Annotated in this window: 48 protein-coding genes and 3 pseudogenes (1 of these 51 running past the window's edge); 30 read left to right on the top strand and 21 right to left on the bottom strand. The window is 59.5% G+C overall.

What is annotated here, in order from left to right:
* The 5 genes from pdxA to G9X68_RS27730 all read right to left on the bottom strand — a co-directional run.
* Window positions 1-824, bottom strand: partial view of a 4-hydroxythreonine-4-phosphate dehydrogenase PdxA gene (gene pdxA / locus G9X68_RS27745; RefSeq protein ID WP_171605116.1) — the 5' portion only. 163 nt of this gene lie to the left of the window's left edge; the window shows 824 of its 987 coding nt (coding positions 1-824); its start codon is at window positions 822-824; the stop codon falls past the left edge of the window.
* Window positions 825-854: 30 nt separating this feature from the next.
* Complete coding sequence (locus G9X68_RS27740; RefSeq protein ID WP_171605115.1) at window positions 855-1988, bottom strand: iron-containing alcohol dehydrogenase; 1134 nt, start codon at window positions 1986-1988, stop codon at window positions 855-857.
* Window positions 1989-2163: 175 nt separating this feature from the next.
* Window positions 2164-2286: a hypothetical protein gene (locus G9X68_RS32245; RefSeq protein WP_280526524.1), complete on the bottom strand. Its 123-nt coding sequence runs from the start codon at window positions 2284-2286 to the stop codon at window positions 2164-2166.
* Between the two features lie 59 nt (window positions 2287-2345).
* Complete coding sequence (locus G9X68_RS27735) at window positions 2346-3533, bottom strand: sialidase family protein (RefSeq protein WP_171605114.1); 1188 nt, start codon at window positions 3531-3533, stop codon at window positions 2346-2348.
* A gap of 11 nt (window positions 3534-3544) precedes the next feature.
* Window positions 3545-4450, bottom strand: a complete 906-nt coding sequence (locus tag G9X68_RS27730; protein ID WP_171605113.1) for a dihydrodipicolinate synthase family protein — start codon at window positions 4448-4450, stop codon at window positions 3545-3547.
* A gap of 327 nt (window positions 4451-4777) precedes the next feature.
* Here G9X68_RS27730 and G9X68_RS27725 point away from each other — a divergent pair, with 327 nt between their 5' ends.
* From G9X68_RS27725 to G9X68_RS27695, 7 genes are all read left to right on the top strand, one after another.
* Entirely contained in the window at window positions 4778-6415 is a 1638-nt protein-coding gene (locus tag G9X68_RS27725) for an ABC transporter substrate-binding protein (protein ID WP_171605112.1), read from the top strand.
* 125 nt (window positions 6416-6540) lie between these two features.
* The gene (locus G9X68_RS27720) at window positions 6541-7497 is read left to right on the top strand and encodes an ABC transporter permease (protein WP_171605111.1); all 957 of its coding nucleotides are present in this window, start codon (window positions 6541-6543) and stop codon (window positions 7495-7497) included.
* A 2-nt stretch (window positions 7498-7499) separates the two neighbouring features.
* Window positions 7500-8456 carry an ABC transporter permease gene (locus tag G9X68_RS27715; RefSeq protein WP_171605110.1) on the top strand — a complete coding sequence of 319 codons (957 nt, stop codon included), beginning with the start codon at window positions 7500-7502 and terminating at the stop codon, window positions 8454-8456.
* Window positions 8453-9460, top strand: a complete 1008-nt coding sequence (locus tag G9X68_RS27710) for an ABC transporter ATP-binding protein (RefSeq protein WP_171605109.1) — start codon at window positions 8453-8455, stop codon at window positions 9458-9460. Before G9X68_RS27715 ends, G9X68_RS27710 begins: the two co-directional genes overlap by 4 nt.
* On the top strand, window positions 9460-10452 hold the full coding sequence (locus tag G9X68_RS27705) for an ABC transporter ATP-binding protein (protein ID WP_171605108.1): 993 nt from the start codon (window positions 9460-9462) through the stop codon (window positions 10450-10452). The genes G9X68_RS27710 and G9X68_RS27705 overlap by 1 nt, the downstream gene beginning before the upstream one ends.
* The gene (locus G9X68_RS27700; RefSeq protein WP_171605107.1) at window positions 10449-11513 is read left to right on the top strand and encodes a four-carbon acid sugar kinase family protein; all 1065 of its coding nucleotides are present in this window, start codon (window positions 10449-10451) and stop codon (window positions 11511-11513) included. The genes G9X68_RS27705 and G9X68_RS27700 overlap by 4 nt, the downstream gene beginning before the upstream one ends.
* 23 nt (window positions 11514-11536) lie before the next feature.
* Window positions 11537-12301, top strand: a complete 765-nt coding sequence (locus G9X68_RS27695) for an FCD domain-containing protein (RefSeq protein WP_171605106.1) — start codon at window positions 11537-11539, stop codon at window positions 12299-12301.
* A 35-nt stretch (window positions 12302-12336) separates the two neighbouring features.
* On the opposite strand, the gene G9X68_RS27690 is transcribed toward G9X68_RS27695, so the two are convergent.
* A complete protein-coding gene (locus G9X68_RS27690; RefSeq protein ID WP_064248489.1) occupies window positions 12337-12789 on the bottom strand; it encodes a DUF421 domain-containing protein in 453 nt (150 codons plus the stop codon).
* Between the two features lie 10 nt (window positions 12790-12799).
* The gene (locus tag G9X68_RS27685) at window positions 12800-14032 is read right to left on the bottom strand and encodes a protein-L-isoaspartate(D-aspartate) O-methyltransferase (RefSeq protein ID WP_171605105.1); all 1233 of its coding nucleotides are present in this window, start codon (window positions 14030-14032) and stop codon (window positions 12800-12802) included.
* 159 nt (window positions 14033-14191) lie between these two features.
* Here G9X68_RS27685 and G9X68_RS32115 point away from each other — a divergent pair.
* Both G9X68_RS32115 and G9X68_RS27680 read left to right on the top strand, forming a co-directional pair.
* A pseudogene (locus tag G9X68_RS32115) lies at window positions 14192-14373 on the top strand (glucose dehydrogenase); the annotation flags it as partial.
* A gap of 54 nt (window positions 14374-14427) precedes the next feature.
* The gene (locus G9X68_RS27680) at window positions 14428-16065 is read left to right on the top strand and encodes an FGGY-family carbohydrate kinase (RefSeq protein WP_171605104.1); all 1638 of its coding nucleotides are present in this window, start codon (window positions 14428-14430) and stop codon (window positions 16063-16065) included.
* Window positions 16066-16116: 51 nt separating this feature from the next.
* Here G9X68_RS27680 and G9X68_RS27675 read toward each other — a convergent pair whose 3' ends face one another.
* From G9X68_RS27675 to G9X68_RS27665, 3 genes are all read right to left on the bottom strand, one after another.
* Window positions 16117-16728, bottom strand: a complete 612-nt coding sequence (locus tag G9X68_RS27675; protein ID WP_171605103.1) for a L,D-transpeptidase — start codon at window positions 16726-16728, stop codon at window positions 16117-16119.
* A gap of 103 nt (window positions 16729-16831) precedes the next feature.
* The gene (locus G9X68_RS27670; protein ID WP_171605102.1) at window positions 16832-17971 is read right to left on the bottom strand and encodes an AAA family ATPase; all 1140 of its coding nucleotides are present in this window, start codon (window positions 17969-17971) and stop codon (window positions 16832-16834) included.
* A gap of 191 nt (window positions 17972-18162) precedes the next feature.
* Window positions 18163-19161, bottom strand: a complete 999-nt coding sequence (locus G9X68_RS27665; RefSeq protein ID WP_205930834.1) for a LacI family DNA-binding transcriptional regulator — start codon at window positions 19159-19161, stop codon at window positions 18163-18165.
* Window positions 19162-19308: 147 nt separating this feature from the next.
* Here G9X68_RS27665 and G9X68_RS27660 point away from each other — a divergent pair, with 147 nt between their 5' ends.
* The 8 genes from G9X68_RS27660 to G9X68_RS27625 all read left to right on the top strand — a co-directional run bounded on the left by G9X68_RS27660 (window position 19309) and on the right by G9X68_RS27625 (window position 29377).
* Window positions 19309-20406 (top strand): ABC transporter ATP-binding protein, encoded by a 1098-nt coding sequence (locus G9X68_RS27660; RefSeq protein WP_171605101.1) that lies wholly within the window; start codon window positions 19309-19311, stop codon window positions 20404-20406.
* A complete protein-coding gene (locus G9X68_RS27655; RefSeq protein ID WP_131709893.1) occupies window positions 20403-21293 on the top strand; it encodes a carbohydrate ABC transporter permease in 891 nt (296 codons plus the stop codon). The genes G9X68_RS27660 and G9X68_RS27655 overlap by 4 nt, the downstream gene beginning before the upstream one ends.
* The gene (locus G9X68_RS27650) at window positions 21290-22138 is read left to right on the top strand and encodes a carbohydrate ABC transporter permease (RefSeq protein WP_171605100.1); all 849 of its coding nucleotides are present in this window, start codon (window positions 21290-21292) and stop codon (window positions 22136-22138) included. The genes G9X68_RS27655 and G9X68_RS27650 overlap by 4 nt, the downstream gene beginning before the upstream one ends.
* Window positions 22139-22200: 62 nt before the next feature.
* A complete protein-coding gene (locus tag G9X68_RS27645; protein ID WP_171605099.1) occupies window positions 22201-23529 on the top strand; it encodes an extracellular solute-binding protein in 1329 nt (442 codons plus the stop codon).
* A 104-nt stretch (window positions 23530-23633) separates the two neighbouring features.
* Complete coding sequence (locus G9X68_RS27640) at window positions 23634-26399, top strand: glycoside hydrolase family 2 protein (protein ID WP_171605098.1); 2766 nt, start codon at window positions 23634-23636, stop codon at window positions 26397-26399.
* A gap of 179 nt (window positions 26400-26578) precedes the next feature.
* Window positions 26579-27637 carry an alpha/beta fold hydrolase gene (locus G9X68_RS27635; RefSeq protein ID WP_171605097.1) on the top strand — a complete coding sequence of 353 codons (1059 nt, stop codon included), beginning with the start codon at window positions 26579-26581 and terminating at the stop codon, window positions 27635-27637.
* A gap of 176 nt (window positions 27638-27813) precedes the next feature.
* Entirely contained in the window at window positions 27814-28863 is a 1050-nt protein-coding gene (locus G9X68_RS27630) for a class I SAM-dependent methyltransferase (protein WP_132614755.1), read from the top strand.
* 169 nt (window positions 28864-29032) lie between these two features.
* On the top strand, window positions 29033-29377 hold the full coding sequence (locus G9X68_RS27625) for a YkgJ family cysteine cluster protein (protein WP_027667015.1): 345 nt from the start codon (window positions 29033-29035) through the stop codon (window positions 29375-29377).
* Window positions 29378-29679: 302 nt separating this feature from the next.
* On the opposite strand, the gene fcl is transcribed toward G9X68_RS27625, so the two are convergent.
* The 6 genes from fcl to G9X68_RS27595 are packed head-to-tail and all read right to left on the bottom strand — an operon-like array spanning window position 29680 to window position 37274.
* Entirely contained in the window at window positions 29680-30750 is a 1071-nt protein-coding gene (gene fcl / locus G9X68_RS27620) for a GDP-L-fucose synthase (protein WP_171605096.1), read from the bottom strand.
* A complete protein-coding gene (gmd, locus tag G9X68_RS27615; protein WP_171605095.1) occupies window positions 30743-31834 on the bottom strand; it encodes a GDP-mannose 4,6-dehydratase in 1092 nt (363 codons plus the stop codon). The genes fcl and gmd overlap by 8 nt, the downstream gene beginning before the upstream one ends.
* A 49-nt stretch (window positions 31835-31883) precedes the next feature.
* Complete coding sequence (locus G9X68_RS27610; protein WP_171605094.1) at window positions 31884-34091, bottom strand: GumC family protein; 2208 nt, start codon at window positions 34089-34091, stop codon at window positions 31884-31886.
* Window positions 34088-35233, bottom strand: coding sequence for a glycosyltransferase family 4 protein (locus G9X68_RS27605; RefSeq protein WP_171605093.1), 1146 nt, complete (start codon window positions 35231-35233; stop codon window positions 34088-34090). Before G9X68_RS27605 ends, G9X68_RS27610 begins: the two co-directional genes overlap by 4 nt.
* Window positions 35227-36327, bottom strand: a complete 1101-nt coding sequence (locus tag G9X68_RS27600) for a glycosyltransferase family 4 protein (protein ID WP_171605092.1) — start codon at window positions 36325-36327, stop codon at window positions 35227-35229. Before G9X68_RS27600 ends, G9X68_RS27605 begins: the two co-directional genes overlap by 7 nt.
* Window positions 36324-37274: a glycosyltransferase family 2 protein gene (locus G9X68_RS27595; RefSeq protein ID WP_171605091.1), complete on the bottom strand. Its 951-nt coding sequence runs from the start codon at window positions 37272-37274 to the stop codon at window positions 36324-36326. The genes G9X68_RS27600 and G9X68_RS27595 overlap by 4 nt, the downstream gene beginning before the upstream one ends.
* A gap of 609 nt (window positions 37275-37883) precedes the next feature.
* On the opposite strand from G9X68_RS27595, the gene G9X68_RS27590 reads away from it, so the two are divergent.
* Both G9X68_RS27590 and G9X68_RS27585 read left to right on the top strand, forming a co-directional pair.
* A complete protein-coding gene (locus tag G9X68_RS27590) occupies window positions 37884-39209 on the top strand; it encodes an O-antigen ligase family protein (protein ID WP_171605090.1) in 1326 nt (441 codons plus the stop codon).
* Window positions 39206-41335 carry a right-handed parallel beta-helix repeat-containing protein gene (locus tag G9X68_RS27585; protein ID WP_171605089.1) on the top strand — a complete coding sequence of 710 codons (2130 nt, stop codon included), beginning with the start codon at window positions 39206-39208 and terminating at the stop codon, window positions 41333-41335. Before G9X68_RS27590 ends, G9X68_RS27585 begins: the two co-directional genes overlap by 4 nt.
* Before the next feature lie 45 nt (window positions 41336-41380).
* On the opposite strand, the gene G9X68_RS27580 is transcribed toward G9X68_RS27585, so the two are convergent.
* From G9X68_RS27580 to G9X68_RS27565, 4 genes and pseudogenes are all read right to left on the bottom strand, one after another.
* A complete protein-coding gene (locus tag G9X68_RS27580) occupies window positions 41381-41620 on the bottom strand; it encodes a hypothetical protein (protein ID WP_171605076.1) in 240 nt (79 codons plus the stop codon).
* 98 nt (window positions 41621-41718) lie between these two features.
* The gene (locus G9X68_RS27575; RefSeq protein WP_171605088.1) at window positions 41719-43947 is read right to left on the bottom strand and encodes a choice-of-anchor Q domain-containing protein; all 2229 of its coding nucleotides are present in this window, start codon (window positions 43945-43947) and stop codon (window positions 41719-41721) included.
* Between the two features lie 488 nt (window positions 43948-44435).
* The gene (locus tag G9X68_RS27570; protein WP_171605087.1) at window positions 44436-44621 is read right to left on the bottom strand and encodes a hypothetical protein; all 186 of its coding nucleotides are present in this window, start codon (window positions 44619-44621) and stop codon (window positions 44436-44438) included.
* Window positions 44622-44694: 73 nt separating this feature from the next.
* Window positions 44695-44892: pseudogene (locus G9X68_RS27565) on the bottom strand (transposase); the annotation flags it as partial.
* Window positions 44893-45117: 225 nt separating this feature from the next.
* Between G9X68_RS27565 and G9X68_RS27560 the strand changes: the two are divergent.
* The 4 genes from G9X68_RS27560 to G9X68_RS27545 are packed head-to-tail and all read left to right on the top strand — an operon-like array spanning window position 45118 to window position 50418.
* Window positions 45118-45984, top strand: a complete 867-nt coding sequence (locus tag G9X68_RS27560; RefSeq protein WP_171605086.1) for a WecB/TagA/CpsF family glycosyltransferase — start codon at window positions 45118-45120, stop codon at window positions 45982-45984.
* Window positions 45985-45989: 5 nt separating this feature from the next.
* Window positions 45990-47483 (top strand): sugar transferase, encoded by a 1494-nt coding sequence (locus tag G9X68_RS27555; protein WP_171605085.1) that lies wholly within the window; start codon window positions 45990-45992, stop codon window positions 47481-47483.
* Between the two features lie 45 nt (window positions 47484-47528).
* A complete protein-coding gene (locus tag G9X68_RS27550) occupies window positions 47529-48572 on the top strand; it encodes a UDP-glucuronic acid decarboxylase family protein (protein WP_171605084.1) in 1044 nt (347 codons plus the stop codon).
* Between the two features lie 4 nt (window positions 48573-48576).
* The gene (locus tag G9X68_RS27545) at window positions 48577-50418 is read left to right on the top strand and encodes a glycosyltransferase family protein (RefSeq protein WP_171605083.1); all 1842 of its coding nucleotides are present in this window, start codon (window positions 48577-48579) and stop codon (window positions 50416-50418) included.
* 178 nt (window positions 50419-50596) lie between these two features.
* Here G9X68_RS27545 and G9X68_RS27540 read toward each other — a convergent pair whose 3' ends face one another.
* Window positions 50597-51373 carry a response regulator transcription factor gene (locus G9X68_RS27540; RefSeq protein WP_171605082.1) on the bottom strand — a complete coding sequence of 259 codons (777 nt, stop codon included), beginning with the start codon at window positions 51371-51373 and terminating at the stop codon, window positions 50597-50599.
* Between the two features lie 553 nt (window positions 51374-51926).
* On the opposite strand from G9X68_RS27540, the gene G9X68_RS27535 reads away from it, so the two are divergent.
* The 7 genes and pseudogenes from G9X68_RS27535 to G9X68_RS31675 form a co-directional block, all read left to right on the top strand.
* The gene (locus G9X68_RS27535) at window positions 51927-52433 is read left to right on the top strand and encodes an acyltransferase (RefSeq protein ID WP_171605286.1); all 507 of its coding nucleotides are present in this window, start codon (window positions 51927-51929) and stop codon (window positions 52431-52433) included.
* The gene (locus G9X68_RS27530) at window positions 52430-53467 is read left to right on the top strand and encodes a Gfo/Idh/MocA family protein (RefSeq protein WP_171605081.1); all 1038 of its coding nucleotides are present in this window, start codon (window positions 52430-52432) and stop codon (window positions 53465-53467) included. Before G9X68_RS27535 ends, G9X68_RS27530 begins: the two co-directional genes overlap by 4 nt.
* Window positions 53464-54567 (top strand): DegT/DnrJ/EryC1/StrS family aminotransferase, encoded by a 1104-nt coding sequence (locus tag G9X68_RS27525; protein WP_171605080.1) that lies wholly within the window; start codon window positions 53464-53466, stop codon window positions 54565-54567. Before G9X68_RS27530 ends, G9X68_RS27525 begins: the two co-directional genes overlap by 4 nt.
* Window positions 54557-55276, top strand: a complete 720-nt coding sequence (locus G9X68_RS27520; RefSeq protein WP_171605079.1) for an acyltransferase — start codon at window positions 54557-54559, stop codon at window positions 55274-55276. The genes G9X68_RS27525 and G9X68_RS27520 overlap by 11 nt, the downstream gene beginning before the upstream one ends.
* Window positions 55273-56247, top strand: a complete 975-nt coding sequence (locus G9X68_RS27515; RefSeq protein ID WP_062941749.1) for an NAD-dependent epimerase/dehydratase family protein — start codon at window positions 55273-55275, stop codon at window positions 56245-56247. Before G9X68_RS27520 ends, G9X68_RS27515 begins: the two co-directional genes overlap by 4 nt.
* Window positions 56244-57458, top strand: coding sequence for a DegT/DnrJ/EryC1/StrS family aminotransferase (locus G9X68_RS27510; protein WP_171605078.1), 1215 nt, complete (start codon window positions 56244-56246; stop codon window positions 57456-57458). The genes G9X68_RS27515 and G9X68_RS27510 overlap by 4 nt, the downstream gene beginning before the upstream one ends.
* Before the next feature lie 8 nt (window positions 57459-57466).
* Window positions 57467-57671, top strand: a pseudogene (locus tag G9X68_RS31675) (hypothetical protein); the annotation flags it as partial.

The raw sequence follows: 57671 nt of genomic DNA, 5'->3' as shown, positions 1-57671 counted from the left end.
TCGAAGGCGACGAGCTTGATCGGGATATGGCCCTGGTCATGATACTGGGCGATGACGAGATCGAAAGCGCCGTTATAGGCGCGGGCAAAAACCGTATCGGCCGAGATCGGGCCGACGACGTCGATGCCCTTTGCCTGCGCCTGCTCGACGGCGGGCGCCAGGAATTCGGTGTCCTCGGTGCCGAACAGACCGTTTTCGCCGCAATGCGGATTGAGGCCGGCAACGGCGATGCGCGCTGTCTTGCCAAGCCGCAGGAAGTGGCGATGGCCAGCTTCGATGGTCGCCAGCACCCGCTCGGTCTTGGCGCGCTCGATCGCGCCCTTCAGCGAGATATGGGTCGAGACGTGGATGGTGTTCAGCCGCTCGGAGGCAAGCAGCATGAAGGAGCTCTTCGAACCGGTGAGATGCGCGAGCAGCCCGGTATGGCCGTCATGGTGATGGCCGGCGAGGTTCATCGCCTCCTTGTTGATCGGCGCGGTGACGATGACGTCGGCTTGACCAGACATGGCGAGGTCGACGGCGCGGGTGATATAGCGCACCGAGGCATCGCCGGCGACGGGGCTGACCTTGCCGATTTCGGGAAGGGCGGCGCCGAGCGCGACTTCGTCGACGGCGATCCTGTCGTCGCCGGGTGCATCGGCAGGCCCGAACCGCAGTCCGGTGCCGGTGACGCGATCGGCGCGCTCCAGTGCTTCGACATTGCCGACAATGACGAAATCGCGGCGTTCTTCCCTCGGAAGGGCTGCCAAGGCCTTGACGATCACCTCGGGGCCGACACCGGCCGGATCGCCGAGCGTCACGGCGACTTTCGCATTCCTGTCCATCGATCGAATTCCTTCTAAAAACCTTACCGCTTAAAACGCAGCCGCGTAAATTGCGCGAATGTCGGCGCGCGAGAGATCGCGCGGATTGTTATCAAGCAGACGGCGAATGGCAAAGGCGTCGTCGGCCATGGCGTCGAGATCGCTTTCCGGCACGCCGAGACTGGAAAGTTTCATCTCGATACCGAGGTCGGCGCAGAAAGCGTAAGCCGCATCGAAGACGGAGGTGACGTTTCCGGAGGTTTCACGCCCAAGCGCTTCCATCACCGCCCTGGTTTTCTCAGGCGCGGATGGTGTATTGAAGGCGAGAACATGCGGAAAAATCAACGCATTTGCCGCGCCGTGGGCCACATGCCAGCGCGTGCCGAGGGGATAGGCAAGCGCGTGGCCGCCGGCGGTGTTGACCGGGCCGAGGCAAAAACCGCCGTAAAGCGAGGCGAGCGAGAGGCCGGCGCGCGCCTCGGCGTCATTACCGTCCTTGACGGCGCGGGCGAGATATTTGCCGACGAGGCGCGTTCCCTCGATCGCATAGATGTCGACCATCGGATGGGCCTTGCGGTTGGTGAAGGCCTCGACGCAATGGGCCATGGCATCGACGCCGGTGGCGGCCGTCGTGCGGGCAGGGACGCTGAAGGTCAGGGCCGGATCGATGACGGCGATATCGGCCAGCATATGCAGGCTTTCCACCGCAAGTTTTGCCATCGTCGCCGGATCGGTGACGAGTGCACGGATGCCGGCCTCACTGCCGGTGCCCGATGTCGTCGGCACCTGGGCGAGCGCCACCTTGCGCGGCCCATGCACCTTGTTCGGGCCCACAACCTCGTGCAGCGTCTGGGCGGAGCCGGCAAGCACGGCGGCAAGTTTTGCCAGGTCCATGGCGCTGCCGCCGCCGAAGCCGACAATCAGCTCGGCATCGGCGCGATTTGCCGCCGCTAGGACCTTTTCGAGATTGGCCGTATCCGGCTCGGGCGTCACGTCGGAGAAGACGGTTACCTCACCCTTCAGCTCCAGCACGTCGATGCGCGAGGCGTTGAAGGCATCGGAGATGACAAGTGTGCGCCGATAGCCCCTTTCGGCGGCCCATCTGCCGAGCTTTCCCGCCGTGCCGACGCCGAATTCGATCAGATGCGGCCGAACTATCGTGATCGGCGAATCCAAGCTGGCCATGAAACCAGTCCTCCCTGCAAGGTCTTGCGGCAATATCGTCGCCTCTTTAATGTAAAGTTGTCAGATCAATGTCAAGCGAGCATTCCAGCGAGGGGAATTTTTTATCATCTGATGTGCGACCGGGCGTGCTGCAAAGCGGCGTTGCCGTGTTAATATCGATAAATATATCAGTGTGTTATGAAATATGTGATGATGAAAACAGCTTGTCGGACAGCAGCTGACCATCTCTTTGTGCAGGCGGTGAATAATCCAACCCTGTTGTCAATTTTTCGTCAGCCAACCCCACACCCGCTGTCATTCCGCATCCTTTCGCATGCGAGCGGATGCAGGATGACAATTTTCCGGCCGCCGCTTTGTCTACGGCAGGAATTGCGGGGCGAGGCGCACATATTTGATGGCGCGCCGGTAGTAAGTGTAGGCGATATGGAGCGTACCGTCGCCGCCCCGGACGATCGAGGGGTAGGAGAATTCGCGGTTCAGCGAATCCTTCGAATTGTTGCTGAGGCAGAAGCCGTCGCCGGTATCGAGATCGATGCGATGCGGAAAGCTCTTGCCGCCATCCCTCGATATCGCCAGGCTCAGCGGCGCACGCGGAACGCCCCAGACGGCCTTGCGTGCGCTGCTATCGGCAGCGACGGCGGTCTCTCCAGGCTCGCCACCCTCGATTTCGTCATAGAGAGACTGGCGCCGCGCATCCGACATGGCGGCATTCGCATGGTTGTAAACCATTGCGATTGCTCCATTATTCAGGATCGTGGCCTGGATCGAGGAGTTATTGTTCGGCAATTCGGCGGGCTCTGGCGCGCTCCATGTCTCGCCGCCGTCGGATGATCGGCTGGAGAGGATATTTTCGGCGAAACGGTTGCGGTAGAAGGCGATCATCTCGTCGCCGCCAAGCGGCAGGATGTTCATGTGAACCGCGCCGATACTGTCTGGAATATCGCGCATCTGCCAGCTCGCGCCGCCATCACGCGATATCAGCACCGCAGCCGTATCGGCATCGCCGCTCCAGCGCTGGCCGTTCAGGCCGACGCAGCGGAACACCGGAAGCAACCAGTCGCCTTTGCCGTTGACGACGATCTGCTGGCGAACGAAGGTGCCGGGACTATCGCAGAGCATTTGGACTGGGCCGAAGGTTTGGCCGCTATCGCCCGAAATCCGGCATTTGACAACAGAGCCGTCCTGGTTGCCCGAAGTCTGCGAGGTATAGAGCAGCCACACTTTTCCGTCGGGAGCGTTGAAAATTAATGGATTTTGTTCGGATTTCGCCGGATCGTCGCTCATCTTTTCCGGTACGGACCAACGCTCGGAGCCCGGCGCCAGGCGCGACATGTAAATCGAGATATCGCCCATGCCCTCCATCGTGCCGCCGAACCAGACGCAGGTCAGCGTGCCGTCGGGCAGAAAGGCGAGATTTGCGGCGTGGTTCTGGATGCAGGGGGAGGGCAGATAGCTGTCCGCACGAGCCTCGATGGTGGGGTGAGGGGTGATGGCCCCGGTCATCAGGGCCGGAACGGCTTCCGGAGGTAGGCCGGTAAAACTCATGACGGATCTCCTCAAGGCAGCTTGGCATAGCTTTGGGCGAGTGCGGCATAGTCGGCATCGCTGAGCGGCATCAGCGGCGCACGTGTGCGCTTCCAGGCGGGATTGCCGGTCTTCAGTCCCACCATCGCCTTGATGGTCGGGATCTGGACGTAGGAATTGGAAAGCGTGCGATAGGCGTTGATGCGGGCCTGCGCCGCCTCGACATCCGCGGCGCGCGCCTCGTCATGGACATGGTCGTAGACGGTGCGCAGCGAATTCGCCACGAGATTGGAGGTGGCGGTGATGCAGCCGGCACCACCCGCCTTCAAGAGCGGCAGCAGCAGCGGATCAGCGCCCGCGAGCACCGAGAAGCCGGGATAGGCGGCGATGATCGCCTGCATGTTGTTGAAATCGCCGGCGGATTCCTTGATGCCGACGACCGTTTCGGGGAAGGCCGCAATCAGCCGCCCGATCAGCGGAATGGATAGCGGAACGCCTGAGACCTGCGGAATATGATAGAGGATGACCTGCAGGCGCGTGTCGGCGACCTTCTCCAGCACCTGCGAATAGGCGGCGAAGAGACCATCGTCGGAGACGCCTTTGTAATAGAATGGCGGCAGCATCACCACCTTGGTGACGCCAAGCGACAGTGCGTGCCGGGTGAGTTCCACAGTCTCGGGAATGGCGACGACTCCGGTGCCCGGCAACAGTCTGTCGGCAGGAATGCCGGCCTTCAGTGCTGCTTCCAGAATGGCGCGTCGCTCGGCGCCGGAGAAGGAATTGGCCTCGCCCGTCGTCCCAAGCAGCGCCACGCCATGGCATCCGTCGGCCAGCAACTGTCTGCAATGATCGGTGAAAAGGGCGAAATCCGGCCTGTTGTCCGCCGTCAGTGGCGTTGCGGAGGCGCTGAAAACGCCGGTAATCCTGTGATGGCTCATTTCGCCCCCCTCGGCGCGTCCTGTCTGGCTGGATCCGTGTTCGAACCGCCCGGCTACGCATGCAATGTCATTCGTCTGTCGCGATGGAGTGCAAAGAACTTTTCCATTGCCGCGCTTTTGTCAAGAAGACAAAATGCTGTGACACCGTTGCGAAAAGTTATCTATCTGTTATATATCATATATTTTCAGAAGAAAATTTTGTTCGAATTGAAATCGCGATTTTTTGTTGACATATTTACAATAACGAGAGAACGATACGGAACGGATTGTGCTGCGCCTGGCAGGTGCAGGGAGAGCGCTGCCGAATTCACCGTGGGAGGGAATGCCATGTCTTTTGATCAATCGGATAAAACCAATCTATCGCGCCGCAACGCGCTGAAGCTCGGGCTTGCGGCCGGCGTCGGCCTCACCGTGTTCGGGATGAATGCGCGCATCGTTCTGGCCGATGAAGGCCAGGTGCTGAAGGTCGCGCATCCGGCCTTCGACCAGGACTGGTCGCCTCTGCGCGGCGGCGGCAGGACGTTCCGCTGGAATTCGATCTGGTGGGCATCGCCGATGTATTTCGACAGCCAAGGCAATATCAAGCCCTACGTCTTCACCAACTGGGAATCGGCCGACAACACCGTCTGGACCTTCAAGATCGACCCCAAGGCCGTCTTCTCCGACGGCAGCAAGATTACCTCGGCCGACGTCAAGGGATCGTGGGAAGTCGCCTCGATGCCGAACACCAAGAGCCAGCGCGCCGACCAGGTGCTGAGCAAGGTCAAGGGTTACGCCGAAATCGCCGCCGGCTCCGGCAACGAGCTGACGGGTGTCGCGACACCCGACGAGGGAACGGTCGTCGTGACGCTGGCTGCTGCGGATCCGATCTTCTTCATGCGCCTGGCAAACCATATCGCGCCGATCACCAAGGCATCGCAGTCGCGCGGTAGCGACGGCGAGGAGATCATCGACTGGTACAAGCCGGACAATAAGCCGGTCTTCTCCGGTCCCTTCAAGCTGACGAGCCTCGATATCGACGCCGGCAAGCTTTCTTTCGAGCCGAACGAGAATTTCTTCGGGCCGAAGCCGAAGCTTGCGCGCATCGACATCACCTCGATCGAGGACAATGTCAGCGCGACGTCGCTGATCAAGTCGGGAGAGTTCAATGCCCATACCGAACTCATCACCTCGACCATTATCCAGGATCTTGGCCCGGAATTCTCGGCCGGCCCGCTGATCCCGACCAGCCAGCACTTCTGGTTCAACATCTCCCGCGCGCCGATGGACGATCCGAAGGTCCGCCAGGCACTGATCATGGCCGTCGATCGCGATGGCCTGTTCAAGGCGTCCTATCCCGACGGGCCGCATAAGAAGGCGGATCAGATCCTCAATGCAGTCCCGGGTGCGGAGAATTCCGGCTTCGAGCCCTATCCCTATGATCCGGAGGCTGCCAAGAAGCTGCTTGCGGAATCGACCTACGGCGGCCCGGAGCGCCTGCCGAAGATCCTCTTCGTCGGCATTTCGGGGCCGGCCATTCAAGCTGCCGCCCAGTTCATCGCCGAGCAGTGGCGCCAGAATCTCGGCATCACTGCCGTCGATATGAAGCCGCAGCAGGATTCCTATGCGGGTCCGGATCAAAACTCGGTCCAGATCTTCCGCGACGACGTCGGCACCCGCGTGCCGGATGCCGTCTCCTATCTGGCGGGAAGCATCGCCTCGACCTCGTCGAACGCCCAGAACAAGCTTGGCGGATACAAGAACGACAAGGTCGACAGTGCCCTTGCCGAGGCCACGACCAAGGCTGCGGATGATCCGCAGCGCATCGCTCTCGCCCAGGAAGCCCAGAAGGCGTTCCGCGAGGATTGGGCCTTCATCCCATGGTATTCTCAGGCGATGTCGCGCTGGGCCACCAAGGAGGTCAAGGGCCTGGAAAAGAACCTTGACTGGCAGGTCGTCGAACCCTGGAACATTTCCATCGGTTGATCCGGAACAATAGTTCCTGGCAATAAACGCGCGAAGGCCGCAAGGCCTTCGCGCAAGTTTCAAGAAGAAGAGATGCGATCGCAGCCAAAAGCGGGAACGTATCGAACAACAGGTGGGAGGTGGCCATGCTGCGCTACGTGCTAACCCGATTTGCCATCTGGATTCCGTCCGTTCTGGTGGTGATGCTGGCGGTCTACGCGCTGGCCTTCTATGGCGCCGGCGATCCGATCAAGCTGATCTTCCTGCGCGCGCCGGGCGACGTCGCCTATAATCCGCAGCGCATCGAAGCCATTCGCGAAAGTGCCGGCCTCAACAAACCCTTCATCGTCCAGTTTGGCCTTTACATCTGGAACCTGCTGCACGGCCAGTTCGGCAATTCGCTGACATCGGGCCGCTCCGTCTGGGCGATGGTCTCGGCCGCGGCCCCCGTCTCATTCCAGCTTGCCCTCTGTTCCATCATCCTAACGGCCGTCGTCGCGATCCCGCTCGGCATGATCGCCGCGCTCAACCAGAATTCACGCATCGACTATGCCATTCTGGGCTCCGCGCTCTTCCTGTGGGCGATCCCGGCCTATGTCGCCGGCCCGCTGCTGATGGTCGGCCTCATCGTGCTGCTGCCGGGGGCGAGCGTGCCCTATGGCTGGGGCGGCATCTTCGATGTCCGTGTCCTGCTGCCGCTGCTCGTCCTTTCTTTCCAGCCGATCGCGCTGATCGTGCGTCAGACACGTGCCGCCGTCATCGAGGTACTATCGGAGGATTTCGTCCGGACCGCCCGCGCCAAGGGCGTACCCGAGATCATCGTGGCGTTGCGTCATATCCTGCGGCCCGTACTGACGCCCGTCGTCACGCAGCTCGGCCTGATCATGATCACCATCGTCAATGGCGCGATCTTTGTCGAACTCGTTTTCGGCCTGCCGGGCCTCGGCCGGTTGACGGTGCAGGCGCTGATCAATTCCGATTATCCGGTCATTCTGGCGATCACGCTGATCGGATCGTTTCTGGTAATGGCGTCGAACCTTTTGGTCGATGTGCTCTATCCGCTGCTCGATCCGCGCGCCAATGATTCAAGAAGGAGCCGCTGACCATGTCCGCAATCCCTCTTTCCACCATCGAAACCGTCGAAGAGCCGGTCAGCCTGTGGCGCGACGCGTGGTATCGGCTGAAGCGCAACAAGCTCGCCGTCTTCGGTCTCGTGATCGTCTTGATCCTCGGCTTCACGGCGATCTTCGGGCCTTACCTTACGCCTTATGACTATTTGAGCCAGGACCTCAACGCCCGCAATGTATCGCCGTCGATGAGCCACCTCTTCGGAACCGATGATCTCGGTCGCGACGTCTTCAGCCGCGTGGTCTTCGGAACGCGCACCGCTTTCCTCGTCGCCGTCATCGTCACCGTCTTCGCCGTGGTGATCGGTCTCGTGCTCGGCGCCGTCGCTGGTTTCTTCGGCAATCCATTCGATCGCATAATCATGTGGCTGACCGACGTGACGATGTCGGTTCCCAACCTGCTGCTCGTCGTCGTCATCAACGCCTCGCTGAAATCGCCGATCAGCAAATGGATGGAAGCGCGTTATCTCGAGACCCTCAATCCCTTCTATCGCGAAACCATGTGGGTGGATTTCGCCCTCGTCTTCGGGTCTATGGCGCTGATCTCCTGGCCGCCATATGCTCGGCTCGTGCGCGCCCAGGTGCTGTCGATCCGCAGTCGACCCTATATCACCGCGGCCCAGGCGCTCGGGCTTTCGAACTGGATCATCATCAAGCGTTATGTCATTCCGAATGCGCTGGGCCCGCTGATCGTCTCGGTCAGCGCCGGTCTTGGCACGGCGATGGTGCTGGAAAGCGCCTTCAGCTTCCTTGGCGTCGGGGTCAATCCGCCAACGCCGAGCTGGGGCAACATGATCTCGGACGGCCTGCGCGTCTGGCAGCATTATCCGCATCTTCTCGCCGCTCCGGCGGCCGTGCTCGGCCTTGCCTCGGTTGCCTTCAGTTTCCTCGGCGACGGCCTCAACGACGCCCTCAATCCGCGGGGCAGCAAATGATGGATACGAAAAGCACCGACCGCCTGCTCGATGTCAGGAACCTCACCGTCGAAATCGACGGCCGCAACGGCCCCGCCATCGTCGTCGACGGCATCGATCTCCATGTCGACAGGGGCGAGACCCTCGGCGTCGTCGGCGAATCCGGCTGTGGCAAGAGCCTGACCATGCTGAGCCTGATGCGGCTCCTGCCGAACAAGGTCAAAGTCACCAAGGGATCGGCGACATTCGACGGCCGCGACCTGCAGACGATGTCGAATAGAGAACTGCGCAAGGTGCGCGGCGGCGATATCGGCTTCGTCTTCCAGGATCCGATGACCTCGCTCAATCCGGTGATGCGCGTCGGTGCCCAGATCTGCGAGCCGCTGATCTATCACCGCGGAATGAAAAAGGCGGCGGCTCGCGCGCGCGCTGTCGAACTTCTGCGGCTTGTCGGCATTCCCGGCCCGGAAGAGCGCTTGCAGGCCTATCCGCACGAGCTTTCCGGCGGCATGCGCCAGCGCGTGATGATCGCGATGGGCCTTGCCTGCAATCCGAAGCTCCTGATCGCCGACGAGCCGACGACGGCGCTTGACGTCACCATCCAGGCCCAGATCGTCGATCTGGTGAAGGATCTCAGGACCAAGCTCGGCATGTCGGTCGTCTGGATCACCCACGATCTGGCTCTGATCGCCGGCCTCGTCGATCGCGTCGCCGTCCTCTATGCCGGCACGGTGGTCGAAGATGCGCCGGTCGACGAGCTCTATGCCCGGCCGAGCCATCCCTATACACGCGGTCTGCTGTCATCGATCCCGAAGCTCTCGGACCCGCCGGCAAGCCGGCTGAGCTCGATCGGCGGTACGCCGCCGGAGCCTGGCCGCAGGCCGAAGGGTTGCCCATTTGCGCCGCGTTGTCCGCTTGCCGAAACCATCTGCCACGAGAAGGTGCCGCAGCTCGAACCGTTGAGCGGCAGCGCCAATCACCGCGCCGCCTGTTTCGTCGTCCAGAGAATGCAGGAGGCCGCGTGATGGGTGCTCAGCCGCTGCTCAAGATCGAAAACCTGGTCAAGCATTTCCACGTCAAGCTGGGCGCCTTCGGCGAACGCTCGGCAACCGTCTATGCACTCGACAATGTCAATCTCGACATTATGGAAGGCGAGACGCTGAGCCTGGTCGGCGAATCCGGCTGCGGCAAGTCGACGACCGGTTTCACCATCCTCAACCTCTACAAGGCGACCAGCGGCAAGGTCGTTTACAAGGGCCAGGATCTCGCGACGCTCGACGAAAAACAGATGCGGCCGTTCCGCCGCGACCTGCAGATCGTCTTCCAGGATCCGTATTCGACACTCAATCCGCGCATGACGGTGGGCGAGGCGATCGGCGAGCCGATCCTCTTCCACAAGCTCTGCACCAAGGCCGAGCTGAAGGACAGGGTCGCGACGCTGCTCACCGATGTCGGCCTGCCGACTCGGTTTGCCCAACGTTACCCGCACGAGCTTTCCGGCGGCCAGCGCCAGCGCGTCGTCATTGCCCGGGCGCTCGCCTGCCAGCCGAAATTCATTGTTTGCGACGAGGCGATTTCGGCGCTCGACGTGTCGATCCAGGCGCAGATCATCAACCTGCTGCTCGATCTGCAGGAAAAATACAGGCTGACCTATCTGTTCATTGCCCATGATCTTGCGGTCGTGCGCCATATCAGCACCCGCGTCGGCGTCATGTATCTCGGGCGGCTCGCCGAACTCGCCACCCGCGAGGAGCTCTTCGACAATCCGCTGCACCCCTATACCAGGGCGCTGCTGTCGGCCGTTCCGGAGACCGATCCCGAGCATGAGCGCACCCGCCAGCGTCAGATCCTGCAGGGTGATGTGCCGAGCCCGCTGAACCCGCCGACCGGCTGCCGCTTTCACACGCGCTGCCCGATTGCCATGGATGTCTGCAGCAAGGTAATCCCCGCCTGGCAGGAAGCAAAACCCGGCCATCTCGTCGCCTGCCATGCTGTCAACACCGGACAGACCGCATGACGCTGAAGGCCGCCATCATTGCCGATGATCTGACGGGCGCGCTCGATACCGGTACGCCCTTCGTCGAAGCCGGCCTTTCGGTTGCGGTCGCCATCGATGTCGAGGCGGCAGAGGATGCGATCGCCACCGGCTGTGACGTTGTCGTTATCAATACCGCCTCTCGCGCGCTCGGTGAGCGCGTAGCTGCCGAAAGGGTGCGCTTGGCGACCGATGCGCTTCGCGGCGAGAAGCCGGCAGTCGTGATGAAGAAGATCGACTCCCGGCTGAAGGGCAATGTCGCGACGGAAAGCCTGGCACTGGCCGATGCGCTCGGCCTGAAGACTATCCTCGTGGCGCCCGCTGTTCCCGATCAGGAGCGTGTGACCTATCGAGGCTGTGTCGTTGGCCGCGGCGTCGACAAGCCGCTGCCGATCGTCGATTTGTTCGAGAGCCGCGCAGGCAGCGTCACCGTTGCCGATGCGGAGGATGACGGTGATCTCGACCAGATCGTTGCCGATCAGGACTGGCGGCTGGCACTTGCGGTCGGCGCACGGGGTCTGGGTGCTGCCCTTGCCCGGCAGCTCGGCGAAACGGGGCGGCAGCCGGTGCCGGAATTTGCAGCGACCCGGCGCATCCTGTTTGCCTTTGGCTCGCGCGACCCGATTACCGCTACCCAGATGGACCGGCTCGAAGCCTCGGGCGTTCTGCGCATGGTGATGGACGCGCCGATCGGAGAAATCGAAGGCGGGGAGGGCATGGCGTTGCCAGCGCTGCTGCGCTGCACCGGCGATATGGCAGCCGATGCGGCACAGGTCGCCCGCCGTTTTGCGGCAGGCGTCAGAGCGGTCATCGACGATACCAAGCCTGACATGCTGATGGTCGGCGGCGGCGATACGGCGCTTGCCGTTTTCCAGGCGTTGGGGGTCAGAGTGCTGGCGCCGAAGGGCGAAATCGAAGCTGGTGTGCCGTGGTTTGATGTCACCGCGGCCGACGGGCGGCATTTTCGGTGCGCCGTGAAGTCCGGGGGCTTCGGCAAGCCCGATAGTTTGCTAAGGCTGGTTCTTTGGAATCGGGCGGCATAGTGAATACCGCCGGGGAGAATGACGTGGCTGAAGTGAATGGCGAATCCTTGAACGCGGAAGCCGGCACGCCGGGCAAGCCCGAACGCGGCAAGGCGGTCAAGCTGGTCGATCGCGTCTTCGACCAGTTGCTCGAGCGTATCCGCGGCGGAAACTATCCGCCTGATTCACGCCTTCCCGGCGAGCATGAGCTTGCTTCGATGCTGGGTGTGTCGCGGCCGATCGTCCGCGATGCGTTGGCGCGCCTGCGCGATCAGGGGATGGTCTATGCCCGGCAGGGCGCCGGCACCTTCGTCAGCGCGCATGGATCGCCGACGACGCAGCTTGCCTATTCGCCGGTCAAGACGATCGCCGACATCCAGCGCTGCTACGAGTTCCGCCTGACGATCGAGCCGGCGGCCGCCTATTTCGCCGCCAAGCGCCGCAATGAGCAGGCCATTCAGAAGATCGCCAGCGCGCTTGCGGATCTGCGTGAGGCGACCAGCCATCAGCTTCACCGGACCGACGCCGATTTTCTGTTCCACCGCGCGGTGACAGAGGCTGCCAACAATCATTATTACACGGCCTCTATCGATGCGCTGAAGGCCCATATCGCCGTTGGCATGCATCTCCACGGCCTCTCATTGCTCGGCCCTCGGCAAGGGTTGGAACAGGTCTATGAAGAGCATAACGCCATCTACAAGGCGATCGCCGATGGCCGACCAGACGATGCACAAAGACTGATGAAGGCGCATCTCGAAGGTTCTCGGGACCGGCTGTTCGAGGGCAGGGTGCTCGATCTGTCCTTCTGAAGCGCATCCCCAAGCGGTTATCCGCTCGAAATGACTCAGCCGGATTTCTGCTTCTTGATGATGCTGATGTTGCCGCTCACTTCGAGGATGGCAAATTTTATTTCCGTCACGCTCTCGATGCCTTCCTGGCTTCGAGCCGCTTGCATGACATCTTCCTTCTGCAGCCGGGCGCCTTTGAGCGCGCGTTCGTCGTAGACGCCATCCGTCACCAGAACGGTTGGAACGCCGTCGATGATATGAGCTGCGCGAGGCCACCACCTCTTCACGTAGGACAGGCCGATATCGGTCGTAAACAGCGTGAGGATCAAGATGACGGCGTTGGTGATCGAGAAGTCATCTCCCAGCATCGCCTGCTGGGTGGTTTCGGAGATCACCAGTACGATCACCAGATCGAACGGCGTCATCTGGGCCAATGTCCGTCTTCCCGACAGACGGATGATCACGAGCAGTGTGAAATAAATTGCCAGTCCGCGTAATACCGCATCCACCGTGCCGCCCTCATGGAAGGATGAAAGTCGTTTGGGTGCGAGTCTCTCCGCCCATGCCGATGATGGTAGGACGCGGACCCGGGAGTTGCGTTTGCAGACGGAAGACGATCTGCGTCGGCCCAACCGGGTCGGCGGGGAACACATAGCCTATCCGGCCGTCGCGCGCGAAGGTTGCTTTTTGGGGCGGATCGATCCCCTGAACTGAAAAGCTTTGAAGAAAGGCGGGATCGATCGTGAAGATCCTGTCTTCGGGTGATGGCGTGAAGGTCACCGTCATATCCTCGGGAGCATTCCATCGGGAGATGACGGGAAAATCCACGGACCCATCGGGCAATTGAAGTGTTTGCCGTGAAAACGGGCCGCCTCTTCCAAGCAGACCCAGCAAGCAGGTCACCAGAAGAAGCGTGAACACGATCCAGGAAAAACGTTGAACAGCCCAGAACCGTTGCTGAAATTCGCTATGATCGAGCACACCTTCCGGCAACGCGGGCAATTTGTCTATCTTTCCCATGCCCGCTCCCTGTCCGTCATGTCGAGAGCTTGGCTCGGAGGCAACCGTTCCCGGCAATGAGGGCGCCGTCGCCGTATACATCGGATGGGTAGCTGTCCAGGCGTCTTCCCCGATCAAGGGGACGAACAGCACCCCGCCGAGATCTTCTTCCTCGAATGCGGCGTCCCCCGTGCGCGTGAGGCGTTTCAGGCGCTGCCCTTCACCGCGGCCGACCGGAATGATGAGCCGCCCTCCGAGCCCCAGCTGTTCTTTCAAGGCGGTTGGCACCTCTGGTGCGCTCGCAGAAACGACAATGGCATCGAAGGGGGCGGCTTCTGCCCAGCCCTTGCTGCCATCGCCGACGCGAACGTCAATGTTGCGGTATCCCAGTTTCTCGAACCGTTCCTTGGCCTCAAGCGCCAGCCTTTCGTGGCGCTCGATGGAGTAGACATGCCTGGCTATCCGGCTGATGAGGGCTGAAGCGTAGCCGGAGCCTGTTCCGACCTCGAGCACTGTGTCGCCGGCATCCAGATTGGCCTTTTCGAGCATCAAAGCCACGATGAACGGCTGCGAAATTGTCTGGCCTTCGCCGATCGACAGCGGCGCATCCTCATAGGCGAATTCCTCGGAGCCCGGAGGAACGAATTTTTCGCGCGGTACCATGCGCATGGCCTCGATGACGCTTTGATCGCGAATGCCACGACGCGTCACGTGGTGCTCCACCATGCGATCTCGGATGCGCGTCATATCCATGGATCAGCTCCACTTGTCGCCGATTGCATCTGGGGGCAAACTTCGGGCGGTGCAAAATGTAAAACAAATGGGCGACCGGAGAGTTCCTCAAATGCGCAGGCGCACGTGGAAATAGCGTTCATGGCGTGGCAGCATCAGTTTCCGCAGGAATGACGGCCGTCAGGCGTCGTGCCGGTCGCGTGGGAGCCGATTACACGGCCTCGAAGTTCACAGTTCAGGCCTTCGTCCATTCTGGAGGAGGCGCTGGCCAATGGCAGCCTGCCATCCTTTTCATCCTGTCGCGGCCGCGTAATGTGACGATCCGCGATCTGGTGATTCTGCCGAACAGCGTGGATCTGTAAAGACCGGCCCAGACTGCAATTAGCCTGATCCTTGCCGATTTCAAAGGAAAGACAATGAGCGACACATCTCGCACGCTAGAAGCAGATGCCAAACATGTCATCGGCGTCGACGTCGGCACCGGCAGCGCCCGCGCCGGCCTGTTCGACCTGACCGGCCGGATGCTCGCCTCCGCCAAGCGGAATATCACCCTGTTTCACGAGCCGGGTTCCATGGTTGAGCAATCGAGCACCGAGATCTGGGCGGCCGTTTGCGCGGCAGTGCGCGACGTGGTTTCCTCGGCCGGGATCGATCCGGCGTCCGTCATGGGGCTTGGGTTCGATGCCACCTGTTCACTCGTCGTCCTCGGCGAAGGCGGTAAGCCGCTTCCTGTCGGGCCTTCGGAAGATCCGAACCGGGACATCATCGTCTGGATGGATCACCGCGCCGTGCCGCAGGCGGAGCGCATCAATGCGTTCGGTCATGACGTCCTGCGTTACGTCGGTGGCCGTATCTCGCCTGAGATGGAAACGCCCAAGCTTCTCTGGCTGAAGGAAAATCGCCCTGAGGTTTTTGATGCCGCGTGGCAATTCTTCGACCTTGCAGATTTCCTGACTTGGCGAGCGACTGGCGATCTGTCGCGTTCGACCTGCACGGTCACCTGCAAATGGACCTATCTCGCCCATGAAAAGCGCTGGGATGGAGATTATTTTCACCAGATCGGCCTCGGCACCCTCGCCGACGAAAAGTTTGCCCGCATCGGTCAGGCTATCGTCGAGCCCGGTTCGGCACTCGGTCGAGGACTGACCGCAGTTGCAGCCGGCGAGCTCGGCCTGAAGCCGGAAACGCCCGTCGCTGCCGGACTGATCGATGCTCATGCGGGCGGAATCGGAACCGTTGGCACGGGTGCCGGTCCACAAGCCAATCTGGCCTATGTCTTCGGCACTTCCTCCTGCACGATGACATCGACAGCTGAACCGTCGTTCGTGCCCGGCGTCTGGGGGCCTTATTATTCGGCCATGGTGCCGGGACTATGGCTGAACGAGGGTGGCCAGAGTGCCGCCGGCGCGGCGATCGACCAGCTGCTCTCCTTCCATCCGGCTGCCGCAGAAGCGAGGGAGCTTTCGAAGAAGGCGGGCGTTCCGTTGCCGGTTTTGCTTGCGGACATGGCCGCCCGAAAGGCGGGCCGTTCTTCCGACGCCGTCACGCTTGCGAGCGGACTGCACGTCGTTCCCGAGTTCCTCGGCAACCGCGCCCCCTTTGCCGATCCGCATGCCCGCGCAATCATTGCCGGTCTCGGGATGGAGGACGATATCGGCAGCCTGGTTTCTCTCTACGTCGCAGGGCTTTGCGGTATCGGCTACGGCCTCAGGCAGATCATCGAGACGCAGGCCGATGCCGGTGTTACCATCGAAAACATCGTCATCAGCGGTGGCGCCGGCCAGCACGACTTCGTTCGCCAGCTGCTCGCCGATGCGAGCGGCAAGCCGGTCATTGCAACTAAGGCAGAAGAACCGGTCCTCCTGGGGGCCGCCATCCTGGGCGCTGTCGCCAGCCGGTTGTTTGCGGATGTACGCGAAGCGATGACGACACTCTCGACGGTCGAAACGACATTCCTGCCATCAGAAGGGGAGAGCCCTCGTATTCATGACAAGCGCTATGAAGGATTCAAGGAGCTTCAGGCTCTGGCGCGCAAGCTGCGTATCGACGGTTAGATATCCCAACGCCAATCCCCTGATGTCCATCAGCGATCGATCGGCTAATAGCTAGCGTCGAACAATGACCTTGGTTCCCGGCTGGACGATCTCGTAAAGCTCTTCGACATCTTGACGATACATTCGAAAGCACCCGCTCGACGCGTTGGTGCCGATGGACGAGGGGTCGTTGGTGCCGTGGATGCGCAGCAGGCCGTCGGCGAGATAGATCGCGCGGGTTCCAAGCGGATTGGCGGGGCCGGGCTTCACGACCGCTGGAAGCCGAGGGTTCTTCTGCCGCATACTGGCCGTGGGTCGCCATTCAGGATGCGCTCGCTTCGACACGACCCGCGTAGATCCATACCATTGCTTGCCCTCACGGCCGACCGCGATGGGGTAAGCATATTGCTCGCCCCAAGGGGTGGTGTAAATGAGCGTATGCTCGCTCGTCACGATTTCGATGGTTCCTTTTGCACGCCCTGTCGGCGGTTGCCTGCGATCATGCAGGGGCTCTTGATAGGGAGGCGCCGGATCGTAATCGAGTGGTGGTGGATAGGGGCCGTAGGGATCGTCGTAACCGTATCCACCAAAGTCGTCATATCCATCATACGGCCCATAGAGCTGGGCTTGAGTCTGAAAGACCGTTAGCAAAAAGGCCGCAGCCACGAGAGCCAGCAATCTCATCTTGTCGCCATCCGCTTGTTGAACAAGCCTGATTGGGCTGAATTCTGTGGCGGCACTATGACTGCTGGGCCGCAGCTTTTGAAAAGCTACGGCTCGATTGCAGCTAATCGTCGCCCTCGTCTTCGACGGCCCCCGTCAGCCTCATACCCTGAATCCAGGTGGCGCCATCCTTTCGGATTACCCGCTTCGGCCGCACCCCGCAGCGCTCTTCCACGGCCGAGGCGAGACGTTGGGAATGCGTGACGATCCAGATCTGACTAAATCGTGCCGCCGCAGCGATCATGTCGGCGAGCGGCGACAGCATGTCCTGATGCAGGCTTGCTTCCGGCTCGTTCAATGCGATCAGCGGCGGCTGGCGATAGGACATCAGCGCGGCTGCAAGTCCGAGGAAACGGATCTGTCCGTCTGAAAGCTCGCGCGGCTGAAAAATCCGGCGCGGGAAATCTGGAAAGATCAGTCCGAATTCCGCATGCTCCCCCGGTTCCGGCACGTGCGACTTTGCCCCGCCCAAGGCGGAGGCAATGGCCCGGTCGAGCTCGACCGTGTCCCCGCGAGTATGCACAAGCGTTGCGAACACTGCCGCCATGTTTCCGCCGTCTTGGTCCAGCAGCGTCGACGTGACTGCCAGGCACGGACGCCGCAACGCCGACTCCCGATCGGTCCTGAATCCATGGAAGAATCGCCAGCCGTCGATGAGACGGCGAAAGGCCGCAATTTCCGGATAATGTCCAGCATCTCCGAGCATCGCGATTCCTGTTTCCGACGTCATCGCCTGCTCGGGATAATCCTCCATGCGGCCGCGGTCACCGCGAACCATGATCCCCGGCCCGCTGCGCTTCATCATCGTAACGGGGCGCGATCCGGCCTCAAAACAAAGCTCTTCGGCCTTGACCTGAGGCTCGAAGGCAAATCCAGCGGCGGCGGCCGGCGGTCTGAGCCCGGCTTCGACCCAATATCGCCAGGTCACAGCCCGCTCCTCGTCGAGAACCTCCACCTCCAGCTTGATGCGAAAATTCTTCTCGTCGCGCCTTGGGCCGGTCCACAACGCCGAAGCCATTCCGCCTTCGGCCGCGATTTCATGCGCGAACGTGCCGCGCACCGCCGCCTGCACAAGCTGGAGGCCGCGGTAGAGGTTCGATTTGCCGACGCCGTTCTCGCCGATGAACACATTAATGCCGGCCAGATCCATGCGGATGGAGCGTAACGAGCGGTAATTTTGGGCAAACATGGAGCGAAGAAGCATGGTCGACTTCCATAGTAGGGGTCCGTCCAACGAAGCGATCTGCCGCAGCCTCGATGTGGCCACAGCAGTGCGCATGGCTGTCACTCTGTCAGTTGAAGCTCATGTCTATTCCTCAGCAGAGTTTCGCCCTTGAACCGGTCATCCGAGGAAGCGCTTGCCGACAACTGGGGAATCCACCCTGGCACCCCGGCCTACACGGCGTCTATTGGCGCCACCGACTGGCGCACGATCATTTCGCACTCCAGCTTGACCTTGTGATTGTCATGCCGCATCCGCGGCGCGGCGATCATCTCGGCAAGTTTCTCGACGGCATAGCGCGCCATGTCGGCATGGGGCAGTTGCATCGTCGTGAGCGGCGGCAGCATATCGCCGGAATAGGATTCATTGTCGAAACCGATCACCGAAAGGTCGCGCGGGATGGAGAGGCCGGCTTCCTTTGCGGCTTCATAGACACCCATGGCAATGCGGTCGCAGAAACAGCATATTGCCGTGGGCCGGTCATCGAGCGCTTGCAGGCGCTTGAAGGCTGCATAGCCTCCCTGAATCGTCCAGCGTCCCTTGATGATGAGATGGTTGTCGACAGGAATGTCGCGCATCGTCAAAGCTCGGCGATAACCCTTGATGCGCTCGCGAGAAGCTTCGATCGCGTCCTCGCCACCGATATAAGCAATGCGCGTATGGCCGGCATCGATCAGCGACAGCGTTGCCTTCATGACAGCCGACAGGTCTCCGGGCACCACGCTCGGAAGGGGTTTGTCGACAGTATAGCAGTTCAAAAGTACGGTCGGCCATTCCGCGAGCTGCGGAGCAAGCGTCACTTGCTGTGTGATCAGCCGCGCATAGATGACGCCTGCAGCGGGCAGCGTCGCGAGATGGCTGAGAGCGGCCTGCTCTGCCTCCTCGTCGGCGTCCGTCGGCATCACCGAGAGCAGATAGCCCAGCTCGTTTGCCGCCTCTCCGGCTCCGTCGATCAAGCCGGCGACATGAGGCGAACTTGTCACCTCGTTGATGAGCATGGCAATCAGCGGACGCCGGTCGATGCGCCGAGCCTGGGTCCTGTAACCCATCCTGGCCGCCGCACTTAGAACAGCCTCACGCGTTGTCGGCGATATGCGCGTTCCCGGAGCATTGTTGAGCACAAGCGACACGGTCGCCTGCGAGACGCCGCAGGCGGCAGCGATGTCGGACATCGTCGGCTTTTTGATCACGCAAACCCCTTGCAAGACTGACTATTCGCTTAGCACGAAGTTTTGCGAACGCAAAAGCGGCGAGGGCTTGCTTGATAATAATTTTAGTTATAACCAGTGATTTATAACTAATCACTCTGGGAGGAGTGCATGGCAGGAGTAACGCTCGCTGGGGTGTCCAAAAGCTATGGCGCGGTGAATGTCATCCGTGACATTTCGCTCTCGATCAACGACGGCGAGTTCCTGGTTTTCGTGGGACCTTCCGGCTGCGGGAAATCGACGCTTCTGCGCATGATCGCCGGGTTCGAAACCATCAGCGGCGGCGACGTCCTGCTCGGCGGCAACCGGGTCAATGACATGGCCGCCCGCGATCGCGGGGTGGCGATGGTCTTCCAGAATTACGCGCTGTACCCCCACATGACAGCTCGCGAGAACATGGCCTTCGGCCTGCGCAATATTGGTACGCCGAAGGCCGAAATCGCCTCACGCATCGATAAGGCCGCCGCCATCCTCCAGCTTGAGCCTTATCTCGACCGCAAGCCTAAGGCGCTTTCCGGCGGCCAGCGTCAGCGTGTTGCGATCGGCCGCGCCATCATGCGCGAGCCGGATGTCTTTCTGTTTGATGAGCCGCTCTCCAATCTCGACGCCGCTCTTCGCGTCTCGATGCGCACCGAGATCGCTAAGCTCCATCACCGCCTCGCCGCAACCATGATCTACGTTACTCACGATCAGACGGAAGCCATGACCATGGCAGACCGTATCGTGGTCCTCAGGGACGGGCAGATCGAACAGGTCGGCGCGCCGATCGAGCTTTACCAGCGCCCCGCCAATGCCTTCGTGGCTGGCTTCCTCGGTGCGCCGCGCATCAATCTGCTCCCGGCAACAGTCACTGCCGTCGACGGCGAAACGGTCGAACTCGCCTGTGCGGGAGATGCCCGGCTTACTGCCAAGGTCTGTGCCAGTCCCGCCAAAGGCGATACGGTGACGATCGGCCTGAGGCCGGAAATCCTGTCGCCGGCCGATGAAGGCGCCCTCAGCGGAACCGTTGATGTCGTTGAGCAGCTCGGCTCGTTGCAACTTGTCTATGCAACCCTTGCTGATGGCACAACCATCGTCTCCGAACTGCGCGGCGGCGCGGCGCCCTCGATCGGCTCCGTCGCCCGTTTTGCGATCGGCCCCGGCACACGCCACGTCTTCGATGCAAACAAGGTCTCGATCACCCTGCATTCTGAAGTGGGTAGAGCATGAGCACCAGCAGCCTGACCGCCGCGCGCAGGCGCGATGCACTCGCCGCTTACATCTTCCTCGCACCTTTCGCAGTGATCTACGCCACGTTCCTGGTCTACCCCTTCTTCAAGGGCTTGTGGATCAGTCTCCACGACTGGGAGCTTGCCGGCAGCTACCGGAAATATATCGGCCTCCTCAACTACGAAGACATGTGGTTCGACACGATCTTCTGGAAGACCGTGGGCAACACGCTGACCTTCGTCGCCATGACCGTTCCGACCATGACAGCACTGGCCCTGGTGCTGGCTCTTGCCGTGTTCGGGCAGGGGCGGCTCAAGGGTGTGCTGCGGTCCGTGTTCTTCATGTCGAGCGTGTTTTCGGTATCGGTCGTGACACTGATCTGGTCGATGGTGCTGTCTGCGGACAATGGCCTGCTGGTGCCGCTCTTCAATCTCATCGGCGTCAAGCCCATCAATTTCCTCGGGCACCCGACGCTCGCCATGCCGTCGATTGCGTTGACGACGCTTTGGTGGGGTGTCGGCCTCCCCATGGCGCTGTTTCTGGCGGCACTAAGCCAGATACCGCCGGAACTTTACGAAGCGGCCGAACTCGATCATGCCGGTCGGTTCAGCGTCCTGAAAAACATCACCCTGCCGTCGATCCGTCACACCGTGCTCCTGGTTCTGGTCCTGCAGATCGTCGGCCAGTTCCAGATTTTCGGTCAGGCCCACCTGATGACACAGGGCGGCCCCGCCAATCGGACGCGTACGCTGGTTCAGTACATCTACGAGACGAGCTTCCGCGACTGGCAAGTCGGTTACGCCACGGCCATGTCCTTCGGGCTCTTCATCCTGATGCTTGGCTTCACAATGCTGCAGCTCTGGCTCGGCCGCAGGGGGGATGAATGATGACAAGCGCACGCACAAGCGGCCTACGCCGCGCCACGGACGTTCTCATCCTCGGCGCAACCATCGCCTTTGCGATCCTCTGGCTTCTGCCCGTCGTCTGGGTCGTCGCCATGTCGCTGAAGCCGAATACCGAGCTGATGCGTTCCACGGCAGGCTTCCTGCCGGTCCCCTTCACGATCGATAACTATATCGGTCTCCTGAAGCTCGATACCGTGCCGCGCTGGCTGATGCACAGTCTCATCGTCTCGGTAACGATGACAATTCTAGTTCTGGTCGTCTCGTCTATGGCCGGCTATGCGTTCGCGCGCCTGGAATTCCCCTTCAAGAAGACACTGTTCATGCTCGTGATTGCCGGCCTGATGGTGCCCGAGCAGGCAGTGTTCATTCCGCTGCACACGATGGTCTCGGGCTGGGGACTGCATAATACCCACTTCGCGCTGGTCATGCCGCGCGTCGCCGTGCCGATCGGTGTGTTTTTGATGATGCAGTTCTTCCGCAGCGTTCCGAAAGAACTGGAGGAAGCAGCCGCCATTGATCACGCCTCACGGCTGACGATCTTTCTGAAGATAATGTTGCCGCTCTCCGTGCCTGCACTGACCACGCTCGGTCTGTTCACCTTCATCTTCGCCTGGAACGACTTTCTCTGGCCGCTCGTCTCGGCGACCAAGGCCGACATGTACACCGTCACGGTCGGCCTTGCCTCGATCCAGACCAACTTCGCTTTCTCGGAAGGCATCGGCGCTGTCATGGCATCGGCGGTCTTTGCCAGCCTGCCCATCGTTCTTCTGTTCCTGATCTTCCAGCGCTTCATCGTGGCAGGTGTTGCCATGAGCGCCGGCAAATAGGCACCGGCCCGACCGGCCATGCCGGGAGGGGTTTTTCGCAACGGCATCGCAAGGAGGATATGATGCACAAGACGAAAATGCTGCAACGTCTGGCGCTCGCCACGACACTGATGACCGCGCTCTGGGGAGGAGCAGCCCAAGCAGTCGACATCTCGTTCTTCCGCTTCTTCGGCGATTGCCAAGGCGAATACGGCGAGGTGACAGACGTGACCAAGGCCAATGGCGAATGCGGCATCATCACCGCGCTCACCAACAAGTTCAACGCAGAAAACACGATCGGCGCCAAGGTCGTCACCCAGACGGCCGAATGGGGTGCCTATTATGACCTGCTGACCGCGACTTATTCCACCGGCAACATCCCTGACGTCGCCGTCATGCACGCCTCGGTGATGCCGAATTTTTCCGACCGGGATCTCCTGACGCCGCTGACCAAGCCGATTGCCGATCTCGGTATCCAGACAAACGACTTCGTACCAGCGGCGCTGAAGAACGCTACCGCCAAGAATGAAATTTACGCCCTCCCATACGACCTTCATGCGCTGCTCTTCCATATCAACATGGACCTGATGAAGAAGGCGGGCCTTGTCAACGCAGACGGCTCGCCGATCTTGCCGAAGTCGCCCGAGGAACTGCTCGAGCAGGGCAAGAAGTTCAAGGAAGCGACCGGCAAGTACTACATCGGTTCGGAAGCCCAGAGTTCGGAAGGCATGATGGTGCGCCTGTTCGACACGCTTCTCTGGCAGCAGGGCGTCGATGTCCTCTCCGCCGACGGCAAGACGGCCAGCATCAACACAGCGGAAGGGCTGAACGCAGCCAAGCTGATCTCATCGATATTCTCGGAAGGTCTTGCCAATCCGGCGCTGGATTATCCCGGCTCCGAACAGGCGTTCCTCAACGGCGAAACCGGGATTCTGCTCAACGGCACCTGGGGCGTCGACAACTATGATACCCAGGCCAAGAGCGGCAAAGTGGCCCTCAAGGACTATCGCGTCGCCAATGTGCCGCAACTCTACGCCAAGCCGTCGGTCTGGGCCGACAGCCATATGTGGGTCATCCCGAAGGATGACAATCGCAGCGAAGACAAGACGAAAGCCGCTCTCGCCTTCCTGAAGTTTCTGAACGACAACAGCTTCCAGTGGTCGCGTACCGGCCATTTGTCGACTCGTCAGTCGGTTCTGAATTCCGAAGAGTTCAAGGCCCTGCCGCATCGCGCCGAGTTTGCCGACACTGCCAAAAATGCCACGTCACTGCCGCAGATCCAGAACCAGCGTGCGGTCTACAACGCGATGATCACCGATTTGAACGCGATGTGGCTGACAGGCACCGATCCGCAGGCAACGCTTGAAGCGATGCAGGCCGGCGTCGAGCGCGTCCTTCGTCGCAATCGCTAGTTCCTCCAACCCCTCCTGAGGGGTTGGTCTCCCACCGGGATACGCGCCACGCCGTGCGTATCCCGGAACCCCAATGGAAAAAGCCGATCTTCCAAGGACAACCGATGAACGCCTATTCCCAGTCGCTCGCCCCAGCGAACACGCCGCTCCGCGAAACACTTTCCCTTGATGGGACCTGGGAGTTCTGCCACGAGACCGATCATGCATGGCGGCATGCGAAGGTGCCGGCGCACTGGCAGGCTTGTTTCGAGGATCTCGCCGTCAGCTTCGGATCGGCAACCTATCGCAGGACCTTCACGCTCCCCGCCGAATGGTCGGCTCGGGAAATCGCCATCCGCTTCGGTGCTGTCAGCGATCTGGCTACTGTCTTCATCAACGGCACTGAGATCGGCCGTCATGAAGGCGGTTATCTTCCTTTCGAATTCGTGATCCCAACCGCTCTGTTGAAGGCGGAGAATACCGTCGAGGTCGTAGCCTGTCTGCCTGATGCTCATCGCAACGAGGGTGGCACCGATTTTGCGGAGATCCCGCATGGCAAACAGAGCTGGTATGGCCCGCAAGGCGGCATCTGGCAGTCCGTCCTCATCGAGGCCCGCGATCCCGCTCACATCTCATCGCTTCGCCTCGACCCGATTTGGCCGGAAGCCAGGCTCGATCTTAAAGCCCACTTTGCCAGCATGGTTGCAGGCTCGCTGAAAATCGAGATCATCGATCCGCAGGGCATGCCCGTCTTTACCGGAAACATTCCGGCCGCCGGACATACCCTCAAACATTCGATTCAGCTCGACGCCGTCGCGCCATGGTCGCCGGACAGCCCGAACCTCTATACGATCACAACGATCCTCAGTGCCGACGGCGTCGAGATCGACAGCCGGCAGGAAAGTTTCGGCTTTCGCCGCTTCGAAGCCAAGGATGGCTTCCTGCATCTGAACGGCAAGCCGCTTTATCTGCGCGCCGCGCTCGATCAGGATTACTATCCCGATGGTTTCGGCGCGCCGCCCTCGCTCGACCTGCTCGAAGACCAGTTGCGCAAGGCTAAGGCAATGGGACTGAATTGCCTGCGCTGCCACATCAAGGTGCCGGACCCGCGCTATTACGAGGTCGCCGACCGGCTGGGCATGCTGATCTGGAGCGAAATTCCAAATATCGAGACCTTCACCCCGGCCTCCGCCGAGCGCCTGCGCACGACAATGGAAGGTATTCTCGCCCGTGACGGCAATCACCCCTCCATCGTAATCTGGACCCTGATCAATGAAGATTGGGGAACTCGGCTGCGCGAGGCGGCCGAACAGCGGCAATGGATTTCCGACATGGTCGACTGGCTGCGTGTGGAAGACCCGCTACGGCTCGTTGTCGACAATTCCGCCTGCTTCCCGAACGTCCACGTCAAGACCGACATAAACGACTACCACTTCTACCGAACGGCGGTGGATCGGCGCGAGGAATGGGACAGGCTCTGCCGCGAATTCGCGGGCAATGCCGACTGGACCTTCTCGACTGACAAGGAAGCCGTGCGCACGAAGAAGGAACCGCTGGTCCTCTCCGAGTTCGGCGTCTGGGGTCTACCCGATCCTGCCCGTCTGCGCGAAAGGAACGGCCGCGACCCCTGGTGGATGGCCTATGGTGCCACCTGGGCGGATGGCACGGCACTGCCCCAAGGCATCGAAGCCCGTTTCCGCGAACTCGCTCTTGAGAAAGTCTTTGGTGATCTCGGTCGCTTCGTCGAGAAGGTGCAGTGGTATCAATACATGAACCTCAAATACGAGATCGAGGTCATCCGAACGCACGCGCCGATCGGAGGCTATGTCATCACCGAACTCACCGATGTCCATTGGGAGGGCAATGGATTGATGGACATGGCACGCAATCCGCGCGTCTTCGCCGAAGCGCTGCCGGCCATCAATTCCGATCTCGTCATCGCGCCGGGCGCGGCCCGCCACGCCGTCTATGAAGGGCAGACGGCCAGCTTCGACATCAAGGTGTCGAGCGGCGGAGCAGCCGTGCCCGAAGGCAGTCGCCTCGTCTGGGAATTTGGCGCTGAAAGAGGCGAGATATTGCTGTCGGCCATGGCGCCGATGCAGGTTCATAATGCCCCGATCACCGCAACAGCAGATGCAGTGCCGGTGCCCGAGATCCAAAAGGCACGGTTCCAGGTCGTGGCGCCTGATGGAAGCGTGCTGTCTCAGAATTCCGAGACACTTGCGGTCTACGGCAAGCGCGATGTGCCGCCCATCCGCTTTGCTTCGAACGACGACGGCCTTTCCGAGAGGTTGTCAGCCCTTGGCCATGTCAGCGTGTCGCCGCACGAGGCGGATGTCTTCGTGACCAAGGACATCGATGCCGATCGCGTCGAGGCAATCCATTCCGGCCAGCGGGTGCTGCAGATCGTCGACAAGGATCCTGGCCGTCTGCGCGATGACGCGCCGCCGCGCGATGGCCCGATGTCGATCGAAATCGATCGAGGTGGCGGCGGCATGGTTTCCGGGCCATACTTCAGTTTTCCCGGCTACAATCTCGTCAATCGTCACAAATCGATCTGGCGCGGCGATTGGGTCGGCAACTTCTCATGGTTGCACCGGGATGGTGTCTTCGCTCATGTACCCGGCGGTCCGCTGTTCGACCTGTCTTTCACTGGCGTCGTGCCGCACCAGGTGATGGCCGGCCTCCGTCCCTGGGAATTCCAAGGTCGCGTGCACGCCGGCGTCGTCATCGGCTGGGTTCACAAACCCGCTGCCTTCATCATCGAAAAGCGGCTCGGCCGTGGCAAACTTGTCGCAACGACCTTCCGCCTCCATCAGGAAGCACCGGACGCCGACCCGCTTGCCACCGCGCTTTACGACGGCCTCCTCGCACTCACCGCAAGACCCTGAGCCCAGCGACGGTCAACGGAAGTCGCGGCGACTTCGCTTCGGCTCAAGCGCTAGCGGGAGGGCTCAAGTCGCCGGTCGGGTATATGTCCGAAGCGGGCGAAACTGAACTGTCTTCCAGGAGAATCATCCTGTAGGAGATAGGTCTGTTATGCGATCTTCGGCTGCGATATTCTCGACCGATGAAACTCAGCCAGACCATACGGTTCTGTACTTCGGAGGATGGCACCCGTATCGCCGTCGCGTCTTGCGGGCAGGGCCAGGTGATCCTGCGGGCGGCGCACTGGCTGAGCCATGTCGATTACGATCTCGAAAGCCCGGTGTGGCGGCCGTGGCTCCAGGCGCTATCCGCCCACAACCGGTTTGTGCGCTACGATCCGCGCGGCTGCGGTCTGTCGGACCGGCATGTCTTTGACCTTTCGGTCGAAGCGTGGCACGCAGACCTTGCTGCCGTGGCAGCGTCGATCGAGGAGCCGCGCTTCGTCCTCCTCGGTCTTTCGCAGGGCGGCGCGCTCGCTATCGCATATGCCCTCAAGTATCCCGAGCGAGTATCGCATCTGGTGCTTCTGAACGCCTACGGTCAGGGTGCCCGCGCCAGAGCTCAGACCGAGGCGGAGCGGCTGGAAGCCGAGACCCTTGTCAATTTCGTTCGCGTCGGCTGGGGACGCGATAATCCGGCGTTTTGCCGGTTCTTCACCAATCTCTTTATCCCCGACGGCACGCCTGAACAGCATCGCTGGTGGGGCGATCTTGAGCGGCAAACGGCATCGGCCGACGTCGCCGCACAACTGCTTTGGCAGATGCAGGGGATCGACGTGCTGGACCTTGCGGCGATGCTGCGCGTCCCGACGTTGATCGCACACAGCCGCGGTGACATGCGCGTGCCGTTTGACCAGGGTTGCAAGCTCGCCGCCGCGATTCCGGGCGCGAGCTTTGTGCCGCTTGAGAGCAAGAACCATGTGCTCTTGCCGGACGAGCCCGCTTGGAATGTATTTCAAACGGAACTTGCCGCCTTTCTCGGGCAGGATCGGTCGGTGCGGCCGCGTGCGGTCAGTGAGGCCGGTCTGACACCCGCCGAGGCCGCCCTTCTCGACCTTGTCGCGGAGGGGCTAGATAACCGCGCGATCGCCGAACGGCTTGGCAAGAGTGCAAAGACCGTGCGAAACCAGCTGTCGGTGATCTTCAGCAAACTCGGCGTGCATAGCCGCTCGCAAGCGATCGTCGTCGCGCTCTCCCGATAGTCCCGCTTCTGCAGGTGGATAGGCACCTCCTCCGATGCCGATGGGACATGTGTCCCTCGAAGGAGCGGGATTTCTTCGCAGACGCGGGACAACCGCCTCATGCTCGCCGAGACGGCAAGCTTCATCCTTGGCATTGCGGATGGCAGGACGCCATCCGAGGACCGGGAGGAATTCACATGACGGAAATCAACGAAACAACGCTCAATGAACTCGTGGGCCGCGTCCTTGGCGACCTCGGAGGAGCGGTCAGCGTACCGCTGGTCCGGATCGGAGATGCTCTCGGGCTGTACAGGACGCTGAAGGAGATCGGGCCGGTGAAGGCCGACGAACTTGCCGATGCCTCGGGATGCGCACCTCGTTATGTCCGCGAGTGGCTGGCGGCACAGGCTGCCTCGGGTTATGTGCACCATGAGCGAGGATTGTTCTCGCTGACGCCCGAACAGGCCTTCGTATTTGCCGAGCCGGACAGCCCGGTCAATCTGATTGGCGCGTTCGATACCGCTGCTGCGATGGTCGAGAACCAGCCGAAGGTGCAGTCCGCCTTCAAAACCGGCCGAGGCGTTGCCTGGGGCGATCAGGCCGGCTGCATGTTCTGCGCCGTCGCGCGACTATTCCGCCCGGGTTATGTCAACGCCCTTGTGCAGGACTGGCTGCCGGCGCTCGAGGGTGTCGCCGATAGGTTGAAAACGGGTGCGAAGGTGGCCGACGTCGGATGTGGGCACGGGCTATCGACGATCCTGATGGCGCAGGCGTTTCCGAATTCCCGGTTCGTCGGCTACGACTTCCATCCAGGCTCGATTGCCGCTGCGTCCGCGCACGCCCAGGCACACGGGTTGACGAACCTGCACTTCGAGGTCGGCCGGGCACAGGACTTCGACGGCCGGGATTTCGATTTGATCACCTGCTTCGACTGCTTGCACGATATGGGCGACCCGAAAGCCGCAGCGGCTCATATCCGAAAGGCGTTAAAAGAGGGCGGCGTCTGGATGGTGGTCGAACCAATGGCCGGAGATACGCTGGAGGAGAACATTAATCCGGTTGGACGGCTCTACTACTCAGCCTCGACGATGATCTGCGTTCCGACCTCGCTTGCGCAGGAGACAGGGCTGGCACTCGGTGCGCAAGCAGGAGAGCGGCGATTGGCCGAGGTGATCCGCTCAGGCGGTTTCACTCATATCCGGCGTGCGGCCCAGACGCCCCTCAACATGATTCTCGAGGCCACCTGACAGGTCGCGCCTCCTGTTGGAAATGCCGCGCCGCATTCCCGGCCTCGTCAGGAAAGTCGACGAGTGCGGCGACTGGCTTGCAGGAGAACGCCAGCCGCCCTGTCCTCAACGGCGGCGGTAAATCGTGCGAAGGCTTTGCTCTTGGCGGGCTGTGTGGTAGGAGCGGGCCATGACATCATTGATCGATTTCGATTGCCAAGGCTGCGGAGCCTGCTGCTCCTTTTCGCCGACCTGGCCCAGATTTTCCACCGAAACAGACGCTGCTCTCGATTTGCTGCCGGCGCAATTCGTAGCCGCGAACCAGCAAGGAATGCGTTGCGACGGTGCGCGCTGCTCCGCATTGGTCGGTCGCGTCGGTTCAGAGACATCCTGCCAAGTGTACGATCTTCGGCCTGACGTCTGCCGCGCCTGCGTCCCAGGGGATGACGCATGCTTGACCGCGCGCGCGTTCTTCGGGCTCGGTCAGCCAAGCTTGCCGCCCAGCCACATCGATGCGGAACCGCCAATCAACTGAGGCGGGTTCCGTCCGGCTCTTCTCTTCGCCTGTCGACTTTACTGCAGCGATTGTCGTCCGAAAGTCCAGCCGAAGGTAAGGCCCGGTGGAGCCATCCGATGTGGACTATCTGCCTAATAGCGCGACAAGCGATATCGGCATTTCGACCGCAAAAAAATTCATTGCCGCACCGATAATCATCACCCACACGACTATCAGGAAAATGAGCGCTGCAATCCTGATTTCTACAGGTTGCATTATTTGCGCCGTCCCAGCATATGCGTCCCCCCGAGACAAACCCTGTTATCCCTCGTGCAAATTCCCTATGGCGAGGGATGATGCGCAACGGTCGACAGCGTGGCCGCGTGCGTCACCGAAGTCTTGGCTTTCTCAAAACTGATGTCGCTTTGATCAATCAAGTCACTGGACACAGCTCTGTTGCTGCGTTCGAGATGGTGGCCGTCAAGGAAGGAGCGGTAGGCATCTGCGATGCCCTCCTTCAGACCTATCTTAGGAGACCAGCCGAGAGTGCGAAGCTTGTCGACGCTCAGGAGTTTACGTGGCGTGCCATCTGGCTTGGTGAGGTCGCGCGTGATCTTGCCTTCGAAGCCAACGATCTCGGAGACGAGGTATGCCAATTCGAGGATGGTAATGTCTTCGCCACAACCTACGTTCACATGACTTTCGGCGGAATAGGTCTTCATGAGATGGACGCAGGCGTCGGCGCAATCGTCAACATGCAGGAATTCGCGCCGCGGCGTGCCGGTACCCCAGACGCATATCTCTTGTTGCCGGTTGACCTTGGCCTCATGTGTCTTGCGTATGAGCGCCGGCATGACATGGCTTGACCCGAGGTCAAAATTGTCGCCTGGACCGTAAAGATTGGTAGGCATGGCCGAGATGAAATCTCTACCGTGCTGTTTGCGATAGGCTTGGCAGAGCTTTAATCCGGCAATTTTGGCGATCGCATACCATTCATTCGTGGGCTCAAGCGATCCGGTCAGAAGTGAGTCCTCAACGATCGGCTGATTGGCGAATTTCGGATAGATGCAGGACGAGCCCAGAAACATCAGTTTTTCGACTTGAGTTCTATGGGCGGCGTGGATGACGTTCGCTTGGAGAATCAAGTTGTCGTAAAGGAAGTTGGCCGGATAGGTAGCATTCGCGAGAATACCGCCGACCCTCGCAGCAGCCAGGAAGACAGCATCGGGACGATGCTTACTCATCCAGCCCTCCACCTGCTCCTGCCGTCTGAGATCAACCTCGGCGCGGGTGGCCGTCAAAATCTCGCAGCCCTCGGAAGCGAGACGCCGCACGATCGCAGAACCCACCATGCCGCGGTGGCCCGCGACATAGACCCTTTTTCCGGCAAGGCTGTAAATCACCTCAGGCATAGGCAAAACCTTTGGTTACACCGACCGACGGAACATTTCGTGCCATGAGTTTCAGATCCTCGCGAACCATCTCCGCAACGAGCTGATCAAGACTGGTCTCATGTTTCCAGCCAAGCTTCGTGTGCGCCTTCGTTGGATCGCCGATCAGAAGATCAACTTCGGTCGGACGGAAGTAAGCCGGATCGATCTCCACCACACACTGACCGGATGTCTTATCGTATCCCTTTTCCTCAACTCCGTGCCCACGCCAATCAATCGGCATGCCCACCTTGGCAAAGGCCTTGTCGACAAAGGAACGAACCGAGTGCGTTTCGCCGGTCGCAAGGACATAGTCCTCCGGTTCATCCTGCTGCAGCATGAGCCACATGCCGCGGACATATTCTTTTGCATGACCCCAGTCGCGCTTGGCATCCAGATTGCCGAGATAAAGCCGGTCCTGTAGGCCAAGATGGATCGCAGCCGCCGCTCGGGTGATCTTGCGCGTCACGAATGTTTCGCCGCGGATCGGGCTTTCATGATTGAACAAAATGCCGTTCGAGGCGTGCATGCCATATGCCTCGCGATAATTGACCACGATCCAATAGGCATAGAGCTTGGCAGCCGCGTAGGGTGAGCGGGGATAGAAGGGAGTTGTTTCGCTCTGCGGGACTTCCTGAACTTTGCCGTAGAGCTCGGAGGTCGATGCTTGATAGAAGCGGGTCTTCTTGGTCAGTCCCAGGAGGCGAATTGCTTCAAGGAGCCGAAGGGTGCCGGTTCCATCGGCGTTAGCCGTATATTCCGGCGTCTCGAAAGAGACTTGAACGTGGCTCTGTGCGGCGAGATTATAGATCTCGTCCGGCTGCGTTTCCTGAACGGCGCGGATGAGGTTCGTTGAATCGGTCATGTCCCCGTAATGCAGAATAAAGCGAGGATTTTCGACATGGGGATCCTCGTAAAGATGTTCGATGCGACTGGTGTTGAAGGACGATGAGCGTCGTTTGAGGCCGTGAACAATATAGCCCTTCTCCAGCAGCAATTCGGCCAAATACGCACCGTCCTGACCCGTTATACCCGTAACCAGCGCGACTTTATTTTCGTTTTTCAATGCGGTCTCCGTAATTTATTTCGGAATCGGGCAGACATGCTGTTCGAACTCATGTGTACTCGTGGTACTTCCTCAGTGAGCTCACAAACAGTTCTGAATCACTGAAGTTGTACATGGCGTGTTTGTTCGGATTGACGTTATTTATGGCAACGGCAACCTCTGCGTTGCGCGCGGTCTTCAGCTGATGTAGGCAAAACTCTACGGCCCGACGGCTCGTCTTTCCCCATTTTACGACCACCAGCGTTCGTTCTGCTAACGCTGTCAGATGCATCGTATCAGCCGAGGCGAGCACCGGCGCGCTGTCGAAGATGACGATCTGGCCGAGTGAGCCGGCCATCGCGACGATGTCCGCCGCATCAGCCAAACGAACGCGCCGATGGAGACTGGCATTGCCAGCCGGAATGAAGTCGATGCCGCTTGGATGGTGATGGATGATGTCCCGCATTCCGGCCTGTCCACACAGGAATTCGTTCAACCCCTGCTTTAGCTCCGATTTGAAAAGCGAGTCGAGATTTCCGAGTCTGAGATCGCCATCGACAAGCAGCACCGGAATTCCGTTGGCGGCGAGATCGATTGCCAGGGATCTGGCGACAAGCGACTTACCCTCTCCGCTGTGAGCCGACGTCACAACGATACTGTTAGGCAACTTTCCGCCGTTGGATTGTTTGAGCGAAGTCATGACGGAGCGAATAGCTTCGTCAAACATCCCGTCTTGCATGCTCCCGAAGAGCATCGACGGCTCTCTCCGGTCTTTCCGTTTCAGGTGCGGGATGAATCCGGCGGGTACGATGCGCGACATTCCGGCCATCTGGTCGAAGCTGCGGACTGAGTTGTCCAACATCTCGACCACGAATGCGGCCGTCACCGCGATCGATATCGAAGCCAAAAGGGCGCCGATCAAATAGAAAAGCCGCCCGCGTCCCTTCGGCGCCAGCGGCACCGCGGCCGGTGACAAGACTTCCAGTTCCGCGCCCGGCAACATGGCTTGCGCAGCCAGGCCACGGCGCTGCTCCTCGAGCTTGTCCAGCGCCGTTTGCTCTTTGTCAGCCATGCGCTGGAGTCGGGCCAACTCGGTTTGCGCCAGGGCAGAGCGAGTGCGTTTCTCATGAGCGACCGCCAATGCCGACCGGATTGCGTCGTCCTCATGATCGAGCGCCGCAAGCTTGGCGTGTATCGATTGGAGATATCGATCGGTTGCAAGACTGAGATCGGTGCGGGATTTAAGGATCTTGGCGCGCGCGTCGACCACGGCTTCGGCCGTGTTGCCATATGTCTCGAGAAGGCGCTCGAGATCTTGCTCCTGCGTACGAAGCTCGCGTTGCATTGCAACAATACTGTCGGGAATGACCATACTCTGCAGGACGAGCGAGGCGTCGTCGGCCGCTTCGAGTGCGGATATCGTTGCTCTCGCTTCAGCGCGGCTTTGTTCGATTTTTGTCCGCCGCTCTCCCAGCTCCATTATCGACTTGATCTGTTCAACCTGATCGTCGTCTTTTGATGCAACGTCGGTAGTTTTCTGGTACAGGTCCGCGGCATCGCGTGCTGCCTTGGCGCGCCCCATCTGTTCATCGATGCGCAGCAGAAGCCATTCTTCTGCTGCGTCCACTCGACCGCGCAGACTGTCCTTCCGCTCTTCGAGGTAGATGCTGATGAGCCGGTTCGGGACCGAGGCGGCCAGTTCGGGGTCGCCCGCATCGAAACCGATCTGAATGACGTCACCCTGGCCATCGCGCCAAACGCGGAGGGCCTTGTAGTATTTCGGGATTATCGGCTCGATGCTGTCCCGGATAGGCAAGGACGGTTTTTCACTATCGACCCAACCGCGCAGCATTGATCGGATCTTGTCGATAGGCGAGATTTCTTGCAGCGCCGGATTGAATTCCGGCCATTCATTGAGCCGCAGGTCGCGGATTACCCGCTCTGCGATGCTTCTGGAAAGAAGCCGTTCGGTCTCAGATGTGGCGTCCAGCGGATCGTTGCGGCCGGACTCGTCGGTGCCGAGCTTTGTCGCCAGAGGCGTGTGGATGATCAGCCGGGACTCGGCATGATAAGTCGGCTTCAATCCCGAAATCACGGTTGCGGCAACCGCCATAAGTAGCATGACGATGGCCATTATCATGACCATCCGTCGCCGGATAAGGCGCAGGCCTGAAGTCAGATCAAGGTCGTCCGAACGAGTCTCTACCTGTAGCCGGGGATCGTAGCGCATCGATGAGAGCGAGGTGTTGCGGTCTGGCGGCACAGTCGAAATAGTCATTGGTCACCAGCCGTTGTTTGAGGTTGCGCGGAGATAGCGTCATAGAGTTTGTCCAGCGATCGCATGTAAGCCTTCATACTGAAATTGTTGAGATAATGAGCGCGGGCCTTGGCCGACAGATAGTTGCGGACGTCCGGGTCGGTGACGAGCTTAGCCAGCGCCGCAGCCAGGGCATCCTTGTCTCCGACAGGTACGAAGACGCCGGTTTCACCGTCGGAGATGACTTCACTATGCGCGCCGACGCGCGTGGTGACGACGGCGAGCCCATGGGCAAGCCCTTCGACCACAGCCATTGCCAAGCCCTCGGCATGCGAAGGTAAGACCAGGATATCTGCCCGTGTACACAAGGCTTGCGCCTCGTCGGCGCCAAGCCAGCCCGGCATTTTCACCAGATCTGAAAGTCCCATGGCGGCGGCCTGGCGCCGGTAGTCTTCCACAGGTCCGTCGCCTGCCAGCACGGCTCGCCACCGGAGCTTTTTCATGATCGGATGACTCAAGGCAAGCAGAAGCTCCTGAACGCCTTTGCGTTCGCTCAGCCGGCCGAGAAATATGATCAACGGCATCTCGCCGACATGAACATTGCGCGGCCCGGGGTCGGGAACACAATTGCGGATGACGACGACGCGCCGCTCTTCCACGCCGAGAAGCGTCGTTAGCGTCATGCGGTCGCGCTGGCCCAGTGCCACGACCTGGTCGGCATGTTGGAACATGCGGCGTACAAGCATTTGCTGACGTGGCGAGCGCGCGGCAAAGTCGCTCGCGTAGTCGTAGTCGTGCAGGTGCAATATGTGAGAGCACCCGAGGACACGGGCAGCCTCGGTCAGGATCAGTTTTCTTGCGGTGCTGCCGCGACCCGCGACATGAATATGGTGAATGCGTGCCGGAGCAATTATCCGGTCCTTCGCCATCATCAAGACGGCGCCGAGCAGGCGCACAGGCGACGCAACTGAGGACCACCGAGGCCCTCTGGTGTCAGTGACGAGGTGTGTTTCGCCGGCCTCCTTCGCGGTGTTCGATATATAGCCGACAAGCCTGCCAATTCCGCCACCGTTTTCGCAACCACCCGGGACGTAGTGGCGGACGGATGCGGTTGCGTTGCGCGTCGCGACCCGATTCCCATCCGTGAGCGCGTTCATTAGCATGTCCCGACCACCTTACGATAAACGGCCGCAGCCTGTGCTCCCACCTGTTGAGGCGAATTCGGACCTGTAGCCCATGCAAGCGCGCTGGTCCCGAAACTGCTTCTGAGTTCGTTATTTTCCGCCAATGTCCAGATGGCTCTCGCGAGCTGTTCCACATCTCCCGGTGGAACCACCATTCCCAGTCCGTTTGGCAGAACGGTGGCTCGCAATTCGCCGACATCAGTCACGATAACCGGTTTGCCAAATGCCGCGGCAAGATTGAGAACGCCGCTTTGAGAGGCTTCCGTATAGGGAAGGACAACGATGTCGGCATCCAGAAAGAGCTGGGCGACCTCCATGTCCTCGATAAAGCGGTTGCGAATATCATAGCGGCCGGCGTCCCCCATAAGGGGCTGGAAGATCCACGGATCATCGCCGCGGCCAGCGACCGTGATGCGTAGATTGGGGAGCAGGTCCTTGAGCATCGCCTCGGCACGGATCAGATGCTCCAATCCCTTGTAAGCAAAAATCCGTCCGAAAAGCAGAACGCGCAAAGTTCCATCTGCGCCGCGCCGCGCCATCTGGTGCCGTCGAGCGAGCTCCGCGTAGCGATGAATGGCGGGATGCGACAGGACATGGACACAATCAGGCGATTTTGAATATCGCTCGAGGACCATTCGTTTCAGCCCTTCGCCATGGACGACGACATGACCCGATTGCCGCACCATCAATTGAGGAGCCCAGGCTGGCAGCGTGCGGGTGTCGGAATCGCCGGGATGCACTTCCACGTCATGGACGGTGGTCACGATCGGGATCGGGCGCCAGAACGGCGCGGCAAAATTCAACCAGAGCGTCGAGTTGCTCAGAAGGTGAATGACGTTCGGCCGCTCTTGCCGGATAAGACGCGTGAGTTGGTGCAGGAACCAGGGATTGGAGAGCGAGCGGTGCCTTGGCCAGTCCATGAGGTGCAGATCGACAGCCGGATCGATCCATGAAGCAAGGTGTGCGTAGCGCCGGCGCGGAACCGCTAGGACGACGTGCGCATGTCGCGCAACGCCGCTCGCGAAGGAGATGGTGTAGTCTTCCAGTTCGGAAACCAGCAGCAGTGCCTTCATCCCGCTGACTCCGACACGCCGACATCCTGACCAAGTCGAGGCAAGTCGTAGGCGGTGCGCAATGCATCACGCGTCCGCCTCAGCAAGTTTGGTTCTCCGGCGAAAAAGAGCCCTTCCACAGCAAGGCTGAACCGGGTGCGTGTGTCGGCGCCCTGCAGCTTGGCTGAGGCGACCCGGTACGGATAGTGATCAGTCAGACGCAGCCTTCCGGCCAGATCGTGCGCGGAAAGAAACCGGTTCGTCGCTTCAACGGTCGCCTGCCAATGGGCCATCCGCTTTCGCAGCATGGCGGCGTCATCGACTGGCCGATACCAATTATTGTTGTGAATCCGATAGAACCCCAGTGGATCCGACAAGGCGACAACGCCCCCCAGAAATGGATAGATGCCTGTGAGCCAGGCATCGGCAGACATGCGGAACTGCTCGGGAATATCCCCTGCAGCATCCCACGCGCTACGTCTTACAGCGACGGCTGATGTCATCGGGAAGGGCCACCAACCAGCCGATCTGGCGAGCCGTGGCGACAAATTTCCTGAACACAGGGTCCGAGGGATTGGCTTGAAGGCCGGCGAGCCATCGGTCTGCGTTGGCTGAAGTCGGTGATAAACAAGCGATGCCTGAGGATTGGAGTGGAAAGCAGCGGCTGTTGCCGACAGCTTGCCTGGCGCCCACCAGTCATCGGCATCAAGAAAACAGAGGATGTCGCCACTGCTTAACTTCACAGCTGCATTTATGGCGGCGGCCTGTCCCTGGTTCTCCTGGAAGAGCACCTTCACCCGCTTGTCATAGCCGTCGAGAACAGAGCGCGACTGGTCGCTCGAGCCGTCGTCGACGACGACTATCTCGACATTGGACGCCTGTTGGCTCAAGGCGCTGTCAATTGCCCGGGCAACGAAGCGACCGTAGTTGTAGTTATTGATAAGGACGCTGATTGTCGGTCGCTCCATGACACCCCTCAAGCGCGTCGCTGGGCGACACGTCGGTGCGCCGGAGTTGCGAACGCTCGCGCGTTTGGCAGCGCGAATTGATGGAAGGAGTTCTGCTCGATCAGGATTTCGCCTTGAGCCGGTAGGGTCACCGCCGACAACGCCGCAACGCGTGACGCTCCCTTTATGCAACGTACAAAACCAGGACCATGACGCAGAACCATTGCAATCCCAACCCTTCTAAGCGTCACCTGCCAACAGCCGGCTGCGCCAGAATTATTGCCTCACTTCACCGGAAACTGCGGCTCAGCGCGACGTGCTTCGCGGTATGCTTTCATCGTCAAGCTACCGATGATTGGTCACAGGTTACATCTCCTCTTATGGGCAATGTCGTAGGCCCCAGCACCAACTTTTGGAGGAGGGGTAGACCGTAAGCTTAATCCAAACAACGTCCTTGGATGGTGGGTATGGACGTTAGGCTTAGCCCCGCCTTCGTTTGTGTTGGTTGACCGGGGATGTGGCGGGATGATTGTTCGTTGGTAAGCAGCGCAGCTATGAAAGGGGACGCATGTCTTTCCAAATTGCCGCGATCAACAACCTCTCATATGTCCAAGCAAGTCGGGACGGGTAATGAGAGCGTACACGCTTAGAACAGCAAATGGGCCGACTGTCAGTTGGCGGGCAATAGAGTGCTGGGGCGCCGGCCTATGCCTTTTTCTTCAGACAGGCGCGCTTTTCCCGCTCATGCTGGCGGATGCCGACGGAGGCCTTAGCGATCATGCCAGGTCTATATTGCGTCTGCTTTGTTTACCCGTATACGGGTTTACATTGCTGATGCTGGCACGAAATTTTCCGCAATTCATCACAGCGCTCAAGCGAAATTGGCTTGTCCCGCTGATGGTCGCCATGCCCTTCATGTCTGTCTTCTGGTCGGTTGGCCCGTCGACGACTTTCAGGCGTGCCATCGGCCTGCTCTTCACCGTTCTTCTGGCTTATGTGTTGGCGATACGCTTTACACCGAGGCAGTTACTTCTCATTGCATTTGCGACCTTCGGTGCATGTATCGTCCTCAGCCTGTTGATTTTTCTAGTGTCACCGGGGCTCGCTCGCATGCCCACGGACAGCGCGGTGCGCGGCATATTCATCCACAAGAACAGTCTTGGTTGGTACGCCGGCATGATGATACTGGTGTCGACCGCCGTAATAATGGACGGTAACCGAGGCTTGCGGCGAACCGCTTTGATCTTGCTGATGGCGGGCGGGGCTTGTCTCTTCCTTTCCGGATCGATGACCGCGACAATTGCGACGGTATCGGCATATTGCCTGATCGGGTTCTACTCCGTGTTGCAGCGACTCCGTGGCATCAGTCGCATCGTCTTCATCTTGTTTTTTGTTCAAATGTTCGTCGGGATCCTGCTTTTGCTTCGCGAATTCCTGGTCCCATTCCTTGAGGCTCTTGGCAAGGATGCCACTTTGACGGGCCGAGTGCCCTTGTGGGAACTGGTCGATGGTCAGATCGCCGATCATCTGCTGCTCGGCTTCGGCTACCAGGCGTTTTGGACAGAGGCGAACCCCGAAGCCTGGATTATCTGGGCAAAGATCCAATGGATGGCTCCCCACGCCCATAATGGTTTCCGCGATACGCTGCTGAGCTTCGGAATAAGCGGAATGACTTTGTTCGCTCTGATGCTCTTGCAGGCACTCCGCCAAGGGGCGGCCCTCCAATGCGGGGACCCGCGTTGTGGCTGGCTCTGGCTGAACGTCTTCACGGTTGTGATTTTGGTGATGAACCTGACCGAGACAATCTTCCTGATCCAGAACGATGCCATTTTCATTCTGTTCACAACGGCCATCATCATGTTCTCTCTATACAAGCCTGTTGTTGTTTCGACGGCCCCCGGCCGGCAACTGCGAGCGCCGGCCCGCAGCCCAACGGCGGAGCTGCAAATCTCATGAGGCTGCGCTTCGCACCGATCTTGAGCATTTCGCTTGCGATGCTCTTTCCGCAGCCGAGCAAGCTCGCCCCGGTGAGCCCGGACGCAGATGCGCCCGACAGGCTGCGGACGGCGGTCAGGGATGCAACCTGCGCGGAAGCTTCGCCGGCGACCTTTTCGGACAAGCTGAAGGGGACTTCACTGAGCAACATATTGACCGGAGCATCCGCGGCCCGGGCAGTATTCTATGTCTCTCCCGAGGGCAAAGACACCTGGAGCGGGCACCTTCCTAAAGCAAATTCTCGGCGTACAGACGGTCCTTTTGCAAGTATTGAAAGAGCGCGGGATGCTGCGCGCCAGAAGGGCGGCCAGAATACGATCGCAATGGGCAATGGGGATTACTATCTTGCTGAACCGATAGTCTTCGATGCTCGCGATGCGGGACTGGTCATCGCGGCGAGATGCAACGAGGCGCCGGTTCTGCACGGTGGCCCGATCGTTCGCAATTGGACGGCGCAGGCCGATGGTCGCTGGAAGGCGTCACTGAAGCTGCCTGCGGGCCGGGATGTGGGCGATCTTTTCGTCAGCGGCGCGCGCCAGACGCAGGCTCGTTTTCCCAACGCTCCACCCGATGGAGACCCGCGCAAAGGGTGGCTTTTCGCGGCTAAGTGCACGCAGGACGACGAATTATGGCATGGTAACACGCGTTTTTGCTTCCATGCCGGCGATCTTCCGATCTCAAAAAATGCAGCAGGCCTTGTCGCCCACATCGTCGGTGGTTTTCACCCCGGCAGCCAGTGGGGCAGTGACACCCTCCCAGTGGTTTCAATCGACGCCGCGAACCGGGCGATAAATACCCGAGGCACCGGCTATTTCTTCACCGCAGAAGGCAGCCGCTATTTTCTGGCCGGGGCGGCGGCGCTGCTCGATGCGCCCGGGGAGTGGTGGTATGACCGCACCAAGGGTCAACTCGATTATATCCCGACCGATGGGCTACCAACCAGTTCTACGGTTGTGGCCGGCATCCTGCCGACCTTCTTCAGGCTGGATGGAGCCGACGGTATGGTTATATCCGGGCTCCGGTTTCGGGATGGGGATCCGCAGGGCAGCGGCAAGTTCGGTACCGACACCAGAAGCTTTGGGGCCATACGGCTCGATCACTCGGACGGTGTTCGGCTGCTTGGCAACTCCATCGACAATGTCGGCGTCGGCATCCATGTTTCCGAGAGCAAAGATGTCTTGATTGCCGGCAACGTGATTGGAGATGTGGCTGGCAACGGTATTTACGTTGGCACGACCTATGGCAGCTTCGGCAGATCCGACGGTGCCAGAATCCTGTCGAACCATATTCATGACATCGGAAGGGTCTACTTTGAAACCGCGGGGATATGGTTCCAGGCGACAGACAGTATCAGGATCGCCCACAACCTGGTCGAAAATACTGCGCAGTTCGGTATCGCCGGCGGCTCACTGTGGGGAGCACAAGACGCAGTCCACGACGCAGTCATCGAACATAACGAGATCCGCAACGCCAATCAGCAGACGGCAGATGGCGGTGCCATCAAGCTGATGGGCGAGCAGGCTGACCTCCTGAACAGCAGCATCCGCTACAATCTGATCACCGGGACAGGTCAACTTATGAACAGGGCCGATGGGACGTTTTGGCCTTTCGGATATGAAAATATCAATGAATGGCCGACTCCCATCAGTTGGGCGATCTACACCGATGGCAAGGCCAGTGGTGTGCGCATCGAAGGAAATACGCTGTCGGACAATATATCGGCGATCGGCATCAACGGCGGCTGGAGCAACTTGGTGACGGGAAACGTTATCACGCACGGATCGGGCGCGGCTTTTCGCGTTGATGACGGTACGGGCAGGGGTTGGCGTCCGTCATGGGCACGTCCTAATCGTATCGAGAGCAATATCGTGTCGATCGACAGTAGCAACGGGCTTGCAGCCTATGTCTACGCTCCTGACCATGGGCCTGGATACGTGCAGTTCGCGCATAACCGCTACGCCGGCAATTTGAACGACAAGAGCTTCCGAATACATCCGAGTGTCATGCCTTCGGGAGAATTTGGCAGTTTACAGGATCTTCAGAAGGCTGGGGCGGACACCGAAAGCGTAGTCGCGCCGCCCGAGTAACAAAAGGGCGCCGCGACGAGCGGTGTTCCCGGGGCGTTCCGGTGGTCACTGGCGAGATCTGCCCGAGCGGCTTGGGAAGGCGATGAGGAAATTGGCCCAGCCCCAGACGACATTCGCCGTCGGCGAGGCGAGCTTTGCCCCTTGCGCGAAGGGGATGCGGAAGCGCCTGCCGCTGACCCCGTTGACGAAATGCGGAATGCCGTTGGTCAGAAATGCCGCGGCGATGAAATGGATGATAGGCGATCCAGGGCAAAGGTTTCTCCGTTGCGGCCTGAGTGGCGTCAACAGACAATGTGGCCGGGTTTTTCGTGCCGGCAAGAGGAGAGACACGATTGCCCGTGACGCTGTAGGCCCGCCGCCTGAAAGGCGACGGGCCGACCTGGTTAGACAAGCAGGAAATCTTTGAAGTGAAGTGCTGCGGAATTATCGAGATCCGCGACATGGACGGCCGCGCCCGCTGCGCTCCCATCCGCGTCATAGGATAGAATGCCGCTCTTCTGATCGTAGATCAGCTTGTCATCAGCCTCCAGCGCTTTTGTTCCCAGAACGAAATTCTCGTCCGAAAATTTGGATAGGCTGAGCGTGGTGAAAATCGAATGATCGAGCATCAGCTTGTCGCCCGCCGCGGAGGAAAAATCCCGGATCTTGTCGACGCTGATATTGTCGGGCTTCACATTGAAGACGAAGGTATCGCCGCCGCCGCCGCCGGTCAGAATGTCCGCGCCGGCTTTTCCGAACAGCTTGTCGTTGCCGAGTCCGCCGTTCAGCTTGTCCGCGCCGGCCCCGCTATCGAGAACGTTGCTGCCGCTATTTCCGGTCAGCACGTCGTTGTAGCTGGAGCCAGTCAAGTTTTCGATGCTGACGAACTTGTCACCGGCGGCATGCCCGCCCGTTGCGGCCCCAGTCGCCAAGTTGACGTTGACCGCGCCGGAGCCCGCATAGCCCGCCGTGTCGTTGTCGGCACCACCATTGATGACGTCCCCGCCGGCGCCGCCGCTGAGTTTGTCCGCGCCAGCCCCACCATTGAGAACGTTGCTGCCGCCATTCCCGCCGGTCAGCACGTCGTTGTAGCTGGAGCCAGTCAAGTTTTCGATGCTGGCGATCTTGTCACCGGTGGCCTGCCCGCCCGATGCGGCCTTGGTCGCCAAATTGACGCTGACCGCCCCGGAGCCCGCATAGCTGGCCGTGTCGGTACCATTACCGCCGTCGAGCACGTCCGCGCCGGCGCCGCCCTTCAACACGTCACTACCGCCGAGACCCTTGAAGGTTTCGTTGCCGCCGTTGGACTGACCGGTGTGTGGCAGGATGTCGTTGCCGTTGGTGCCGATGTATGCCTTCGTCGGAGTGGTTGGCGTTCCCGGTTGTGTCGGTGTGGTTGGCGTCCCCGGATTAGTCGGCGTGGTTGGCGTTCCCGGTACCGCGCTGGAGCTCGATTCGTAGGCACCCATGTCGACAGTTCCAACGACGCGAGCGTGGCCGTCGAGATCGACCGACCCGACGCCGTACTTGGCGGTTCCGCTGTCGATCGCCGCCGAGCCGGAGCCGAGGTGGAAGTTGTCGCTCGCAGCCCCCGAGAATTTCGGGTCGACGCCGAGCTTGTTGCCGTTCGCCGCGCTCGGCATAGCGTTGCCGCCGTCGGTCTTGACCGATGCCTGGCCGGCCGTGCCGTTGTAGGTGATGTTGTTGGCCCAGACGACGTTGTCGTTGGTATAGCCGCCGGTCGACGTGTTATCGATCGCAGTGTTGTTCTTGTTAACCGATGGGTCCGCTACGGCGATGTTGTTGACCCAGGTGTTGTTGCTCGACTGCGAGTTGCTGAGCTCACCGCGCCAGGTGCCGCTGTTCTGCGGGTCCTGATTGTTGTGGTATGCGGTGTTGTTTTTCACCGTGACGGAGTCGCTCCAGGTAACTTGGATGCCTTTGCCGCCGTTCTCGTAGACGAGGTTATTGTCGACCAGGGTCTTGAACGTGTAGTTCGGATGACCGCTCGTCTGCGTGCTCTGGAAATCGTCGATGATGATGCCGTTGCCATCGGTGTGCTCACCCGACTTGGTGACGTTGTCGTGCGAGATGTTGTCCCGCACAATCGTACGGTAGCCGTCGGTCGAGGTATCGCCGGTGATGTTCCGGTTTTGGTAGATCGAGATGCCCGAGAACCAGCCTGACGACGCGTTATTGTAGGTCTCGTTCCCTTCAATGCGGATGAAATCCGACCAGTTGAACTGAATGCCCGACTCCCCGCTGTCGTGGACCTTGTTGTTGAGAACTGAGACGTGGTGGACATTGTTCGCTTCGATGCCGTCGCCTTTGGCGCCGCCGATGTCAAAGCCGTCGATTGTCACGTAGTTGGCGTTGACACTGATCGCGTTCCACGAGCCCGCGGGCGGCCGGATCAGCGCCCCGCCGGGCACTTCCGAGCGCAGCGTGATGTCGGCTGCCGCCGAGCCGTCTTTGTCGATGTTAATAGCTTCGTTGTAGGTCCCCGCCTTCACCACGACCTCGTCGCCGGGCCTAAGGTTCGCCGACATCGCCTCGCTGATCGTGCGGAAGGGAGAGGAGGCACTGCCGTTACCGCCGTTGCTGCCAGTCGTCGCTACGTAGTATGTTGTCATGGTCTTGTTCCTCAACCCCCGCCCGTTAATATCTGTGGTTAATCCAGCGTTACGGCGGCAGGTTATAGGGCGACATTTTTGAGGGCGCAACAGCAACGCAACAGTAAGTGCTTGAGAAGCATAGCCTTATTGCTGCCACAATATCCGGATCGATCCAAAGTTACGTTTTGAAATATTTGGTGAATTTCGAGTCGCCCAAAATGTGGCAGTATTAATATCTCGCTTGCCGCGAGTTATTCTTTCTGCAACCAGAGCGACATGCATCCATTGAAAACTTTAGAAAAACCTGGTGGGCGTGGCTGGATTGCTCCCGCCAAATGCGGAATCGACATTTTTTTCTGAATTCGGCAATTTTGGGCAGCATTGCCTTACGATTGGTGCTGATCGAGATGGTAATGGGAGGTCCACCGTATCGATTCGACCAACCCATTGCTCAGCATTTCATGCGCCACCGCTTTCCCGCGGAGATCATCGCGCATGCGATGTGACTACGCTTTCCGTTTCTGCTGAGCCTGCCTTATGTCGACGATCTGCTTGCCGAGCGTAGTATCGATGTCTCGCTCCAGACCGTGTTTGAGCGGGGCGACCAAGTTCGACCGCTGGTGCGAGACCTCGGGACGCAGCTTGCTCCGTTGGCTGACCCGGCTTGGATCGATCCGGTGTGCAAGATGCATGCGCCATATTCATCGCATAAGCGGGCCGCCCCGCAGGGTTTTCTCGCCGCGTTGTAAAGAAGCATATCGACGATTTTAGCCATATTGCGATTGCGGCGAGCCTGACGAACCCCCTGAAGTTCACGAGCAGGTTGTCGTATCGGGTTGCGACGCGTCGAGACTGTTTGAGCTTGCCGAAGAAGCGCTCGATGCGATTGCGTTCCTTGTAGAGGTTTGCATCGTAGGCGCGCTGGACTTTTCGGTTGCGCTCTGGCGGGATGACGACCTGCGTCCGGCCTTGCCGAGGTCAAACCGCTCTTTCGGGACAGCGCTCATCAAAAAGAGCAACGTGGCAAGCCGTGGGGTACATAGCCTTACTTCGAATATGTAACCTATCTCGGCGTAAGACGTAGAAACATGAAGTCTCTTCTACGTCCAACAGTTGGAAACGCAAGTATGGAGGCAATCGTCCTGGCGGCATATTCTTATGACAGTTTAGATCGCGAAAGCGCAGGTCATGAGAAAGCAATCAGCAGACGGCAGCCAAGATTCAGTTCTCAATCAAACGAGTCCTTTGGAATGGATTAATGTACTTGGTGTTCGCATTTCGGCAGTTAATCTCAAAAGCGCGACTGGATTTATTCAAAAAGCGATCGAAGACGGCAGGAAGGAATATGTGTGCGTTCGCGACGCACACGGCGTTGTCCGATGTCAAAATGATCCCGAGCTCCGGTCGATACATAACCGGGCTTTCCTCGTAACTCCTGATGGCATGCCGTTGGTATGGGCCTTGAAGCGTGCTGGTCATGCCGAAAGCGACAGGGTCTATGGACCGGATCTCATGTTATCCGTTTTCGATTCCGGCAGCTCCAAGGGCTTGCGCCACTTCCTTTATGGCGCAACGGCCGAAACGCTCGAACAGCTGCAGGCGCGCCTTCTCGCAAAATTTCCGCAAGCACGGATCGTCGGCTCCTATGCGCCTCCTTTTCGCAACCTGTCGACGTGGGAGGAAACGGAAATTGCTGACCGGCTCAATCGATCGGGCGCCGATATCATCTGGGTCGGGCTGAGCAGTCCCAAGCAGGAACTCTGGATGGCGCGCATGCGTGATCGTCTGGAAGCATCGATGCTCATCGGAGTCGGAGCCGCATTCGATTTCCACGCCGGCCTCAAGCGGCAGGCTCCAAGGATCATTCAAAGAAGCGGCTTCGAATGGGCGTTTCGTCTTTTATGCGAGCCACGACGGCTGTGGCGGCGCTATGCGCTCGTCGTGCCGACCTTCATCTCACTGACGGCATTCCAGAGACTGGGGCTTCGGAAGTTTCCGATCGAAGACGCGGTTTTTGGATCAAGCGCGCCAAAAGCAGCAGCTGTAAAGGTGTAGCCATCATGTCCTTATTTGCGTCGACAGAAATGACACCGCGTCCGTCGAAGGCAGCCACATCAAATGATATGACGGCGCGGGCGATTCCGGCAGGTTCTGTGCCACCCATAGCAGCTAAGGCCGCCGATCCCTTTGACCGGGCAGGGCCGAATATGCCCGTCGCACTACGGCGTCGGCTTCCTCGGCTCGCAACCTCGTCCTTTCTGGTCGCCGGCGACATTGCGGGCTATTTGATTGCCTATTTTGTTCTCCTGTCCTTTCTCCCCAGTGGTTTGGAAGGCACGCTAGCGGAGCGTACGTTCACGATCGCAGCACTTGCCGCGATTATTCTTTACGCATCGGCCGGCCTCTATCCTGGATACCGGTTGCATGACCATGAACATCTGCGGCGGCGCAGTGTAGCTGCCGTCAAGGTGGCTGTCCTGGCGGCGTTTGGAGCAATTATCCTGCCGGAGGGGGAAGGACTGCTGCTTGCCGTCATTGGGTTCCTCGCTCTCGGGCTGATTGTTCAGCCATTTGTGCATTGGCTTGCACGGGGCCTGTGCTGGAAGCTTGGAGTCTGGGGCGAGCGCGCGGTTGTCATAGGGGCACACAACCTTACTCCCGCTCTCGTGACCCACTTCAAGGACCACTGGCAGTATGGCATCAGGCCGGAGCCCTTTTTCCCCGATACTTTGGAGACATTGCCCGATGGCAGGCCTTCCATTGCCGTGGTTGCGGCCGAAACAGGCTCGCTTATACCCGATTTGGCGGTGATGCGTCGGAAGTTTGCCGAAGTCATCTTGCTGTCCGACACGCCGAGCCTCAAGGTAAGCGGACTGCGACCTGCGGATGTCGGCGGAGAGATCGGTATTCGCCTCGCCACTGGTGAGAATTCAGTGAACTCGGATCTGGTTCGCCGGATCCTCGATCTCGCAATCGCCATCCCTGCAATGATCGTGGTCGCGCCATTCATCGCGTTTGCAGCGGCCGCAATCTATGCCATTGATCCGGGCCCCGTCTTCTTCCGGCACACCAGGGAAGGGCGGTCCGGCAAGCCTGTGCACGTTCTGAAATTGAGGACGATGTATCAGGATGCGGAACAGCGCCTTGAAGCACTGTTCCAAGACAACCCGACTATGCGCGCCGAGTGGTTGAGCCACTTCAAGCTCAGAGACGATCCGCGCGTCCTTCCGGTTATAGGACATATGCTGCGCTCTTCGAGCATCGATGAGCTGCCGCAATTGGCAAACATCATTGCGGGCGAGATGGCCATCGTCGGACCGCGTCCGTTTCCTGAATATCACCTCCTGGCTATGGACGGCGAATTTCGAGCCAAGCGCCGTTCCGTCACGCCGGGGCTCACCGGCCTTTGGCAAATATCCGAACGAAGCAATGCGGATATCGAGCTGCAGCAGCAACTCGACGAGTTCTACATCGACAACCGGTCCCTGTGGTTCGACTGCCAAATTCTTCTCAGCACAATCCCTGCGCTCTTCAAGCGCAGGGGAGCCTACTAACCATCCTCGCTTCCGCGAGGCAACCGTCAACAACGGAGCACACCAATGCACGGACAAAAGCGAGTTATGGTAACCGGCGGCACCGGATTTCTGGGATCATTCCTGTGTGAGAGGCTTTTGCGAGAGGGCAATGACGTTCTCTGCGTGGACAATTACTACACCGGTTCGCGCGACAATGTACTGCACCTTCTCGACGATCCCCGCTTTGAGATTCTTCGCCACGACATCACCTTCCCGCTTTATGTGGAGGTCGACGAGATCTACAACCTCGCCTGCCCAGCATCTCCGGTCCACTATCAATTCGATCCCGTGCAGACCGTGAAGACCAATGTGCACGGGGCCATCAATATGCTCGGCCTGGCCAAACGCACCAAGGCGAAGATCTTCCAGGCATCCACGAGCGAAGTTTATGGCGATCCGGCAGTCCACCCGCAGCCGGAGGAGTATCGGGGCAGTGTCAATCCCATAGGCCCGCGGGCATGTTATGACGAAGGCAAGCGGTGTGCCGAAACGTTGTTCTTCGACTATCATCGTCAGTATGGCGTGGAAATCCGGGTGGCGCGGATCTTCAACACCTACGGTCCGCGCATGCAGACCAATGACGGCCGCGTCGTCTCCAATTTCATCGTTCAGGCGCTTCGAAACGAGCCGATCACCATCTTCGGGAACGGCACGCAAACGCGCTCCTTCTGCTATGTAGACGACCTGATCGACGGCTTTATCCGTCTGATGGGCGCGCCCGCTGGGGTCACAGGCCCCATCAATCTCGGCAACCCCGGAGAATTCCAGGTCCGAGAATTGGCAGAAATGGTGGTCGAAATGACCGGATCGAAGTCCGGCATCGTCTTCAAGGATCTGCCAGTTGACGATCCGACACAGCGCAAGCCCGATATCAGCCGCGCAACGCAACAACTGGGCTGGCAGCCGAAGGTGAACCTTCGTGAGGGGCTTGAGAGAACGATCGCTTATTTCGAGTGGAAGCTTTCCGGCGGCGCAAGGAACTGGCCCAGCGCCAAGTCCTCGCAAGAGGCTTATCCGCATCTGGCGGCCGCGAACGTCGAGCTCCCTGCTCCTGAAGCCATTCGATAGGGACATGAATAGCAACGTTAATGATCGAAAGCCGCGGCTCGTTTTTTTTCAATGGGACCATCAGCCCAATGCGACCGCGGCCGGTTACCTGCTGCTGCACATGCAGCAGCAGGTCAAATGCCTCGCAACACATTTCGATGTCGTCGTCATTAACCGTGACTGCGACTATGCAGAGATATGCGACAGGTACGAGCCGGATCTGACGCTGTTTGAAAGCGGTTATCGGTCGCATGGGTCGCGTCGGATAAAAATCACCAACACCAACACCCATGTCGCCGTTCCGAAGCTTGGCCTTCATAACGCCGACGCATGGTGCGATCGACGCGCGGGCTTCCTTTCCGATATGGAGCAGTGGGGCATCGAGGCGTATTTCGCGATCGCAACGATGGCTCCGGAATATATGCCGGCGGTGAAGGAGAATCTGTTCGTCTGGCCAAATTTCATCGATCCCGAAGTCTACCACGACTATGGCCAGCATAAGGTCATCCCGGCCATGCTCACAGGTCAGGCCTACGGCCTTTATCCCTGGCGACAGACGGTCTTTCCGATGATCCGCGACCGTTACCCCTGCCTGGTCTCGCCGCAACACGCCTATGAGAGCAAGCTGGCTTCCCAGCTCCTGTCTGGAGTGGCTTATGCGCGCGCGCTCAACGCGAGCCTCATCGTCCCCACATGCGGCACCATGGGCGGCGAGGTCGTACGCAAGCACTTCGAGATTCCCGGGGCAAATGCCTGTCTCGCGACCGAACGCACGGCGGCAGTAGAGGCAGCCGGCTTTGTCGACATGGAAAACTGTGTCTTTGTTGACGGCCACAACGTGGTCGAGCGACTAGATTACCTTTTTGCCCATCCCGACGAAATACGGCGTATCACGACAGCCGGTTACAGTTTGATCCATTCGTGTCATACACTGAGCCACAGGCCGCAAATATATCAGTGGTTCATGCTGAACAAGGGCCTGCAGTTCGGCGAAAAGATCATCCAGTCCGGCCCCTTCGGCGATCTTACAAAGGTCCAGCGGATCTCCAAGCAAGAGAGCGTCCATGTCGTGGGGGAAGCGAGCGATCGCGCTTTGCTGAAGCAGGGCGACTTGCTTCTCGAGCAGGGCAGGGTGGAGGAAGCCAAGCAGTGCTACGCGCGCTGCCTGGACTATGTATCCTACCTGCCCGAAGCCAAATTCCGTCTTGCCATCTGTGCATTGCAGGAGGGCGACGCCGAGCGCGCTTATGACCTTCTGGTGGACCTGGTCAAGGTGACCATGACCGAATATGGGGCACTCAACCCGGATCCGGTCGAGTGGGCGTACTTCCTTCTCGCTTTGATCTGCAGAGGCCAGTTTGAGCGGGCGCGGAGGCTGCAAGATTTCTATCCATCTCTATCCCACGACGAATTCAGGCGCGCGCGCCTCGTCATCGCGCAACTCGGTGGCTCAGGCGATGAAGTCGTGTCGGGACGGTATGGCAAGGATCGAAAAAGCATTCATCAGATTCCCGATCGGAGCGATTCCGAGTGGCTTGCATGGTTCTCCGATATTCTTGAGCGCTGTCAGCAGCCAGATCTTGCAAATGTTCTTCGTCACGCTCCCGTCGGCGAAAGCAGCGCCGGCGAGAAAGTAACATTTCTACACTTCAAACGTGATGCTGGTTGGCGTCTGCGACTATATTCAGGCGTCGATGGCCTGATGGTCAGACTGCGCCTGAATGGCCTGCGGCCGAATGTACCGCCGCTGCCTGAATTCCGATATTTCTGGCATCTTGCGCGCGGTCTGGTCCCCCATTCGCAGAGAGGCCCGTTGCGCAGGATCCGAACGGCGCTTTCCAGGCTTCCTATGGGCACCGGCAATTAGCTGTAGGAAAATCGCACATGCAGACCGCCTCACCTGGAGAGGCGTGCATGACAAACTTCCCGGGTGAGGCTGAAGATGCAATCGCGGACTCGGTGGCGTATTTGCCGTGCAGCCACCGAGGATGTTTAGAGCGAGAATGCGCTTGTGATGCGATGCAAGATCTGATCGGCCGACCGCATCAGCACAGGCTGCTTGCCGCAGAACTGCCCGAAAGAAAAAGATCGTTGAGCTTGAATACGACTTCCGTTCGGTTCGTCGCTTTGACCTTTTTCATAATATTGCGAACATGCACCTTTACGGTGCTTTCTCGCAGGTTGAGCTCATAAGCGATAATTTTGTTTGCCTTTCCGCGTCGGAGCGCCTCCACGACTTCGACCTGACGATCCGTGAATATGCCGGATAGGGGGCGTGCGGTCGAATTGCTCGAGTCCAGCAAGTGACGCATGGCGAACAGGGCGCTTGCAGGCACAAAAATTCCTCCTGCCACCGACAGCGCGATCAGCTCCATACAGACGCTGACGCTGACTGAGGCGGGTATGAACCCTTTGGCTCCGTACTCAAGTGCCCTAACGATTTGACCGAAATCGTCGCTATCGGCCAATACGATGAGTGGCGTCGATGCGAATTCCGACGAAAGCTTCCGGATTTGCTCCGAAACGGTCGGTTCATCGATCTTTTTGCCGCCGACGTTCAAGAGGATTGCCGAAAGCGGAGGATATTCATCGCGCTTCTGCTTCCACTCCTCAATTGATCCAAAAGCCAGAATCTGCAAATCCGCTTTCTGGGCAGCCATGCATTGCGCCAGGCATTGACGATCGAGCTCACGATTATCGAGAATGACAAGAGAATGCGTGTGTCTTCCCGGCACGGCAGATGTGTTCGGATTATCTATCCTGAGGGGAAGAGCTACGTTCTCCTGCCTGAGGTCCAAATTCGGTACAAGTGCTGAATTCACAGCTTCACCCTCCCCTAACACGTTACGCTCAACTACGACCCGAGTACCAACCCCTCTCAATTCGGGGGTTTTAGGAAACTCTAAAGTAGGAATCGAATACCACAATTCGCGGAACGTTACAGTAGCTAATATAGGCTAAGTAGCGCGCAACTTCCGTAATAAGTCGGAAATAGAAGGATAAATCTGAAGTAGTCTTGCGCGTTACTAGATAGTTTACAGGATAAACTACATCGTTACACCGTAGCTTGCGACGAGCCACTAAATGCATGGAAACAATCGCAGTCTCCGGCGTAGGGCCGGCCACGGATTCGGCAGGAGAGCCCGCCACCAACGTTGGTCGCCGTATGATTAAAGGCGTAAGTCGTCATAAGTAGATACGCCTTTAGGTGAATAACCTTAAACGTTTTGTTTCTTTACTCAGATACAGAAAACAATTCTCTTTGGACTGTAGAAAAATATTAGTCCTGTCGGTGTGAAACCTTGGGCGCAATCAAGCGATTGTTTGTTTCAACTGAAAGTCTGGACCTGTTCAAGAGTAGGGGGTTTTGCAGGGATGATTGCATCAAACGTCACGCTGGATGACGGCACCATTATCCACCATCCAGACCTTGTAAATCTTTACGGCTGCACGATCGGCGCGGGAACGCGCATCGGCACCTTCGTCGAGATTCAGAAAAACGTCCTGGTCGGAAAAAGCTGCAAGATCTCCAGCCATTCCTTCCTCTGCGAGGGCGTGACGCTGGAAGACGGCGTTTTCATTGGCCACGGGGTCATGTTTACGAACGACATATATCCGCGCGCCGTCAATCCGGATAGCAGCCTTCAGACCGAAGCCGACTGGGCTGTCATCCCTACTCTGGTCAAGCGCCACGCGTCGATTGGCAGCAACGCCACCATTCTGCCTGGCGTCATCATCGGAGAAGCCGCACAGGTCGGCGCCGGCGCGGTTGTAACCAAGGATGTGCCCGACGGCGCCATTGTTGTCGGCGTTCCGGCCAGGATCATCGGTCGCGTTCATGACCGATCAGTCAACATGCAAGCGCTGGGAGAAGTGCAATGATCGGTATCGCCGTTGTTGGGTATGGGTACTGGGGCCCGAATCTGGTTCGTAACATCTCGGAAGCGGCCGGCGCGCAGCTCATTTCAGTCTGTGATCTCAATGTCGAACGGTTGGCGGCTGTCAAAAGCCGCTACCCCGCAGTGACGATCACCGATGATTTCGAGGAAGTGCTGCGTGATCCAAGAGTGGATGCCATCGCTATCGCGACGCCGGTCTTCACCCATTTCAAGCTCGCAATGCAGGCTATGATGGCCGGAAAGCATGTCTTCGTCGAAAAGCCGATGGCATCGACGACGGAGGAAGCCTCGCGGATGGTCGAAGAGGCCACACGCCGACGCCTTGTGCTGGCGGTGGATCATACCTTCGTCCACACCGGCGCCGTCCGCAAGATGCGCGAACTGGTCGAGAACGGCTTGGGCGACATGTATTACTATGACTCGGTTCGGGTCAATTTGGGGCTCTTTCAGCATGATGTCAGCGTCATCTGGGACCTCGCGGTGCATGATCTCTCCATCCTGGACCATGTTGTGCAGGAAAGGCCGGTGGCTGTTTCAGCGACAGGCATGAGCCATGTACTCGGCGAGCCGGAAAACATCGCCTATCTGACGCTCTTCTTCGAAAGCAAGCTCATCGCACACATCCACGTCAATTGGCTGGCGCCGGTCAAGGTGCGCCGCACGCTGATCGGCGGCAGCAACAAGATGATCGTCTACGACGATCTGGAGCCCAGCGAAAAAATCAAGGTCTACGACAAGGGCATCACGCTGAACCCCAATTCTCAGGCTTATGGCGAGAAAGTGCATCAGATGATGGTCGGCTACCGCAGCGGCGACATGTGGGCGCCCAAGCTCGATATGACCGAAGCACTGAAACGCGAACTGGATCAGTTCGTCGAGTGTATCGAGCAGAATTCGCGGCCCATTACGGACGGCCATGCCGGCCTGCGCGTCGTTCGCATTCTGGAAGCAGCAAGCCGGTCGTTAGCCCAGCGCGGTCGCATCATCGAGCTCGAAGAGGCAAGGCGCATCGCATGATCCCGTTCCTGGACATTAAGGCACAATATCAATCAATCAAGGGTGAGATCGACGCCGCCGTGCTCGGCGTCCTCGCCTCGGGACAGTACGTATTGGGCGACGAGGTCGCGCATTTCGAGCAGGAATTCGCAGACTATTGCAACGTCAAGCATGCGATAGCCGTCAACACCGGAACGAGCGCCTTGCATCTTGCCCTCCTTGCGGCCGGCGTTGGCCCTGGCGATGAGGTCATGACGGTGCCATTCACGTTCGTCGCAACCGTGTCGGCGATCTGCTACACGGGCGCACAACCCGTATTCGTCGATGTTGAGCCCGTGACACTCACGATGGATCCGGCTGAGGTCGAGGCAAAGATTACGCCCCGGACCAAGGCCATTGTTCCCGTCCATCTCTACGGTCAAATGGCCGATATGGACGCGATCAAGGCAATTGCCGACCGCCACGGGATACCGGTCATCGAAGACGCCTGCCAGGCCCATGGGGCGCAATACAAAGGCCACCGCGCCGGCAGTATCGGCGTATCCGGCTGCTTCAGCTTCTATCCGGGCAAAAACCTCGGCGCCTGCGGCGAGGGGGGTATAGTCGTTACCAATGACGATGATCAGGCCAAGACGATGCGCATGCTGCGAGACTGGGGTCAGGAGCAACGCTATCACCATCTGCTGAAAGGCTTTAACTATCGCATGGACGCCCTTCAAGGCGCGATCCTGCGTGTCAAGCTCGGGCACCTTGAAGACTGGACCGAGGCGCGTCGCAGTCTTGCGCGCCGCTACTCCTCGCTGCTTGCCGGATTGACGGATTTGACAATCCCTGTCGAAGCAGCCGACCGGCGTCACGTCTATCATGTCTATGCCATAAGAAGCCGTGATCGCGATGGGCTTCAACGCCTGCTCAGCGCGGAAGGCATTCCGTCCGGGCTCCATTATCCCATCCCTGTTCATCTGCAGAAAGCCCATGCCGACCTTGGTTACCAGGCCGGGGACTTCCCTGTTTCGGAAGCCGCCGCACGGGAGGTCCTCTCGCTGCCGATCTATCCAGAGATGCCTGTACGACACGTTGACCAGGTGGCCGCCGTGCTGGAGTACGCCTATGTCAGTTAACCGCCCAGGCGAGGCTCGACTGGTGCAGGCCGTCCATGGTCGCCATGAAAGACCGGCAGATCCTGACTACCAAACTGGGTTGGTCGAAGAGCTCAGGCAATCATACGGGCGCGCTGGCCTGATAGACCTCTACGGTCGTTTCGCCACAGGCGACGGGGTCGTCGACACTCTGATGCGGAAAGCCATTTGGCAAGCGATCGCGCGGAGCTGCGGCACGGGACTGCAGGTTGCGGGCGGCGCCGGTTTCAAACATCCGGAAACGTTTGAAATCGGCAATGGCGTGTTCATCGGCGCCCAGGCCTATATCCAGGGACGCTTCGACGGCACTTGCGTGATCGGCGACAATGTCTGGATCGGCCCGATGGCCTATTTCGACGCACGCGACCTGGTTATCGAGGATTGTGTCGGCTGGGGTCCTGGCGCCAAAGTGCTTGGGTCGACCCATACGGCACTGCCGGTGGATGTGCCGATCATTCGCACGGATCTCGAAATCAAGCCGGTCCGCATCGGCGCATGGGCCGATATTGGAACGAACGCAACAATTCTTCCCGGCGTGAGCATCGGGAAGGGGGCGATCGTCGGAGCGGGCGCAGTCGTTGTTTCCGATGTCGAACCGTTTTCAGTCGTGGCGGGCGTGCCGGCGAAGTTCATACGCTGGCGCACGGAAGCCGATGCTGTGCTAGATATATCGCATGGAGGAAGATCGTGAGAGATCAACGGGTACTCATTACCGGCGGAGCCGGCCTGATCGGGTCGCATATCGCCGATCTCGTCGCATTGGAGAAGCCGCGCGAGATTATCATCCTCGACAACTTCGTGCGCGGGCGCCGGGACAATCTCAGCACGGCAATAGGTGGCGGGTCCGTCAACATCATCGAGGGAGATATCCGTGATAGAGCGTTGCTGGCGAAAACCTTCGAGGGCGTAGACATCGTCTTTCACCAGGCGGCCATCCGCATCACGCAATGCGCGGAAGACCCACGGCTTGCCTTCGATGTGCTGGCCGAGGGCACGTTCAACGTTCTCGAAGCTGCCGTAAAGGCCGGTGTGTCGAAGGTCGTCGCTGCTTCTTCAGCCTCTGTTCTGGGTTTGGCCGAGAGCTTTCCGACCACCGAAGCGCATCATCCCTATAATAACAGGACGATCTACGGCGCGGCCAAGACGTTTAACGAAGGGCTGCTTCGCAGCTTTGCGGAGATGTACGGCCTGCGCTATGTGGCGCTGCGCTATTTCAACGTATACGGGCCGCGGATGGACGTCTACGGCGCCTATACCGAAGTGTTGATCCGCTGGATGGAGCGTCTGGCGACCGGAATGCCACCCCTCATCTATGGAGACGGCAGCCAGACGATGGACTTCGTCGATGCACGTGACATCGCCCGGGCAAACCTGCTGGCTGCGAAGAGCGATGTCACCGATGAAGTATTCAATGTCGCGAGCGGCGAGGAAATAAGCCTCCTGCAACTTGCGCAGATGCTGAGCAGCATCATGGGGGTCTCACTCGAACCGCAGCACAAAGAAGCCCGCACGGTCAACGGCGTAACCCGTCGTCTTGCCGATATCAGCAAGGCCGAGAAACTCCTGGGCTTCAAAGCGGAAATATCGATGGAACAAGGGCTTCGTGATCTTGTCGCCTGGTGGCAGATGAAGACCGCTGCGGCAGGAGGGCAAGCTGCATGAGCCCGTCTCTATCAACGATTCCGGTCGCCAAGCCCGTCCTCGGAGAAGAGGAGGCTGAGGCCGCGCGCCGCGTTATTCTGTCAGGATGGGTAACGCAGGGACCGGAAGTCGCGGCCTTCGAGGGCGAATTCGCAGCCTTTGTCGGCGCTGCACATGCCTGCGCCGTTTCAAACTGCACGACCGCACTGCATCTCGCCTTGATGGCGGTCGATGTCGGTGCCGGCGATGAAGTCATCACGGTCAGCCATTCGTTCATCGCCACCGCGAACGCTGTTCGATACTGCAATGCGGTGCCCGTCTTCGTCGACATCGAAGCAGATGGTTACAATATCGACCCCAGCCTGATCGAAGCAGCCATCACGCCCCGCACCAAGGCAATCCTATGTGTGCATCAGCTTGGCATGCCTTGCGATCTCCGTTCGATAGTGGAGATCGGCAAGCGCCATCAGCTGCCGGTCATCGAAGATGCGGCATGCGCGACGGGAAGCGAAATCCAGTGGGACGGGCGTTGGGAAAAGATCGGCAAGCCGCATGGCGACATTGCCTGTTTCTCCTTCCATCCCCGGAAGGTCGTCACGACAGGTGATGGTGGCATGTTGACCACCGCCAATCCCGAATATGATCGAAAATTCCGGCTGTGGCGTCAGCATGGCATGAGCGTTACCGATGCTGTTCGCCATGGCTCGAAACAGGTGATTTTCGAAGACTATGACGAATTGGGCTACAACTACCGTATGACCGACCTTCAGGCTGCCGTCGGAAGGGAACAGTTGCGGCGGCTGCCGGGGCTGATTGCGCAGCGCAGGCGGCTCGCCGAGCAATATTGTGAGCGCCTGTCTTCGATCCCTGGGCTCTCACCGGTCGAGCCGCATTGGGCTTGTAGCAATTGGCAGAGCTTTTGCGTGAGATTGCCTGATGCTGTCGACCAAAGGGCGGTCATGCAGGCACTGCTCGATCAAGGGATCTCGACCCGACGCGGTGTGATGAACATTCATCTAGAAGGTGCCTATTCCGACCATAGTTCTCATCGTGCTGCGACAAGCCTGAAGCGAAGCGTGGCCGCGCAGCGGCAAACGATAGTCCTGCCGCTTTATGCCCAGATGACGGATCTCGACATCGTCAGGGTTGTCGAAGCACTTCGAAGCTCATTGGCTGAGGCTGCCGGCATACCCGCCGCCGCACAGCACGATCGGGACATCGCTCTTGTGTGATGTCTTGATTGCGTGATGCAATCTTCGTTGTGCCGCAGGGCCATTTTTTGTTATTTTCCTGGTCAGATTGCAGCATTCTGTTGGCTCAAATGGAGTCGGATGATCGACCGGCCGGCCGCGTCGTAGCCCAGCTCTACGGCCAAGCCGGCCGGTCGATCAGCCGGCCCGTTTCAGCCAACCCGAAGGGCCGGGCATCTTTCCGCCAGGATCAAA

The sequence above is a fragment of the Rhizobium changzhiense genome (assembly GCF_013087625.1).
GTDB lineage: Bacteria > Pseudomonadota > Alphaproteobacteria > Rhizobiales > Rhizobiaceae > Rhizobium > Rhizobium sophorae.
The sequence above is the reverse complement of the archived record's forward strand: the minus strand, read 5'-3'. Positions and strand labels throughout refer to the sequence as shown.

Coding starts and splice junctions, on each gene's coding strand:
- G9X68_RS27710 (WP_171605109.1), top strand. CDS start 8,453: ATGATGGATACGAAAAGCACCGACCGCCTGCTCGATGTCAGGAACCTC.
- G9X68_RS27675 (WP_171605103.1), bottom strand. CDS start 16,728: ATGAGATTGCTGGCTCTCGTGGCTGCGGCCTTTTTGCTAACGGTCTTT.
- G9X68_RS27520 (WP_171605079.1), top strand. CDS start 54,557: ATGTCAGTTAACCGCCCAGGCGAGGCTCGACTGGTGCAGGCCGTCCAT.
- G9X68_RS27715 (WP_171605110.1), top strand. CDS start 7,500: ATGTCCGCAATCCCTCTTTCCACCATCGAAACCGTCGAAGAGCCGGTC.
- G9X68_RS27705 (WP_171605108.1), top strand. CDS start 9,460: ATGGGTGCTCAGCCGCTGCTCAAGATCGAAAACCTGGTCAAGCATTTC.
- G9X68_RS27630 (WP_132614755.1), top strand. CDS start 27,814: ATGACGGAAATCAACGAAACAACGCTCAATGAACTCGTGGGCCGCGTC.
- G9X68_RS27595 (WP_171605091.1), bottom strand. CDS start 37,274: ATGGAGCGACCGACAATCAGCGTCCTTATCAATAACTACAACTACGGT.
- G9X68_RS27730 (WP_171605113.1), bottom strand. CDS start 4,450: ATGAGCCATCACAGGATTACCGGCGTTTTCAGCGCCTCCGCAACGCCA.
- G9X68_RS27575 (WP_171605088.1), bottom strand. CDS start 43,947: ATGACAACATACTACGTAGCGACGACTGGCAGCAACGGCGGTAACGGC.
- G9X68_RS27700 (WP_171605107.1), top strand. CDS start 10,449: ATGACGCTGAAGGCCGCCATCATTGCCGATGATCTGACGGGCGCGCTC.
- G9X68_RS27600 (WP_171605092.1), bottom strand. CDS start 36,327: ATGAAGGCACTGCTGCTGGTTTCCGAACTGGAAGACTACACCATCTCC.
- G9X68_RS27590 (WP_171605090.1), top strand. CDS start 37,884: ATGAGAGCGTACACGCTTAGAACAGCAAATGGGCCGACTGTCAGTTGG.
- G9X68_RS27530 (WP_171605081.1), top strand. CDS start 52,430: ATGATCGGTATCGCCGTTGTTGGGTATGGGTACTGGGGCCCGAATCTG.
- G9X68_RS27725 (WP_171605112.1), top strand. CDS start 4,778: ATGTCTTTTGATCAATCGGATAAAACCAATCTATCGCGCCGCAACGCG.
- G9X68_RS27610 (WP_171605094.1), bottom strand. CDS start 34,091: ATGACTATTTCGACTGTGCCGCCAGACCGCAACACCTCGCTCTCATCG.
- G9X68_RS27720 (WP_171605111.1), top strand. CDS start 6,541: ATGCTGCGCTACGTGCTAACCCGATTTGCCATCTGGATTCCGTCCGTT.
- G9X68_RS27525 (WP_171605080.1), top strand. CDS start 53,464: ATGATCCCGTTCCTGGACATTAAGGCACAATATCAATCAATCAAGGGT.
- G9X68_RS27550 (WP_171605084.1), top strand. CDS start 47,529: ATGCACGGACAAAAGCGAGTTATGGTAACCGGCGGCACCGGATTTCTG.
- G9X68_RS27740 (WP_171605115.1), bottom strand. CDS start 1,988: ATGGCCAGCTTGGATTCGCCGATCACGATAGTTCGGCCGCATCTGATC.
- G9X68_RS32245 (WP_280526524.1), bottom strand. CDS start 2,286: ATGACAGCGGGTGTGGGGTTGGCTGACGAAAAATTGACAACAGGGTTG.
- G9X68_RS27670 (WP_171605102.1), bottom strand. CDS start 17,971: ATGCTTCTTCGCTCCATGTTTGCCCAAAATTACCGCTCGTTACGCTCC.
- G9X68_RS27535 (WP_171605286.1), top strand. CDS start 51,927: ATGATTGCATCAAACGTCACGCTGGATGACGGCACCATTATCCACCAT.
- G9X68_RS27570 (WP_171605087.1), bottom strand. CDS start 44,621: ATGCATCTTGCACACCGGATCGATCCAAGCCGGGTCAGCCAACGGAGC.
- fcl (WP_171605096.1), bottom strand. CDS start 30,750: ATGCCTGAGGTGATTTACAGCCTTGCCGGAAAAAGGGTCTATGTCGCG.
- G9X68_RS27660 (WP_171605101.1), top strand. CDS start 19,309: ATGGCAGGAGTAACGCTCGCTGGGGTGTCCAAAAGCTATGGCGCGGTG.
- G9X68_RS27680 (WP_171605104.1), top strand. CDS start 14,428: ATGAGCGACACATCTCGCACGCTAGAAGCAGATGCCAAACATGTCATC.
- G9X68_RS27560 (WP_171605086.1), top strand. CDS start 45,118: ATGAGAAAGCAATCAGCAGACGGCAGCCAAGATTCAGTTCTCAATCAA.
- G9X68_RS27685 (WP_171605105.1), bottom strand. CDS start 14,032: ATGGATATGACGCGCATCCGAGATCGCATGGTGGAGCACCACGTGACG.
- G9X68_RS27625 (WP_027667015.1), top strand. CDS start 29,033: ATGACATCATTGATCGATTTCGATTGCCAAGGCTGCGGAGCCTGCTGC.
- G9X68_RS27635 (WP_171605097.1), top strand. CDS start 26,579: ATGAAACTCAGCCAGACCATACGGTTCTGTACTTCGGAGGATGGCACC.
- G9X68_RS27655 (WP_131709893.1), top strand. CDS start 20,403: ATGAGCACCAGCAGCCTGACCGCCGCGCGCAGGCGCGATGCACTCGCC.
- G9X68_RS27645 (WP_171605099.1), top strand. CDS start 22,201: ATGCACAAGACGAAAATGCTGCAACGTCTGGCGCTCGCCACGACACTG.
- G9X68_RS27665 (WP_205930834.1), bottom strand. CDS start 19,161: ATGTCCGACATCGCTGCCGCCTGCGGCGTCTCGCAGGCGACCGTGTCG.
- G9X68_RS27735 (WP_171605114.1), bottom strand. CDS start 3,533: ATGAGTTTTACCGGCCTACCTCCGGAAGCCGTTCCGGCCCTGATGACC.
- G9X68_RS27585 (WP_171605089.1), top strand. CDS start 39,206: ATGAGGCTGCGCTTCGCACCGATCTTGAGCATTTCGCTTGCGATGCTC.
- G9X68_RS27510 (WP_171605078.1), top strand. CDS start 56,244: ATGAGCCCGTCTCTATCAACGATTCCGGTCGCCAAGCCCGTCCTCGGA.
- G9X68_RS27640 (WP_171605098.1), top strand. CDS start 23,634: ATGAACGCCTATTCCCAGTCGCTCGCCCCAGCGAACACGCCGCTCCGC.
- G9X68_RS27650 (WP_171605100.1), top strand. CDS start 21,290: ATGATGACAAGCGCACGCACAAGCGGCCTACGCCGCGCCACGGACGTT.
- G9X68_RS27545 (WP_171605083.1), top strand. CDS start 48,577: ATGAATAGCAACGTTAATGATCGAAAGCCGCGGCTCGTTTTTTTTCAA.
- G9X68_RS27555 (WP_171605085.1), top strand. CDS start 45,990: ATGTCCTTATTTGCGTCGACAGAAATGACACCGCGTCCGTCGAAGGCA.
- G9X68_RS27605 (WP_171605093.1), bottom strand. CDS start 35,233: ATGCTAATGAACGCGCTCACGGATGGGAATCGGGTCGCGACGCGCAAC.